55 protein-coding genes and 2 tRNA genes are annotated in these 51256 nt (G+C 62.4%); 31 read left to right on the forward strand and 26 right to left on the reverse strand.

The features are described from left to right. Positions 1-153 precede the first annotated feature (153 nt). From CFR79_RS12025 to CFR79_RS12045, 5 genes are all read right to left on the reverse strand, one after another. Positions 154-912, reverse strand: a complete 759-nt coding sequence (locus CFR79_RS12025; RefSeq protein ID WP_146220137.1) for an HNH endonuclease — start codon at positions 910-912, stop codon at positions 154-156. A gap of 506 nt (positions 913-1418) precedes the next feature. Next, positions 1419-1509 (reverse strand) — tRNA-Ser (locus CFR79_RS12030). Positions 1510-1641: 132 nt separating this feature from the next. Further along, on the reverse strand, positions 1642-3447 hold the full coding sequence (gene lepA, locus CFR79_RS12035; RefSeq protein ID WP_102325214.1) for a translation elongation factor 4: 1806 nt from the start codon (positions 3445-3447) through the stop codon (positions 1642-1644). 233 nt (positions 3448-3680) lie between these two features. Next, on the reverse strand, positions 3681-4352 hold the full coding sequence (locus CFR79_RS12040; RefSeq protein ID WP_110548055.1) for a helix-turn-helix transcriptional regulator: 672 nt from the start codon (positions 4350-4352) through the stop codon (positions 3681-3683). Then, positions 4349-4567, reverse strand: coding sequence for a hypothetical protein (locus tag CFR79_RS12045; protein WP_102325317.1), 219 nt, complete (start codon positions 4565-4567; stop codon positions 4349-4351). The genes CFR79_RS12040 and CFR79_RS12045 overlap by 4 nt, the downstream gene beginning before the upstream one ends. A gap of 316 nt (positions 4568-4883) precedes the next feature. On the opposite strand from CFR79_RS12045, the gene CFR79_RS12050 reads away from it, so the two are divergent. After that, positions 4884-5402 carry a hypothetical protein gene (locus CFR79_RS12050; RefSeq protein ID WP_110548056.1) on the forward strand — a complete coding sequence of 173 codons (519 nt, stop codon included), beginning with the start codon at positions 4884-4886 and terminating at the stop codon, positions 5400-5402. Positions 5403-5465: 63 nt separating this feature from the next. Here the strand turns inward: CFR79_RS12050 and CFR79_RS12055 are convergent, their stop codons facing one another. The 6 genes from CFR79_RS12055 to CFR79_RS12080 all read right to left on the reverse strand — a co-directional run bounded on the left by CFR79_RS12055 (position 5466) and on the right by CFR79_RS12080 (position 12666). Then, positions 5466-6224, reverse strand: a complete 759-nt coding sequence (locus tag CFR79_RS12055; RefSeq protein WP_110548078.1) for a hypothetical protein — start codon at positions 6222-6224, stop codon at positions 5466-5468. 97 nt (positions 6225-6321) lie between these two features. After that, the gene (locus tag CFR79_RS12060) at positions 6322-8073 is read right to left on the reverse strand and encodes a DEAD/DEAH box helicase (protein WP_102325217.1); all 1752 of its coding nucleotides are present in this window, start codon (positions 8071-8073) and stop codon (positions 6322-6324) included. A 164-nt stretch (positions 8074-8237) separates the two neighbouring features. After that, positions 8238-9224, reverse strand: coding sequence for a zinc-dependent alcohol dehydrogenase family protein (locus CFR79_RS12065; RefSeq protein WP_102325218.1), 987 nt, complete (start codon positions 9222-9224; stop codon positions 8238-8240). Between the two features lie 103 nt (positions 9225-9327). Further along, entirely contained in the window at positions 9328-10482 is a 1155-nt protein-coding gene (locus CFR79_RS12070; protein ID WP_162900396.1) for a GNAT family N-acetyltransferase, read from the reverse strand. Positions 10483-10563: 81 nt separating this feature from the next. Continuing rightward, complete coding sequence (locus CFR79_RS12075) at positions 10564-11031, reverse strand: RidA family protein (RefSeq protein ID WP_110548057.1); 468 nt, start codon at positions 11029-11031, stop codon at positions 10564-10566. Between the two features lie 39 nt (positions 11032-11070). Then, positions 11071-12666: a TSCPD domain-containing protein gene (locus tag CFR79_RS12080; RefSeq protein ID WP_110548058.1), complete on the reverse strand. Its 1596-nt coding sequence runs from the start codon at positions 12664-12666 to the stop codon at positions 11071-11073. Between the two features lie 320 nt (positions 12667-12986). Between CFR79_RS12080 and CFR79_RS12085 the strand changes: the two genes are divergently transcribed. From CFR79_RS12085 to CFR79_RS12115, 7 genes are all read left to right on the forward strand, one after another. Continuing rightward, the gene (locus tag CFR79_RS12085; protein ID WP_102325221.1) at positions 12987-13355 is read left to right on the forward strand and encodes an NADH-ubiquinone oxidoreductase subunit NDUFA12 family protein; all 369 of its coding nucleotides are present in this window, start codon (positions 12987-12989) and stop codon (positions 13353-13355) included. Positions 13356-13414: 59 nt separating this feature from the next. Continuing rightward, complete coding sequence (gene mlaD / locus CFR79_RS12090; RefSeq protein ID WP_102325222.1) at positions 13415-13951, forward strand: outer membrane lipid asymmetry maintenance protein MlaD; 537 nt, start codon at positions 13415-13417, stop codon at positions 13949-13951. Continuing rightward, positions 13948-14178, forward strand: coding sequence for a hypothetical protein (locus tag CFR79_RS12095; RefSeq protein WP_110548059.1), 231 nt, complete (start codon positions 13948-13950; stop codon positions 14176-14178). Before mlaD ends, CFR79_RS12095 begins: the two co-directional genes overlap by 4 nt. After that, positions 14175-14834, forward strand: coding sequence for a DUF2155 domain-containing protein (locus tag CFR79_RS12100; protein ID WP_110548060.1), 660 nt, complete (start codon positions 14175-14177; stop codon positions 14832-14834). Before CFR79_RS12095 ends, CFR79_RS12100 begins: the two co-directional genes overlap by 4 nt. A gap of 94 nt (positions 14835-14928) precedes the next feature. Next, positions 14929-15684, forward strand: coding sequence for a trehalose-phosphatase (otsB, locus tag CFR79_RS12105; protein WP_110548061.1), 756 nt, complete (start codon positions 14929-14931; stop codon positions 15682-15684). Beyond that, complete coding sequence (locus CFR79_RS12110; RefSeq protein ID WP_110548062.1) at positions 15672-17024, forward strand: alpha,alpha-trehalose-phosphate synthase (UDP-forming); 1353 nt, start codon at positions 15672-15674, stop codon at positions 17022-17024. Before otsB ends, CFR79_RS12110 begins: the two co-directional genes overlap by 13 nt. Before the next feature lie 6 nt (positions 17025-17030). After that, the gene (locus CFR79_RS12115; RefSeq protein ID WP_102325227.1) at positions 17031-17546 is read left to right on the forward strand and encodes a disulfide bond formation protein B; all 516 of its coding nucleotides are present in this window, start codon (positions 17031-17033) and stop codon (positions 17544-17546) included. Here the strand turns inward: CFR79_RS12115 and CFR79_RS12120 are convergent. After that, positions 17503-17679: a DUF1328 domain-containing protein gene (locus tag CFR79_RS12120; RefSeq protein WP_102325228.1), complete on the reverse strand. Its 177-nt coding sequence runs from the start codon at positions 17677-17679 to the stop codon at positions 17503-17505. The genes CFR79_RS12115 and CFR79_RS12120 overlap by 44 nt on opposite strands. A gap of 125 nt (positions 17680-17804) precedes the next feature. Between CFR79_RS12120 and CFR79_RS12125 the strand changes: the two genes are divergently transcribed. From CFR79_RS12125 to CFR79_RS12135, 3 genes are all read left to right on the forward strand, one after another. Further along, a complete protein-coding gene (locus tag CFR79_RS12125) occupies positions 17805-19865 on the forward strand; it encodes an NAD(+) synthase (protein ID WP_110548063.1) in 2061 nt (686 codons plus the stop codon). A gap of 160 nt (positions 19866-20025) precedes the next feature. Continuing rightward, entirely contained in the window at positions 20026-21465 is a 1440-nt protein-coding gene (locus tag CFR79_RS12130; RefSeq protein WP_110548064.1) for a calcium-binding protein, read from the forward strand. Positions 21466-21818: 353 nt separating this feature from the next. Then, positions 21819-22088: an HU family DNA-binding protein gene (locus CFR79_RS12135; RefSeq protein WP_102325230.1), complete on the forward strand. Its 270-nt coding sequence runs from the start codon at positions 21819-21821 to the stop codon at positions 22086-22088. A 57-nt stretch (positions 22089-22145) separates the two neighbouring features. On the opposite strand, the gene CFR79_RS12140 is transcribed toward CFR79_RS12135, so the two are convergent. The 3 genes from CFR79_RS12140 to CFR79_RS12150 are packed head-to-tail and all read right to left on the reverse strand — an operon-like array spanning position 22146 to position 24876. Further along, on the reverse strand, positions 22146-22730 hold the full coding sequence (locus tag CFR79_RS12140; RefSeq protein WP_110548065.1) for a LutC/YkgG family protein: 585 nt from the start codon (positions 22728-22730) through the stop codon (positions 22146-22148). Further along, positions 22727-24136, reverse strand: coding sequence for a lactate utilization protein B (locus CFR79_RS12145; RefSeq protein ID WP_110548066.1), 1410 nt, complete (start codon positions 24134-24136; stop codon positions 22727-22729). Before CFR79_RS12145 ends, CFR79_RS12140 begins: the two co-directional genes overlap by 4 nt. Beyond that, on the reverse strand, positions 24133-24876 hold the full coding sequence (locus CFR79_RS12150) for a (Fe-S)-binding protein (protein ID WP_102325233.1): 744 nt from the start codon (positions 24874-24876) through the stop codon (positions 24133-24135). The genes CFR79_RS12145 and CFR79_RS12150 overlap by 4 nt, the downstream gene beginning before the upstream one ends. Positions 24877-24982: 106 nt before the next feature. Between CFR79_RS12150 and CFR79_RS12155 the strand changes: the two genes are divergently transcribed. Further along, positions 24983-25927, forward strand: a complete 945-nt coding sequence (locus tag CFR79_RS12155; protein WP_102325234.1) for a LysR family transcriptional regulator — start codon at positions 24983-24985, stop codon at positions 25925-25927. A 9-nt stretch (positions 25928-25936) separates the two neighbouring features. On the opposite strand, the gene CFR79_RS12160 is transcribed toward CFR79_RS12155, so the two are convergent. Further along, positions 25937-26998, reverse strand: coding sequence for a zinc-binding metallopeptidase family protein (locus CFR79_RS12160; RefSeq protein WP_102325235.1), 1062 nt, complete (start codon positions 26996-26998; stop codon positions 25937-25939). Next, positions 26995-27912 carry a transglutaminase family protein gene (locus CFR79_RS12165; protein WP_102325236.1) on the reverse strand — a complete coding sequence of 306 codons (918 nt, stop codon included), beginning with the start codon at positions 27910-27912 and terminating at the stop codon, positions 26995-26997. The genes CFR79_RS12160 and CFR79_RS12165 overlap by 4 nt, the downstream gene beginning before the upstream one ends. Before the next feature lie 289 nt (positions 27913-28201). Here CFR79_RS12165 and CFR79_RS12170 point away from each other — a divergent pair, with 289 nt between their 5' ends. Together CFR79_RS12170 and CFR79_RS12175 are read left to right on the forward strand one after the other, a co-directional pair. After that, positions 28202-29668, forward strand: coding sequence for a circularly permuted type 2 ATP-grasp protein (locus tag CFR79_RS12170; protein WP_102325237.1), 1467 nt, complete (start codon positions 28202-28204; stop codon positions 29666-29668). Continuing rightward, positions 29665-30699, forward strand: coding sequence for an alpha-E domain-containing protein (locus CFR79_RS12175; RefSeq protein WP_243705211.1), 1035 nt, complete (start codon positions 29665-29667; stop codon positions 30697-30699). The genes CFR79_RS12170 and CFR79_RS12175 overlap by 4 nt, the downstream gene beginning before the upstream one ends. A 101-nt stretch (positions 30700-30800) precedes the next feature. Here the strand turns inward: CFR79_RS12175 and CFR79_RS12180 are convergent. The 5 genes from CFR79_RS12180 to CFR79_RS12200 form a co-directional block, all read right to left on the reverse strand. Beyond that, a tRNA-Gln gene (locus CFR79_RS12180) sits at positions 30801-30875 on the reverse strand. Positions 30876-30966: 91 nt separating this feature from the next. Beyond that, positions 30967-31608, reverse strand: a complete 642-nt coding sequence (locus tag CFR79_RS12185) for a TetR family transcriptional regulator (RefSeq protein ID WP_102325239.1) — start codon at positions 31606-31608, stop codon at positions 30967-30969. A gap of 57 nt (positions 31609-31665) precedes the next feature. After that, positions 31666-32502, reverse strand: a complete 837-nt coding sequence (gene proC, locus CFR79_RS12190; protein WP_102325240.1) for a pyrroline-5-carboxylate reductase — start codon at positions 32500-32502, stop codon at positions 31666-31668. Beyond that, positions 32502-33005 carry a type III secretion system chaperone family protein gene (locus CFR79_RS12195; protein WP_102325241.1) on the reverse strand — a complete coding sequence of 168 codons (504 nt, stop codon included), beginning with the start codon at positions 33003-33005 and terminating at the stop codon, positions 32502-32504. Before CFR79_RS12195 ends, proC begins: the two co-directional genes overlap by 1 nt. A 151-nt stretch (positions 33006-33156) precedes the next feature. Further along, on the reverse strand, positions 33157-33453 hold the full coding sequence (locus CFR79_RS12200) for an accessory factor UbiK family protein (protein ID WP_102325242.1): 297 nt from the start codon (positions 33451-33453) through the stop codon (positions 33157-33159). A gap of 163 nt (positions 33454-33616) precedes the next feature. Between CFR79_RS12200 and rfaD the strand changes: the two genes are divergently transcribed. The 14 genes from rfaD (at position 33617) to CFR79_RS12270 (ending at position 45963) form a co-directional block, all read left to right on the forward strand. Continuing rightward, entirely contained in the window at positions 33617-34597 is a 981-nt protein-coding gene (rfaD, locus tag CFR79_RS12205) for an ADP-glyceromanno-heptose 6-epimerase (RefSeq protein WP_110548067.1), read from the forward strand. Between the two features lie 53 nt (positions 34598-34650). After that, positions 34651-35511 carry a prolipoprotein diacylglyceryl transferase gene (lgt, locus tag CFR79_RS12210; RefSeq protein WP_102325244.1) on the forward strand — a complete coding sequence of 287 codons (861 nt, stop codon included), beginning with the start codon at positions 34651-34653 and terminating at the stop codon, positions 35509-35511. Then, entirely contained in the window at positions 35508-36551 is a 1044-nt protein-coding gene (locus CFR79_RS12215) for a class I SAM-dependent methyltransferase (RefSeq protein WP_110548068.1), read from the forward strand. The genes lgt and CFR79_RS12215 overlap by 4 nt, the downstream gene beginning before the upstream one ends. After that, a complete protein-coding gene (gene pgeF / locus CFR79_RS12220; RefSeq protein WP_408884574.1) occupies positions 36548-37345 on the forward strand; it encodes a peptidoglycan editing factor PgeF in 798 nt (265 codons plus the stop codon). Before CFR79_RS12215 ends, pgeF begins: the two co-directional genes overlap by 4 nt. A gap of 40 nt (positions 37346-37385) precedes the next feature. Then, positions 37386-38792: a hypothetical protein gene (locus CFR79_RS12225; protein ID WP_258373576.1), complete on the forward strand. Its 1407-nt coding sequence runs from the start codon at positions 37386-37388 to the stop codon at positions 38790-38792. Positions 38793-38891: 99 nt separating this feature from the next. Then, positions 38892-39881, forward strand: a complete 990-nt coding sequence (locus CFR79_RS12230) for a ribose-phosphate pyrophosphokinase (RefSeq protein ID WP_110548071.1) — start codon at positions 38892-38894, stop codon at positions 39879-39881. A gap of 67 nt (positions 39882-39948) precedes the next feature. Further along, positions 39949-40539, forward strand: coding sequence for a histidine phosphatase family protein (locus tag CFR79_RS12235; RefSeq protein ID WP_102325249.1), 591 nt, complete (start codon positions 39949-39951; stop codon positions 40537-40539). Positions 40540-40653: 114 nt separating this feature from the next. Next, positions 40654-41265, forward strand: a complete 612-nt coding sequence (locus tag CFR79_RS12240) for a 50S ribosomal protein L25/general stress protein Ctc (protein ID WP_102325250.1) — start codon at positions 40654-40656, stop codon at positions 41263-41265. Positions 41266-41298: 33 nt separating this feature from the next. Then, entirely contained in the window at positions 41299-41871 is a 573-nt protein-coding gene (pth, locus tag CFR79_RS12245; protein WP_102325251.1) for an aminoacyl-tRNA hydrolase, read from the forward strand. Between the two features lie 6 nt (positions 41872-41877). Continuing rightward, the gene (ychF, locus tag CFR79_RS12250) at positions 41878-42972 is read left to right on the forward strand and encodes a redox-regulated ATPase YchF (protein ID WP_110548072.1); all 1095 of its coding nucleotides are present in this window, start codon (positions 41878-41880) and stop codon (positions 42970-42972) included. A gap of 47 nt (positions 42973-43019) precedes the next feature. Next, the gene (locus tag CFR79_RS12255; protein ID WP_110548073.1) at positions 43020-44303 is read left to right on the forward strand and encodes a glutamate-5-semialdehyde dehydrogenase; all 1284 of its coding nucleotides are present in this window, start codon (positions 43020-43022) and stop codon (positions 44301-44303) included. Between the two features lie 56 nt (positions 44304-44359). Beyond that, complete coding sequence (locus CFR79_RS12260) at positions 44360-44953, forward strand: nicotinate-nucleotide adenylyltransferase (protein ID WP_110548079.1); 594 nt, start codon at positions 44360-44362, stop codon at positions 44951-44953. Between the two features lie 113 nt (positions 44954-45066). Further along, positions 45067-45498, forward strand: a complete 432-nt coding sequence (rsfS, locus tag CFR79_RS12265) for a ribosome silencing factor (RefSeq protein WP_102325254.1) — start codon at positions 45067-45069, stop codon at positions 45496-45498. A gap of 3 nt (positions 45499-45501) precedes the next feature. Next, positions 45502-45963: a 23S rRNA (pseudouridine(1915)-N(3))-methyltransferase RlmH gene (locus tag CFR79_RS12270; protein ID WP_102325255.1), complete on the forward strand. Its 462-nt coding sequence runs from the start codon at positions 45502-45504 to the stop codon at positions 45961-45963. A 25-nt stretch (positions 45964-45988) separates the two neighbouring features. Here the strand turns inward: CFR79_RS12270 and CFR79_RS12275 are convergent, their stop codons facing one another. From CFR79_RS12275 to CFR79_RS12290, 4 genes are all read right to left on the reverse strand, one after another. Beyond that, on the reverse strand, positions 45989-46726 hold the full coding sequence (locus tag CFR79_RS12275; RefSeq protein WP_181417428.1) for a CHAP domain-containing protein: 738 nt from the start codon (positions 46724-46726) through the stop codon (positions 45989-45991). A gap of 320 nt (positions 46727-47046) precedes the next feature. Next, positions 47047-47397, reverse strand: a complete 351-nt coding sequence (locus CFR79_RS12280) for a RidA family protein (RefSeq protein WP_102325256.1) — start codon at positions 47395-47397, stop codon at positions 47047-47049. Positions 47398-47476: 79 nt separating this feature from the next. Beyond that, positions 47477-48112 (reverse strand): nucleotidyltransferase family protein, encoded by a 636-nt coding sequence (locus tag CFR79_RS12285; RefSeq protein WP_110548074.1) that lies wholly within the window; start codon positions 48110-48112, stop codon positions 47477-47479. Beyond that, a complete protein-coding gene (locus tag CFR79_RS12290) occupies positions 48109-49194 on the reverse strand; it encodes an XdhC family protein (protein WP_110548075.1) in 1086 nt (361 codons plus the stop codon). The genes CFR79_RS12285 and CFR79_RS12290 overlap by 4 nt, the downstream gene beginning before the upstream one ends. A 132-nt stretch (positions 49195-49326) precedes the next feature. Here CFR79_RS12290 and CFR79_RS12295 point away from each other — a divergent pair, with 132 nt between their 5' ends. Genes CFR79_RS12295 through CFR79_RS12305 form a run of 3 tightly spaced genes read left to right on the forward strand, consistent with a single transcriptional unit; the run spans position 49327 to position 50970 of the window. Beyond that, positions 49327-49707 carry a host attachment protein gene (locus tag CFR79_RS12295; protein ID WP_102325259.1) on the forward strand — a complete coding sequence of 127 codons (381 nt, stop codon included), beginning with the start codon at positions 49327-49329 and terminating at the stop codon, positions 49705-49707. A 55-nt stretch (positions 49708-49762) separates the two neighbouring features. Beyond that, positions 49763-50422 (forward strand): MBL fold metallo-hydrolase, encoded by a 660-nt coding sequence (locus CFR79_RS12300; RefSeq protein WP_110548076.1) that lies wholly within the window; start codon positions 49763-49765, stop codon positions 50420-50422. A 35-nt stretch (positions 50423-50457) separates the two neighbouring features. Next, a complete protein-coding gene (locus tag CFR79_RS12305; RefSeq protein WP_110548077.1) occupies positions 50458-50970 on the forward strand; it encodes a DUF192 domain-containing protein in 513 nt (170 codons plus the stop codon). Positions 50971-51256 lie beyond the last annotated feature (286 nt).

Genomic DNA, 51256 nt, shown 5'->3' on the forward strand with positions numbered 1-51256 from the left:
CAGATGGCCAACAGCAACGCCGTCAGAAGGGCGGCATAACAACAACCAGGTATAGCTTATCAAGCCCGCAAAACTGTCCGAACGGACGGGTCCACCTCTCATCGTTGAAAATTGATTAATTTGGTCCTGTTGGAAGTTCTTTCCTGTTGGCCTTTAATACATGCAGCCACTCCCTATTAGATCGGATAGTTCCTCTATATTCAACCAAGGACGTTGCGCATGGATCATACGGTGACAATTTGCGCATACGAGAGCTAAGTCATCCAAACGTGTTCTTGTCTCTTTCGGAAGGTCACAAAGAGGTTTGATGTGGTGACATTCAATAAACCCTTGTCCTCTATCGCCATATTGCTGTGCAAAATCGAACCCGCACGCTTCGCAAGCGAGGCGTCCTGTTTTTGTTAGAACAGCCTTTTTCTTAGCCTGGATAATCTTTCTGGAACGCTCCCGGCTGTGGTGCATCACCGTAAGGATTCTTCCCTCAGGGGCATCCACTTCTTCAGAGCTCAACGCATCATTTTTTACATAGGCAGTGGACAATAGGGTGTTGTCCATAATCGCCAGCCGGATAGCTTCAGCCGTTTCTCTCAGATGTTGTGGCTGGCCTGCAAAATCGTTCCATACTTCTACTTCTAGACGGTTACCCGCTTTCAACCCGTCCACATCTTCGAATGCTGGGTCATGAGAACGAAGATTCATAAGCTTCATTTTGACGCCGTTGGGATTGCGTAGGGTCACCCCATCAACACCCCGTGCATGCCAGAGCCTATTCAAGGTGTGGCTTAAATCCTGAACTCTTGTATCTTCAGGGGCAGGCCATGTTCCCTCAAGTTTTTGATAAAGATCAAGGGCAAGGATAATCTCGTCACGTGTCCATGGTGGATTGCGCTTCGTTTTTTCCGTTTTTGCCACCACCAAATATCCTCCGATAAATCCTGAGGGAGAGATAAGCGAATATTGAAGGCAGTGTCAGAAGAAAAACTGCCTTAGCGGCACCTCTGGTGCGACCAGTCCAGATTCTATCGGTGAATTGTTTCTACCATATCCTCTGCCTTGCATTTCTTGATCCACGCAACGGCGGCAGACCGATGGTTGTTAGCAGGTGCATACCTATCTCAAAGTGGATGGTTGCCAATATCTCTAGGCGTAGGGCTATAGCTTTCTTGCAGTCGGTCATGTTCAGAGTCTTGGCTATCTCCCCCTTGTGCCTGCTCTTGGCACCGAGAGCCCTGTCTACCTCTTGAAGGCGCTCACGCGGCACATGAAGGCGACGCTCTGTGCTTGTTTACCGGGGCGCCGGAAGATGTGGTGCATGTGTTCATATCTTACGATATGTAATGCTGCACACGTAACTACACCATAGCGACCGTAACGCTGGAGGTAGTTAACTGACTGATTTTTTAGGAAACATAGAAACATGGCGGAGAGAGTGGGATTCGAACCCACGGTACGCTATTAACGTACACACGCTTTCCAAGCGTGCGCCTTAAGCCGCTCGGCCATCTCTCCAGCCGTTATCGGGATCGGACCATCCTGTCGGGTGGCCCTGTCCGATGCGTGCGGAACATATCACCAATTTTCCTGCGCGCAAGAGGAAAACAGCATGCTCATGCTCCGCCATGCACGTTACGGGGTGGCTGGTTACTGATCCATCTTCAGGGCAGCGAGGAAGGCGCTCTGCGGGATTTCGACCTTGCCGAACTGGCGCATGCGCTTCTTGCCTTCCTTCTGCTTTTCCAGCAGCTTGCGCTTACGTGAAATATCGCCGCCATAACATTTGGCGGTCACATCCTTCGACATGGCGCCAATCGTCTCACGCGCGATGATGCGGCTGCCGATCGCGGCCTGCACCGCAATCTTGAACAACTGGCGGGGGATCAGTTCCTTGAGCTTGGCGCAGATGGAACGCCCGCGTGTTTCCGCAGCCGAGCGGTGGGCGATGAATGACAGTGCATCCACCGGTTCCTGATTGACGAGGATGGAGATACGCACAAGGTCGCTCTCCTCATATCCGTCCATCTGGTAATCGAAGCTGGCGTAACCGCGCGTAACCGATTTCAGGCGGTCATAGAAGTCGAACACGACCTCGTTCAGCGGCAGGCGGTAGACCGCCATGGCGCGGTTGCCGACATAGGTCAGGTCTTCCTGCATGCCACGGCGTTCGCTGCACAGGGTCAGCACGGCGCCCAGATATTCATCCGGCACCATGATGGTGGCCCTGATCCAGGGTTCCTCTATCTTCTCGATCAGGGACTGATCGGGCATGTCGGCGGGGTTGTGCAGTTCTTCTGTCGTGCCGTTGGTCAGCAGCATGCGGTAGACAACCGACGGGGCCGTTGCGATCAGGTCGAGATCGAATTCCCGGCTCAGGCGCTCCTGAATGATTTCAAGATGCAGCAGGCCAAGGAAGCCGCAGCGGAAGCCGAAGCCAAGGGCAGCGGATGTCTCGGCCTCATAGTGGAACGAGGCGTCATTGAGCCGGAGCTTGGCCAGACTGTCGCGCAGCTTTTCAAAATCATCGGCCACCACGGGATACAGGCCGCACCAGACCACGGGGATGGAAGGCTTGAACCCCGCCAGCGGTTCACTGGCCGGACGACGGTCGTCGGTAAGGGTGTCGCCCACGTTGGTGTCGGCCACGGTCTTGATCGCGGCGTTGATGTAGCCGATTTCGCCGGGGCCGAGTTCGTCCACATTGGTCATGCGCGGGGCGAACACACCCACCTGATCAACCAGATGGACCACGCCGGTGGACATCATGCGGATGCGCATGCCGCGCTTGAGGCGTCCTTCCTTCACGCGTACCAGCGTGATGACGCCCAGATACGGGTCGTACCAGCTATCGACCAGCAGGGCCTGCAACGGCGCGCTGGCATCGCCCTTGGGCGGTGGCAGGCGCTTGACCAGCGCTTCCAGCACGGCTTCGATATTCAGGCCGGTCTTGGCCGAGACCTCGACAGCGTCATCGGCGGGAATGCCGATCACTTCCTCGATCTGCTCCTTGACCCGGTCGCAGTCGGCGGCAGGCAGGTCAACCTTGTTGAGGACCGGCACGATTTCATGATTGGCGTCGATGGCCTGATACACATTGGCCAGTGTCTGCGCCTCCACCCCCTGCGAGGCATCGACCACCAGCAGCGACCCCTCGCACGCGGCCAGCGAGCGGCTGACCTCATACGCGAAGTCAACATGGCCCGGCGTGTCCATAAGGTTCAGCACATAGGTCTTGCCGTCCTGCGCCGGATAGGACAGGCGTACGGTCTGCGCCTTGATGGTGATGCCACGTTCACGTTCCAGATCCATGTTGTCCAGAACCTGATTGGTCATTTCCCGCTGTGTCAGCGCACCGCATGCCTGGATCAGGCGGTCGGCCAGGGTGGATTTCCCATGGTCGATATGCGCGATGATCGAGAAATTGCGGATAAGGGAGAGGGGCGTGTCGGTCATGGGCGAGACATAGTGTAAAATTGCGGGAAAGTCAGCCGCTACCTGTTCCGGTAATGCGGAAAATATCACAGGCACCGGCAGACGCGCCGCCCCGGTTCCACGGGGTGGCCGGATCGGACGCCGCAGTGCTTCGGGCCTGCTGGCTGCGGGCTTTGTGCCATGAGTTCCCGCACTCCGATTCCCCGTTTCCCTGCGGCATTCGCAGTTGCCGGTCGCTCTTTTCTGAAAGCGCCCTACATGCACGCCATGGTGATGCGGTGGACACGGGTTGTCCCGTCCAGAACGATTTCCTCGCCCATCATTGCGGCCAGTCCCTGAATGCGCACCAGTTCGTGAAGGGGGGCCGTGGCAGGCATGTCATGCCACCGTTCGGTAACCATGCCGCAGCATGGTGCCCCCTGCGGCGTATGCAGAAGCACACGGTCGGAAACGCGGATCGCGGCGGTGGGGGAAATGATGAGTGTGCCGCCCTTGCGGAAGATGGGCTCCATGGAATCGCAGTCCAGATGCACGGCATAGGAATGATGGTCCGCCGTGCCATGAAAATCCCATTTTTCCCATATATCCCCTTCCGGCAGGCCGGTTTCGTCAAACAGTTCAGGATGGGCCAGTTGGGAAAACGAGACGATTTTCAGGTGTGAATGATGGGCCTTGCCCCCCGCTTCCAGATCATTCTGCCCCAGAAGCAGGCGACTGAATCCCTCAAACGAAATGCCCGTGGCCGACAGGATGCGCGCCAGGCTTTCCGTACCGGGCCAGCGCGGGCGACCCGCCGGCGTGATGCGTTTGGAAGGGTTGAACGTGGTGCTGTCCAGACCCGCCGCGCGGGCCAGGCCGGAGGGGGTCAGCCCGCGTTCGGCGGCCAGCCGGTCTATGGCGCGCCAGATATCGGCATGGCTGATCATGTCGGCAGTTTCAGTATTTCGGTCCGGTGCCGGGCCTGTCCCTGTTCCGTCAGGGTGAAGCGCTGCCCATCGTTCAACCGGGCCAGTCCCATACGTTCCAGCCGACGCAGGCAGGGTTCATCGCGCTGGTCCTGCGGACGGCCGTCAGGTCCGCTCAGTTTCAGCCGGTGCAGGGCGGAACGGCAGCAGGTCTCAAGATAGGGTTCATTCCACATGGGCAGGGACCGACAACGGGGCGGATGGTCACGCCGCCATGTCATGGGGCGGGTAACCTGGGATTTACACATGGTCAGGTAGGGTTCCGGGCGTGTCAATTACCGGGAAAGCTCAGGGCTGTCCATTATGGGACACGGTATATAGACCGGTATCGTCTGCGCCTGTGTGGAGGGTGGCATGTGCTGTGTGCTCTACGTTTTCAGGAATGGAGTATCATATTCTTTCAGAAAGAAAGTGCATTGTCATATTTCTGACCACGATATGGTGCATCTTTTGGCGATGTTCATGTAGTAATCAATTTTCAAGGCTGTGTTTATGAGAATTCGGGAATATATTCTTGCCCTGTCCATCGCGGGCGTCACATTTGGCGGCTCTGTCGGTGCGATGGCGGCGGATTGCGGCAGCGGACAGAACACCCCCAAATGGGATGTGCTGGGCCGCGCGGCGCAGGCTGAGAACTGCGCCAACAATCGCGTTCAGTCCTACAACAACTCCGTCAACCAGAGCGTGCAGGATCGTGAGCAGGCGCTGAAGAACGGCCAGCAGAACCTGCGTCAGGGCTATGACGACAAGGTCAACAGCCTGCGCGACAATACGGTGGGCAAGTGGCAGAAGGCCCGCGATAGCGAGGCACAGAACCTGACGGATGAACGCAGTCGCGTTGATCAGAAGATCCAGAACGGTCGCGACCGTCTGGATGCGATTCGCAATGCGCCGAAAAACCGGCTGGATTCCCTGCGCAATGCAGGCAGCGAGGAAAAACAGCGCTGGAATACGCTGAAGAACCAGACAGGTTCGGATGTGAACAACTTCCTGGGCGGTAACGGCCAGTAACCACGAAGGCCCATGCCATGGCGGCATGGGCCTTCTGTTTTCGGGGGGCTGAAATCCCTCGCGTTACCGGGCGGTGATGGTCAGCCGGTAGGGCTGAGCCTTCTGCACCGTAGCGCCGGGGCGCAGCGTCACCTGCACCAGATACAGATCGTCCTGCGGCACCGTCCATGACAGTTTGTTGGCCGCCGGTTCGATATGGGGGTCCATCACGCGCAGGCTCAGATCGTCATGACGCGATTTCAGCCGGGCCGTCACCTGTTCCCCCCGATGCAGCCCAAGACGGTATACGCAGGTTGCACCGTGTTCCAGCGTGGCACGCCATTCCAGCCTTGCACCCTGCGCCAGATCCTGTGGCTGGTTGCACAGCGGTGGGGCCATGTTCTGGTTTTCCAGCAATGTGCGCACATCAGCCGGTTTGGTAACGGGGGTCGTGCCCGTCGTGTAAAGCGAAAGCTGGCCGGGGTTGAGAATGCCCGCGGTCATGTCGCGGCCCGAGCGGTCCAGCACCAGCCATGCGATACTGCTGCCCCCTTCATGGGGCTTGTTTCCCGTCATGAACAGGACATCACCCGCGGCGGTCAGGGGGCCTGCGACCTGCATGTTCTGGATGAAGCTGCCATACTGCGCGCCCAGTTCCTGCTTCAGGATATCAGCCAGCGGACCCGTGCCCAGCAGGTTGCTGTCGGCGGCGTAATGTCCGGTCGCAGCAGCAAGTTCCTGCTCCAGCGCCGTATCGGGGGCCGCATGTGCCGGTCTGTTGGTGACGGCGCACAGGGCGAGGAGGGAAGTCAGGGAAAGAAGGGAACGACGGATATCCAGCACGGGCAAACCTGTTTCCTGAGTCTGTAAAAAACATGCCCGACATGAAATGCCGGGCATGAATGAAACGCTCAGTTGTGGATACGGTTGCCCGCAACCTTCAGGTGCGCGGACGCTTGCGTGAGGAAGCGCCACTGCGCGGCGGGCCACCAAAGCCACCGGGACGGCCGCCGCCACCGGGCTTGCGGGCGAACGGACGGCCACCACGCGGCGGACCGCTCCGGCGCGCCGGGCCACCTGCGGGGGCCGTGGCGTCGGTGATCTGCACTTCGTCATTTTCGATCGAGGCAATGCAGGAACGGAACTTGTCCGTCGATTCCGGCGTGATCTCGAACAGGGTCTGGGTATCGTTGATGCGGATGGCGCCAATATCCGCCTTGCGCACACCACCAAGGCGGCAGATCAGGGGGATCAGCCACTTCGGGTCGGCCTTGTCCTGACGGCCGACACTCATGGCAAACCATGCGCCGGGTTCACGGCTCTCATAATTTTCACGCGGCGGACGGGCGGCACCTTCACGGACGGGGCGCGGTGCTTCGGGCGTGATGTGGCGCACGTTTTCCGCTGCCGGAAGCCGGGCGCGATACATCTGCAGCAGGGCGGCGGCAAGCTGCTCCTTGCTGCGGCCTTCGACAAGCTGGCCCACCAGTTCCGCATCCGCTTCGCTCACATCCTGCTCCAGGGCGGGATCGGCCAGCAGGCGCCTGGCGTCATTGGCGCGGATTTCCGCAGCCGTGGGCACGCCGGACCATGTGGCGGTGATTTTCGCACCCTGCATCAGCCGCTCGGCACGGCGGCGCTGTGACATGGGAACCATCAGCACGCATACGCCCTTGCGGCCCGCACGGCCCGTACGGCCCGAACGGTGCAGCAGCGTGGCCGGATCGGTCGGCAGGGTCGCATGGACCACCAGCGCCAGCGCCGGGATGTCGATGCCACGGGCCGCGACGTCGGTTGCAACGCAGACATTGGCCTGACCCTTGCGCAGGCTGTCGATGGCGCGGGTACGCTCGTTCTGCCCCAGCTCACCCGACAGGGCGACGGAGGAGAAGCCGCGTTCCACCAGTGCTGCCTGCATATGGCGGACCATTTCACGCGTGGCGCAGAAGACCATGGTGGTCTGGCTGTCGGTATAACGCAGCACGTTGACCACGGCGGGGATCAGTTCCCGCGCGTCGGCCACGATGGCGCGATATTCGATATCGGCATGCTGCTTGGCGCCCGACAGGGTGTCGATACGCACCGCGTCGTTCTGGTAACGGCGCGCCAGCGATGCGATTTCCTTGGCGATGGTGGCCGAGAACAGCAGCGTGCGCCGCGTCTTGGGCATGGCGTCAAGCAGTTGCTCAAGCTCGTCGCGGAAGCCGAGGTCAAGCATCTCGTCCGCTTCGTCCAGCACGACCACGCGCAGGGCCGACATGTCCAGACGCCCACGCGACTGGTGATCGCACAGCCGTCCCGGCGTGCCGACAACGATATGCGCGCCAAGCTGCAGGGCGCGGGCTTCACGCCGTGCGTCCATGCCGCCGATGCACGATACGATGCGGCCGCCAGCGGGGGCGTAAAGCCACGTCAGTTCGCGTGTGACCTGCATGGCCAGTTCGCGCGTCGGCGCGATGATGACAGCCAGCGGCGGTCCCGCCTGGCCGAAATGATCCGCCCCGCCAAGCAGGGTATCGGCCATGGCGATACCGAAGGCGACGGTCTTGCCCGAACCCGTCTGGGCGGAAACAAGCAGGTCGCGCCCTTCGGCGGAAACATCGAGAACAGCTTTCTGGACGGGAGTCGGGGTATCGTACCCACGCTCGTCCAGCGCGCGTTGCAGGGCGGGGTGGGTTTCAGGAAACGGCATGTATCGGGCAATCCGGACAAAACATGAAGAACACGGGCGACGCAGGAAGGAAACTGGCCGCCGGCCGTTCATGCGTCAGGGAGAAGGCCGGTGCATAAAGAATGATTGTCCCAAAAGCCAGAAATAATAATGGCGGGACATTCCGCCCCGCCGGTATGGGACGCTCAGGGCACCAGTACGGCGGCCCCTTCGAAGCGGCCGTGACGCAGGTCATCCAGCGCCCTGTTGGCCTCACGCAGGGGGTAGGGCGTGGTTGTGGTACGGATGCCCACGCGCGGGACAATATCCAGAAAGTCGATGCCGTCCTGCCGCGTCAGGTTGGCGACCGACACGATCTGGCGTTCTTCCCACAGCAGGTCGTAGGAAAAGGCCGGGATCTCGCTCATATGGATACCGGCGCAGACCACGCGCCCGGCCTTGTGCACGGCCTTGAGCGCCGCAGGCACCAGCGCGCCCACGGGGGCGAAAATAATGGTGGCGTCCAACTGTTCAGGCGGGGCTTCGTCCGATCCACCTGCCCATACGCAGCCCAGCGAGCGGGCGAATTCCTGCGTTCTGGTATCGCCGGGGCGGGTGAAGGCGTAAACCGAACGCCCCTGCCATATCGCCACCTGCGCGATGATATGGGCGGCGGCCCCGAACCCGTACAGCCCGATGCTGCGCGCGTCTTTCCCCGCCATGACCAGTGACCGCCAGCCGATCAGCCCCGCGCACAGCAGGGGCGCTGTCGCCACGTCGTCATCGCCGTCTGGCAGGGGAAAGGTGAAATGCGCGTCCGCCACCGCCATCGTGGCATAGCCGCCATCGCGCGTGTACCCGGTAAACAGGGGATGGTCACACAGGTTTTCATGGTCGGTTTCGCAGTAATGGCAGCATCCGCAGGTATGGCCCAGCCACGGAATGCCGACCCGCTGGCCCATATGCAGCCCTTCCACATTCGGGCCGATGGCGTCGATCCGCCCTACGATCTCGTGCCCCGGTGTCAGCGCGTGGCCGGGGAAGGGCAGGTCCGCATCCACGACATGCAGGTCGGTGCGGCACACGCCACACGCTCCGACCCGGACACGGATCTGGCCCGGTCCCGGCTGTGGATCGGGTAGTTCGGTCCATTGCAGGGGAGTGTGCGGGGCAAGCAGTCGCATTGCGTACATGGTCCGGTCCTTGCGCTGTCGGTGCGGCCCCTGGGGGCGCTGGTAAGGAACGTGTTATATCATGCCCGTCGGTCCGTGCGGCATGACCTGCATCATCGGGCGATCACAGATCGGCGCGGTAGGGGGTCAGTGCATCAAGGGCGGGCAGTTCCGCTTCTATCGCCGCGCGTTCATGCCGCAGGTAATCGGCCACGGCTTCGCGCAGGCCGGGATGGTCGATCCAGTGCGCGGAATGGGTCAGGCAGGGGCGGTAGCCGCGTTGCAGCTTGTGTTCGCCCTGCGCGCCCGCTTCCACCCGTTTCAGTCCGGTGGCGATGGCGAAGTCGATGGCGCGGTAATAGCACAGTTCAAAATGCAGGAACGGCCAGTCCCCTTCCAGCCGCCCCCAGTTACGCCCGTACAGCGTATCGCGGCCCATGAGGTTGAGCGCACCGGCCACAGGCACCCCGTTCTGTCGTGCCACCATCAGCACCACCCGGTCGCCCAGACGTTGTGACAGCAGGGGAAAGAAACCGGGCTGGAGATAGGCGCGGCCCCATTTACGGTCCACGGTGGACAGGTAGAACTGATAGAAATCATGCCACAGGGATTCGGTAATTTCGTGGCCGCGATAGGTATGGAAAGTCAGCCCGCACGCATTGGCGTCACGCCGTTCGCGTCGGATGGCCTTGCGCTTGCGTGAGGCCAGCGTGTCCAGAAAATCGTCAAACGTGGTGTAGTCGCAGTTATCCCAGTGGTACTGCACCCCAAGGCGCTGCAACCAGCCCGTCTGGCCCATCAGGTCATATTCATGCTGCGTGCAGAACGTGACATGGACGGATGACAGGCCCAGTTCCCCGCATGCCTGTCGCAGCGCGCGGGCGGCAAGCTGGCGCAGCGCGTCGGCATCGGGCGCATCGGGATGCACCAGCAGGCGCGGGCCCGGCACGGGGGAGAAGGGAACCGCAGCCTGCAGTTTGGGATAGTACTGCCCGCCCGCCTGCGCAAAGGCCTGCGCCCATTGCTGGTCAAAGACGTATTCGCCAAAAGAATGGCTTTTGGCATAGAGCGGGGCCACTGCCAGCAGTCGCCCCGCACCGTTGCGCAAGACAAGATGCTGGGGCAGCCAGCCGGTCTGGGGGGAGGTGGAACCACTTTCTTCCAGCGCCGACAGGAAGGCATGGCTGACAAAGGGATTGTCATCGCCCGCGCAGTCGTCCCATTCCCGTGCCGGGATTTCGGCTATCCTGCGATGCAGGATCATTGTGGTGCCGGTCATGACAGACGCACCATCAGGTCGGGTGCGTGGGGCATCTGGGACATGACAGGCTCCCTAAGCTTATGTCTGATGCGTTTTACATCAGGCGATTTCGAACAGTCCTTCCACTTCCACTGCCGAATCAAGCGGCAGTGACGGCACCCCCACGGTGGAACGGGCATGACGGCCCGCATCACCAAATACCGCAACCGCAAGGTCGGATGCACCATTCATGACGGCGGCATGCTGCGTGAAGTCGGGCGTGCAGGCGATGAACCCGCCCAGACGGACAACCCTGCGCACGCGCGACAGGTCGCCAATGGCGGCCTTCACCTGCGCGATCACGTTGATCATGCTGTAGCGCGCGGCCTCGACCGCCAGTTCCACCGCAACACTGTCACCCAGCTTGCCCGTGGTCAGCAGCTTGCCATCCACCAGCGGAAGCTGCCCGGACACCACCAGCGATGAACCGCTGATTACGGCGGCGACGTAATTCGCCACCGGGGCGGCGGGTGTGGGCAGGACAATGCCAAGGTTCTTCAGGCGCTGTTCGGGAGTTGTGTCAGGCATCGGGGTATCCTTCTGTCAGGGTGGCGGGATGGACCGGCCTTATCCGACCAGTCGCAGCCCACGCCGCCGGGGTGGCGTGTCATCACCATCGTCATGCCCGGATTCGGGCAGGTCAAGCGGCAGCATGGGGGCAGGGCTGTCCGCCATCATATCCTCATGCGGGGCATCGGGCAGCCTGCGACCCAGATAGGCATCGGACAGGGCCCGGAATGCGTAGTCCAGCATGGATGTCGCATAGGATGCAACCGGATCGCCCTCCACCGTGCCGGCAGGGCCGAAATGGGTGTAGGCAAAGGCCTCCACATAGCTTTCCAGCGGCGCGCCATATTGCAGGCCAATGCTGACCGCCTGACCCAGCGTGTCCATAAGCCCGCGCACCATCGGGCTTTCGCGCGTGGGCGTCAGGCTGATTTCACCCAGCGACCCGTCGGCATATTCCCCCGTGCGCAGGAACAGGCGATGACCGCCCACGCTTGCTTTCTGGGTGAAGCCCCCATGACGCGGCGGCAGGTTGCGGCGCACGCCGCGTTCCAGACCGGACCGGGTGGCCAGCGTATCGCGCGTGGCGTCGGGGCGGGCAGGGACATGATCGACAAAACCGCTCAGTGCGCGGTGCATGGCCTGATGCGAAACGGCGCCGGGCAGCGGCAGCACGGTTTCACCCGCCAGCGTCGCCGCGAAGGCGGCTTCCAGCGTCAGTCCCCGGCAGGCCAGACGGGCCAGCGTGCTCATGGCCAGCCGCCCGTCGGCACGCAGCGGGGAAAACACCGGCGCAAGGCCACAGGCTTCCACACCCAGCAGCGCATCAATCGGGCCGGGGGTGGAAAAGCCGGTTTCCACCCGGGCCGCGGGCTGGTCGGCCTCGACTGCGGCTTCCTGCCACACGGCGCGGGCAATCTGGCTGACACCGGGCAGCACGCTGCGCACGGGCGGCAGGGGCATGGCGTCAGCACCCTCGCCCGCATGGGCGACAAGGGTTGCCAGCGCCACGATGCTGCAGGCCGCATCCCGTCCGGTCTCGCTGTCGTAATCCAGTCCCAGCCCGGCGAGGCAGGCATCGAGATTGGTCAACTGGATGGTGCCGGCGTTGGGCAGGCGCTCATGGCTTTCCACCGGCTGCGGCATCACCACGGGCCGCAGGTGCGGCGTGGCGCGGCCCGCAGGTTCGGGCAGGGGCAGTTCGCCGTTGCGCATATGGATTTTCTGTTGCGACACCGCGCGCAGGACGCGGGCCAGCAGCCGCAGGGCGGCGACGAAATCCTGCGCCATGAAGCCGTTATCGGCTTCCACGAACGCGGCAAGGTTGACCACGAAGGCGGGTCTGCGGTCGTGATGGCCATGCCACAGGCTTTCCGCCGGCGCCGCCTGCCGCATGAGCAGGAGGCACGACAGCGTGCGCGCGACGGGCCGGATGACCGGACCGGACACTTCGCCCAGACACAGGTCATCTATCCATCGCGCGGCCTCGACCGGCAGGCTGGCGGGACCGTGACCGGGGGCCAGCCGGGCAAGGGCCGCGGCTGCCGTGTCATCCCAGTCGGCGGGCAGGGTAACGGAACGTGGGGCGTCGTCGGGGTCGGCTGCGGCCTCGACGGTGCGCATGCGCACGCCGTTCCAGTGGCTTCGTGCTGTCATGCCTACTGTTTTACCGGCACGTACAGGGCGGGCGGAACCCGTTTGGAGCGGAGTCGCAACTATACATTCCACTGGATACCGTGGATATGGGGGATAACTGCAAACGGTGTGCCGCAGCGGTGAAAAATCGGGGCTGGCCGGGGTGCCGGGGTCCGGAATCCGGGCCATCCGCCGGGCCAGCAGACCGGGGGCAGCCCCTACGCGCGCGGGTTCATATGGTGTTTCGCGCAGGGTGGACGGATGACCGATCCCGCAGATGTGACGGGCGCGTGCGCATATCCGCGTGGACCATGCGGGCACGCGCGGATTAGGCTGCGTGCATGGCAAATCTAGGCACCCGTATCTATACCCGTTTCAGGGGGCGGCTGGTCGGCAGGGACGCCGATGGCCGGTGTTATTATGAGGCCCGGACCCTCAACCGCACTGGCGGCGGGGAAAAGCGGCATGAACGCTGGGTCATCTACCATAAGGGGGAGGACGCATCCGCCGTTCCGCCCGAATGGTGGGGCTGGCTGCACCATATGGAGGCAGCACCCCTGCCCGAAAGCGCGCGCCAGCCATGGCAGCAGCCGTGGCAGCCCAACCGCACCGGCACGCCGGAAGCCTATCATCCCCCCGGCAGCGATGTGCAGGGCGGCCAGCGGGCTTCAACCACCAGCGATTATGAGGCATGGTACCCCGAGGGATGAAGTCGGTGGCGTAACCTGCTAGGGTGCGTCCCATCGGATATTGGGGAAGCTTAGCCACCATGGTTGCTGCTGTTTCAGGGCGCGCAGGCCGTCAGCCAACGGAACTTCTTGCCGGTTTCGCCGTACTGGCGGCGCTGGCCGGGCTGCTGGTTTACGCCGTTGTTGACAAGGGACGCCCGCATGAAACGGGCTACCGGCTGAATGCGGGTTTTGCCCATATCGATGGCCTGTCCATCGGGTCGGATGTGCGGCTGGCCGGTATTACGGTGGGGCAGGTGGTTGACGAACATGTCGACCCGAAGACCTATGCGGCGCAGGTTACCTTTACGGTGCGGCCGGACATAAAGCTGCCCGATGATACGGCGGCGATCATCACCAGCGACAGCCTGCTGGGCGGCAAGTATATCGCGCTATCTCCGGGCGGGGATGAGAAGATGCTGGCCCCCGGCGGCATGATCGGCCAGACGCAGGGCGCGATCAGCCTTGAGCAGCTTTTAAGCAAGTTCATCTTTTCCGTCACCGATACACTGACGAAGAACCGGCAGGACAAGGCCGCGCAGCAACTGCCGCCGCCCGGTGGTGGAGACGCGCCATGAGCCACGACGCATCGGATAATGCGACGACGCCCCGCATCTGGCCACAATCTGATGGCACACCCGTCTCATGTCGGGACAAATTGCTGATATTGCAGGAAAATCATGAAGAGATTCAGGGAATCCTGCGTGATGCGTTCGAGGATGCCATCCTGATGGGCGTGGATGAGGCCGCAATGCGCCAGATCCTGCTTGATGTGGTCAATAACCTGCGGAGCCCCAAGGTATGAGGTCGGCTGCGCGCTGCCTGCCCGTTCTGCTGCTCGCCTGCCTGCCCGTCAGTGCCCATGCTGTTGAATGGCTGCCCGCACCTGCCATCTATCCGGCCGATACATGGCAGGGCCAGTCAGTCGCGGTTGTGCGTGTGCTCGACAAACTCGACGCCCATACCCAGACGCTGACCGTTCCGGTCGGGCAGGATGCGACCTATAAAAGCCTGACGGTGCATGTGACATCGTGCCTCCAGCGCCCGCCTACCCTGCCTGCCGACAGTGCGGCATGGCTGGAAGTGCGTGATGCGCATAAGGGCATGACCCCGTTCCAGGGCTGGATGGCGGTTGCGGAACCCGCGACGGGCGTATTCCAGAACCCGCTTTATGATGTGCAGCTTGTGGCCTGTAGCGGGGATGTCGTGGCCCCCATCCCGCCGCCGCTTGCCGTAGCGGCGGCCCAGAGTGCCGCGCAGCCGGCCGTGCCGCCCGCTGCGGATGGCGGTACCGCTGCACCTGTATCCCCCGCTCCATCCGCGGGGAGCGAGAGCACACCCGCGCAGGGCATGTCCCCCGTGCAGGCACCCGTGATGGCACCGCCCGTGCCGTCCCCATCCGTATCCCCCACACCATCCCAGCCGGAGGACGATGGGGGTGCGCCCCTGATGCTACATTAGAAAAAAGTTTAGTTTATATCGTATTAATGCACGCTTTGGTTCGGGCCGGTTCCGGGCTTGCGTATTCCCCAGCTATGCCGGAGGCTAGAAAACCATGAGCAAGATATCTTCCCTTCCTTCGCTCGAACGGCTACCTCCACCGGCCAAGGCGGCATTCCTGCTGGATTTTGACGGTACGCTGGTCGATATCGCTCCCACGCCTGAATCGGTCGTTGTCGCCCCGGGCCTGCTGGATACGCTCAGACGCCTGCGCGAGCGGTGCGGCAATGCGCTGGCCGTCATTTCCGGCCGCTCCATCGAACAGATCGACCATTTCCTTGGGGATGTGCCCTATGCCGTGGCGGGGGAGCATGGCATCGCCATCCGGCACGCGCCGGGCCAGCCGATCGAACGCTCGCCGCTGCCGCCTGTTCCCGCCGCATGGCTGGAACAGGCCGAAAGTCTGGCGCAGGCCCATCCCGGCGTGCGGATCGAACGCAAGAAGGCGGGTTTTGTCCTGCATTACCGCGGCGCGCCCGATGCGGGTCCGGAACTGGGCCGCATCGCGCATGAATGGATCGCAACCACCAATGGCGCGTTTCACGTGCAGGCAGCCAAGATGGCGTGGGAAATCCGGCCAGCGGGTATCGACAAGGGACATGCGGTGGCGGCCCTTATGCAAAGTGCGCCCTTTGCCGGGCGGTCCCCCATTTTCGTGGGCGACGATGTAACCGATGAGGACGGCGTGCGCATGGCCGAACAGCTGGGTGGTATCGGATTGCGTATTCCCGCCGATTTCCCTGATCCTGAAGCATTCCGCGCGTGGCTTGCGCGTCTGGCCGGGGGAGGCAGTGATACATGGGGCGACTGATTATTGTTTCAAACCGCGTTCCTTCCCCGCGTGAACGCAGCCAGCCTGCTGGTGGTCTGGCCGTCGGGCTGAAGGATGCCCTGCGCGAGGGGGAATCGCTCTGGTTCGGCTGGTCGGGCAAACAGGTCCAGCTTCACGGTGGCGATCCGGTGCCCCGGCTGGACCGGGTCGATAACGTGACCTACGCCACCATTGACCTGACACCCGCCCAGTATGAGGGATTTTACCAGAATTTCTCCAACGGCATCCTGTGGCCGCTGTTCCATTACCGCGTCGGGCTCATGAACTATTCCCGCACGGACTGGGAAACCTACCTTGCGGTCAACGCCATGTTCGCCCGCACGCTGCTGCCGCTGCTGCGTCCTGATGACGTGATCTGGGTGCATGATTACCACCTGTTCCCGCTGGGGCAGGCACTGCGCGATCTTGGCGTGACATGCCGTATCGGCTTTTTCCTGCATATCCCGTTCCCGCCATGGAGCCTTGTACGCTCGCTGCCTGGCGCGGACCTGCTGCTTGAGGATATGCAGAGCTACGATCTGGTGGGCGTGCAGACTGCCGAGGATGCGGAAAACCTCAATCACGCGCTGCGCGTCAACAATCTGCCCGAACGGGGGCAGGCCTTCCCCATCGGTATCGACCCGGTTGAATTCCGCACGCAGGCTGAAAAAAGCATGCAGGGGGCGGAGGTCGAACGGCTCGAATCCAGCCTGCGCGGCGCGAAACTGGTGCTGGGCGTTGACCGGCTGGATTACTCCAAGGGCCTGCCCGAACGCTTCCGGGGGTATGAGGCGTTTTTGGCGCGCTACCCCGAACATCGGGGCAAGGTCACTTTCCTTCAGGTCGCGCCCATCTCACGCGGGGGGGTGGAGGAATATCGTCAGCTTCGCCGTCAGCTTGATGAACTGACCGGCCGGATCAACGGTGCGTATTCGGAATTCGACTGGACCCCCATCCGCTACATCACCCGCCCGATTGCGCGCGAAGTGCTGGCGGGATTCTACCGCCGGTCGGAAGCAGCTCTTATCACCCCGCTGCGCGATGGCATGAACCTTGTGGCCAAGGAATATGTCGCAGCCCAGGACCCGGCCAATCCGGGGGTGCTGATCCTGTCGCATTTCGCGGGCGCCGCCCCGGAAATGGAAGAAGGGATACTGGTCAACCCGTATGATCCCGATGAGATCGCCGATGCCCTGCATGCCGCCCTGACCATGGGGGTGGATGAACGGCGCACGCGCTGGCAGGCGCTAGAACAGGAAGTCAGCCGGACCACGGCGATAAGCTGGGCGGCAGATTTCATGCGTGCGCTTGAGGCAGCACCCGTCGCGGGCCAGTCGTAGCCGGTCATGCGTTCCTATGCCTTACTGCTCGTGCTGGCAGGCTGCATGGCGCTGGGTATCGCGTGGTGGAGCGAGCATGTTCTGGGCACGGTGCCGTGTGAACTGTGCCTGATGGAACGCTGGCCCTATCGTATCGTGATCGGACTTGGCGTTCTGGCGGCCGTGCTGCCGCGTGGGGGGGCGCGTCTTGCCCTGTGGCTGTGCGTGCCGGTCCTGTTATCGGGCGGCGTTCTGTCGTTCGTGCATGTAGGGGTCGAGCAGGGATGGTGGATCAGTCCATTCCCGTCATGCCGCGCCCCGGTTTTTCACGGCGGCACCTTTGCCGAACGTCTGGCCTCCATGCCGCGCCACCCGGCCAAACCGTGCGACGCGGCGACTTATCTGGTGCCGGGCCTGCCCCTTTCAATGGCGGCCATGGACGGGATCTATGCCCTGCTTCTGATCCTGCCCGTGCGCCTTGCGCTCCGCCACGGCAAGGTCAGGGCAATGTTCCGCGACCGCGGCCAAAAAACAATCCAATGATGAACAGCACGATGAAGATGAAGAACAGCACCTTGCCGAAATAGGCAAAGGTGTCTGAAATGCCACCGAAGCCAAAAACCGCGGCGATCAGGGCCAGGACAAGGAATGTGATGGTCCAGCGTAGCAGGTCCATGATTCGGTTCCTTCCGTTCGTTGTTTGACAGACGCGGCAATGGAATCCGCCCTATAACAATGCGCCAGAGGGCGGGCGGTTCATCGGAACACATGATTTTGGCCAGGCCGGGTGGGAAGCAGGATATGACAGCAGGCAGTACGACAAGCGGATTTTACAATCTGTACCAGCATGGTTTCGCCCGCGTGGCGGCCTGTACGCTGCCTGTTGTGCTGGCCGATCCGATGGAAAATGCCCGCCGCACGTATGATGGTATCCGTGCCTGCCATGATGCGGGCGCTGTGGTGGCGGTGTTTCCCGAGCTGGGCCTGTCGGGCTACGCGATCGAGGATCTGCGGCAGCAGGACGTCCTGCTTGACCGGGTGAATGACGCCCTGGTCTGGCTTGCGCGGCAGACGGCGGGGTTACGGCCACTGGTGCTGGTGGGCGCGCCGGTGGTGTGGCGCGATGCGCTGTATAACTGCGCCGTCGCCCTGCATGATGGCCGTATTGTCGGCATCATCCCGAAATCCTACCTGCCCAATTACCGTGAGTTTTATGAAGCCCGGCAGTTCACCGCCGGGGCCGGGCTGCGCGACGGTCATATTCTTCTCGACGGTTCTGACGTGCCTTTTGGCACAGACCTGCTGTTCGATGTGCAGGGCGTGCCGGGACTGGTGGTCGCCGCTGAAATCTGTGAGGACATGTGGGTGCCGCAGCCGCCGGGCATCCATGCGGCCCTGGCCGGTGCGTCGGTCATTGCGAACCTGTCCGCCAGCAACATCACGGTTGGCAAGGCGCGTACGCGCACCCTGCTGTGCCAGTCCCATTCGGCGCGATGTGTCTGTGCCTATGTCTATGCTGCCGCGGGCGAGGGGGAATCGACCACCGATGTCGCATGGGACGGTCAGGCATCGATTTTTGAAAATGGCACGATACTGGCCGAAAGCGCGCGCTTTCCTTCCGGTCTGGTGACATTGCTGGCGGATATCGATCTGGACCTGCTGCGGCAGGAACGCCTGCGCATGGGCACGTTCGCCAATAACCGTGCCCAGACCATCACGCAGGAATGGCGTCGTATCGCCCTGTCCGTCACGCCACCTGCCGGGGATATCGGCCTGCGTCGCGCCATTCCCCGTTTTCCCTTCGTGCCAAGCGATCCGGCGCTGCTGGATCAGGACTGTTACGAAGCTTTCACCATACAGGTGACGGCGCTGAAGCGACGGTTGCAGGCTTCGGGTGCGAAAACGCTGGTGATCGGGGTATCGGGCGGACTGGATTCGACGCATGCCCTGCTGGTGGCCGTGCGGGCGGCGGATGAAAGCGGACTGGGGCGGCAGGCAGTGCGGGGCTACACCATGCCGGGTTTCGGTACTACCGACGGCACGCGCGGCAATGCCCATGAACTTATGGCGGCACTGGGTGTGCAGGCGCAGGAGATAGACATCCGCCCCGCCGCACGCCTCATGCTGGAACAGATGGGTCATCCGTTTGCACAGGACCTGCCGATCTATGATGTCACGTTTGAAAACGTGCAGGCCGGGCTGCGCACGGATTACCTGTTCCGTCTGGCCAACCAGACGGGTGGAATCGTGATTGGCACGGGGGACCTGTCCGAACTGGCGCTGGGATGGTGTACTTATGGCGTGGGCGACCAGATGGCGCATTACAACGTCAATTCCGGCCTGCCCAAAACCCTGATCCAGCACCTGATCCGTTGGGTCATGGCGAACGGGCAGGAAGATGCCCGCACCCGCACGGTGCTGGAGGCGATCCTGTCGACCGAAATTTCGCCCGAACTGGTGCCCGCATCGCCCGGACAGGCCGTGCAGAGCACCGAAGCGCTGATCGGCCCTTACGCATTGCAGGATTTCACCCTGTTCCATGTGCTGCGTTATGGTTTCCGTCCCTCCCGTATCGCATTCATGGCCCTGCATGCATGGGGAAATGCGCAGGCGGGCGAGTGGCCCCCCGGTTTTCCGCCGGACAGCAGGCAGGCGTATACACTGGCTGAAATCCGGCACTGGCTGGGTGTTTTCCTGCGCCGCTTCTTCGGGTTCAGCCAGTTCAAGCGTTCGGCCATGCCCAACGGGCCAAAGGTGGTGGCAGGGGGCGCGCTGTCGCCCCGTGGTGACTGGCGCGCGCCGTCGGACGGCAATGCCCGCATCTGGCTGGAGGAACTCGAACACCGCGTGCCATTAAACTGAACCAATCCGCTCCGGATTCTGAATTTCTTAACTGATCAAGACTATATCGGTCCTGAATGAAGCCTGTTCCGCTCCCGTCATGGCAGCGGAACAACGGATCATCTGCGGCAGGGGATGCAGGCACGCCCTTTCCCGCAGGGCGTGAAAAGGACCGGAATTCATGGGTGATGTGACCGTAACCGGCGCAACCGGACTGTTGCTGGGAATCAATCAGGACAGCGGTGCGCTCATACAGGGGCTGCAGCAGGTCGGCGAGCAGCAGGCACTGCGTGCGCTCAGCCAGCTTACGCTTGGCACCAATGCTTTTGGCGCGGATATCGCAACCGTGGCGGGGGGCGCCACGACAACCCAGCAGACCGGACGCGTTACAGGCGTGGAGGACATCGATCAGACCCTGCGCAGCAACGCCGGGACTGCGGGCGTGCAGGATGTCACCAGTGGCGGAACATATGCCATCGACAGCACTGCTTCCCTTGTCGATATCGGCAGCACCACCACGACCCCGCTGGATCAGGATATCGGTCTGCAGGGCAGCAGCACGTCATCGTCCGTCAATGTCATGGACGGCGATCTTGGCACCGTGGAGTACAATGCCGGACCGGGGCAGGTAAATTATGACGCCGCCGGGGGCAATAGCGCCGTGGTCAGTGGCGCGGGGCAGGATACCGTCCATACGATGGGCGGATCGGATACGGTCTATGGCTATGCGGGCACGCCTACGGTTACGGGAAACTGGTCCATGCCGGGGTCATCGACAACGCTGTTCAGCGGCGGGGTATCGACCGTTGAGGTCATTGATGGCGTGGTCGTGCAGAATACCGGTAACGACACCATCAATGCCTATGATGACGGCGGCTTTTTTGAAGACGAATATACGGACCAGACCATCAATACCGTGCAGGGCGGACAGGATGACGTCATCAACGGCCATGGCAGCCTTGTGCTTGATACGGTCAGTGGCAGTTCGATTGTGGCGGATGGCAGCCTGTCCATCACGGGGGGCAGCAGCGATACGATTTCCGCCAGTCAGACGACGCAGATTGATGGTCTCGACAACAGCACCATTCAGGTCAGCGTACCGGGAACCCTGACCTTCATTGATGGCAGCAGCGGCATTTCAGATACCGTGACCGGAAGCAACGCCACCATTTTTGGTGCGGCTGGCCTGGATCTTACCGCTGGCACCACCCGCAGCATGACCTACCACGCCGCCGGCGGGAACGAGACACTGGATGGCGGCCTGTCGGGGGGGACGCTGTACGCAATGGGTGGCACGGGTAATGACACGCTGATCGGCGGCAATGGCCAGAATATCCTTCAGGCCGGATCGGGCAATGATCTGCTCAAGGCAGGGAGCGGGACGACGGAATTCGATTTTATCCACGGTCAGGACGGGGGCCACGACATTATCCAGGATTTTGGAAAGTCGGCTGCCAATATCGTCAAACTGTCAGGTTTTGACGCGACTCCGGCGTCGATACAGTCGATGCTGGATAACGCCACCATTGCGGGCGGCAGCACGACTGTCAGCCTTGGCGACAAGACCCAGATTACCTTTGTCGGTGTAACCGATCTCAAGGTCCAGAATTTCAAAAGCTGACCGGCCGACATATCCCTGCGCCGCAAACGGTGCCGCCCCGTAATGACGGGGTGGTGCCTATTCTCTGGTGCAGGCCCGGTTTAACGCCGGTTAAATGATTCGGTTACGTTATAAAACTTTCGTTATCCGATAGATTCCCTTATATGACTGCGAAATATGGGACGGATGCGGTTCTTGCTGATCTGATCAAGATAAATTTTCATGTGATAACAAAAAATTGCTGGCCTAACCCCTGTCATCAGGTTACAAGCCGCGACCGTCCAGCCCCGGTGGGTGGTTATGTCCAATCAATTCCATGCGGGCGCAAATATTGACGCAATCAATTTTTAGCCAGGAAGGAGCGCGCTGTTCCGATGAGTAAGGCCTTTATTGCCGCTGTTATACAGGATTCAATCGATTGCACCGGCGTTGCGGCCAACCAGGCGGCCTCTGACCTGATTGCAGCGATTGTCAAGGAACTCAAGCGGGAAGGGGGCTTTACCCTACCGTCTTTCGGAACATTTACCGTCAAGAAGACCAAGGCGCGCAAGGCGCTCAACCCCCGCACGGGCGAAGCGGTCAAGGTCAAGGCGGGCAAGACCGTACGCTTCAAGGCCAGCCCGAACCTTAAAAAGGCGGTCTGATACCAGCCCGTCCCGGCCACATGCCATGATGGGGCCGGGACGGATTGCGGGTTGCTGTCAGGTAAACCAGACGGAAAGCGTGCGCACGCCCTGTGCGCCACGGATCAGCACGCCCTGAATATCCGCCGTGGCGGACGGGCCGCTCATCAGCACGCCATAATTGGCGGACCGGAATTCCGGCTGCTTCTGATACGCAGTATGCATGTTGGCCGTAATCGCATCGGCTGACAGCACCACCACGATATGCTGCCCCAGATGGGCAAAGGAATTGATCGGAAGCTGGGCTTCGCTCAGGAAGATCGATCCCATTTCCGCAATGCCGAAGGCTGCGCGCACCACGGTCACGTCTATCGTCGCGGCATCCTGCGGGGTCTTGATCCGCTCGACCGGCAGCGTCCCCCTGGCCTCCGGCACGTTGGAACAGATCACCTTCGCATCCGGGTGGCGGCGCAGGATGGCTTCGTCCAGCGTTTCACCCTCCACCGGTTCCAGTACGTCACCGCCCAGTATCTTCAGGCTGGTGATGAAACGCTCGCGGCTGGCATCTAGGTCGCCCAGTGTCGCAACGGGCGGCAGGGGATGGTTTTCCGGCGTGGGGCGATTGTTCCGCAGGGCCTGCAGGATTTCATCGCGTGCGCTCATTTTGCGGTCTCCGCTGCGTCAGTCTGGCCGGGTGCGCGGTTTTTCTTGTACCAGTCATGGAAGGTCTGCTTGACCGGATGGGGGTTTTCGCGGTGCTTGCCCCACGGGTTCAGCCAGTTATACAGCACGAAGCGCGGCATGCTGGCCAGCGAGACCTCGGTCATCTTGATGGCGGCGCGATACATCTTGGGCTGCCCCATGAGCTTGCCCGCCATGTGCATGATCTCGCGCTTGACGAAGGGCATTTCATGGTGCTGCACCAGCACGCGACGCCATTTGTAAAGCTGTTCGTGGATGTTGATCTTGACCGGGCAGACATTGGTGCAGCTTCCGTTCAGCGTCGAGGCATAGGGAAGCGTGCTGTATTTGCGCTCGTTGAAGGTGGGATCGATGATCGCGCCGATCGGGCCGGAATAGACCGCGCCATAGGACAGCCCGCCAGACCGGCGGTAAACCGGACAGGTATTCATGCACGCGCCACAGCGGATGCATTTGAGCGATGTCCAGAAATCTTCCATGCCAAGGCGGGCGGAACGGCCATTATCCACCAGCACCACATGCATCTCGCCGCCCTTCTGCGGGCCACGGAAATGGGTGGTGTACTGTGTGATGGGCGATCCCAGCGCACTGCGTGACAGCAGGCGGATGAAAATGCCCAGATCGGCCATGCGCGGCACAAGGCGTTCGATGCCGATGGTGGCGATATGCAGGTTGGGCACTGTCGCACTCAGGTCGGCATTGCCTTCATTGGTGCAGACAACGAACGTGCCGGTTTCCGCCACCACGAAATTGCCGCCCGTCATGCCTGCATCGGCGTGCAGGATCACCGGCCGCGCGGCCTGACGCTGCGCTTCGGCCAGCAGGTGCGGGTCACGGATATCGGGATCGGTGTGGTAGTCCTTGGCGAATATCTTCGCCACGTCCGATGTCAGCTTGTGAACGGCCGGGACCACGATATGGCTGGGCAACTGGTCATCAAGCTGCTGGATGCGTTCGCCCAGATCCGTTTCGGTCACGGTAACGCCCTGTTTTGCAAGATAGGGCCGCATGTCACACTCCTCGGTGACCATGGACTTGCTCTTGATCAGGTTGCGCGCGTTATGGGCCTTGAGGATTTCACCCACGATGCGGTTATGTTCCGCCCCGTCGCGCGCCCAGTGGACGTGGATGCCGTTCTTCTTCGCGTTTTCCTCGAACTGTTCAAGATATTCGGGCAGGCGCGAGAGCGTGTGTTCCTTGATGCGCGATGCCTCCTCGCGCAGTTCCTGCCATTCCGGCAGGATGTGCATCTGCGCGTCACGCTTCTGGCGCATGTCCCACAGGCGTTCGTCATGGAACTGGAGATGGGGCGCATCTTCCAGAAAATGCGCGGCGGCCTTTGCGTGATTGACCGGTCTGTTGCTCATTCTGCTGCTCCGTTAAGGATCTGCGCGATATGAATGAAGCGGATGGGAACGCCCGCGCGTTCGGCACAGCCCTGCTGGTGCATCGTGCACGACGAATCGGCGGAGACGATGTATTCCGCCCCGGCCTGATGATGGTCGCGTACCTTGTCCACGCCCATGCGGGCGGACACGGCTTCTTCCGTAACCGAGAAGGTGCCGCCGAAGCCGCAGCATTCATCAGGCCGTTTCGGGGTAACGAAGCGGATGCCCCGGACTTTTTTCAGCAGGTCCATCGGCTTTGAGAACGGCTTTTCCCCCAGTTCGGACATGCTGGCGGTGCGCAGGGCGCGCAGCGTGCCGCAACTGTTATGCAGTCCGACGGTGTGATTGAACTCCGCCCATGGGAAGGCGTCCACCTTCAGCACGTCATGCAGGAATTCCACCAGTTCGAAGGTGTTTTCACGCACATGGCGGACTTCGTCGGTCTGGGGAATCGCATCGAAATTGTCGCGCACATGATGTGTGCAGCTTCCCGAAGGCATGACGATCTTGTCGAAGCGCGCGAAGTTGCGCACGAACAGCGCTTCCGCCGCCGCAGCGTCCGAATTGCAGCCTGAATTGCCCATCGGCTGGCCACAGCAGGTCTGGTCCAGCGGATATTCAACATCCAGCCCCAGTTTCTCCAGCAGTTCCAGCGTGGCGATTCCCGCCTCGGGGTAGAACGCGTCGATATAACATGGAATGAACAGGCCAATCTTCATTACGGGATACTCATCCTCAGCACGATTGGCGCGAAACGTGGCGCATGGCATGTTATTTCGTCAAATATATATTGAAGGCCCTTTCCATATATAATTTATATGGAATATGGATTTAAGGCATTTACGATATTTCGTGGCAGTTGCCGAGAACGGCAGTTTCACCCGTGCGGCGGAACAGCTTGGCATAGAACAGCCGCCATTGAGCCAGCAGATCAAGCAGCTTGAAAATGAACTGGGCGTACTTCTGTTCCAGCGCCTGACGCGCGGGGTCCGGCTGACGGATATCGGGCTTGTCCTTCTGGATCAGGCCCGTGCGCTGCTGGGGATGCAGCGGCAGTTCCTGTCCACCGCGCGCGGACTGGCACGGGGCGAGAAGGGGCATATCCGCGTGGGGCTGGCGGGCGCGGTCTCCCTGCTGCCGCTGATCCCGCTGACCGTGCGCCGCTTTTGCGAAGTGTGGCCCGATGTCACCATCTACCTTGAGGAAAGCAATACCCCGGCCCTGCGCAAGGCGCTGCATGACCGGGCCATTGATATCGCAATCGTCCGCCCGCCAGTGCCTGATGGGGCGGGGCTGCTGGTTTCCCCCCTGCTGGAGGAGGAAACGGTGGTCGCCCTGCCCAAGGGCCATCCGCTTGCCATCCATCCGAATCTGGAACTGGAGATGCTGGCCGATGAACCCTTCATCATCTTCCCGCGTGAACTGGGGCCGGGCTTTCATGATGCGATCCTGTCAGCCTGTCACAATGCAGGTTTTACGCCGCGCATGGGCCAGCAGGCCCCGCAGATCGCATCGACCGTGCCGCTTGTGGCCGCAGGACTGGGGGTATCGGTCGTGCCGCGTTCGCTGCACCAGATCCATTCGGGCGGCGTGACCTATCATTCACTGGGGGCGAAAGCGCCGCGTGCGGAACTGGCCATAGCCATGCGCGCGGGCCAGCATGTGCCGCTTATGACGAACTTCATCGCCACCCTGCGCGCCTGCTGTCAGGACATGAACGACAGCGCCATTTCCATAGCCCCCGCCAGCCCGGACATGGAAGGGGCGTAGCGTCCTCGCTCAGCCCACGCGGCTGTGATGGATCAGGTCGTGGATGAAGGACAGCTTGCGCAGGATTTCGGGTGTCAGCACGAACGGATAGAAATCCGGCAGGCCCATGGAGCGGTTGAGGCTGTTGGCGGCATAGGTAAGGGGCAGCCAGCCTTCCGTAATCTCCGTAAACGACATTTCGGTATACGGGTCCTTGCGTACGGTGGCGCGCAGCGGCGGGGCAGTGGCCCCCGGCGCGTCAATGGACATGCCATAAGCCCAGGCGGTTTCCAGCGTCGAGATGATATGCAGGTAATGCGCCCATGTTTCCGCAAAATCCTCCCATGGGTGGGATGTTGCGTACTGGCTGACATACCGCCCCTGCCAGGTATTGCCGGAAGGGGTTTCGTAGTGTTTTTTCAGCGCCTGTGCGTAATCGGCGCGGTCGTCGCCAAATACGTCCCGGCAGGCGGCAAGGCGTTCGGGGCCGCCGTCGCGTACCAGCACATTCCAGTAATAATGTCCCACCTCGTGACGGAAATGGCCCAGAAGGGTGCGGTAATATTCCCCCATTTCCAGCCGCATCCGTTCACGCTGGGCATCGTCAGCCTCATTCAGCGCGATTGTGATAACGCCATTCATGTGCCCGGTCATGGCGGGCGAGCCATCGGGCAGGCTGTCCAGAAAATCGAAGGCAAGGCCGCCTTCGGGGTCCTCGCGCCGGTTGCGCAGCGGCAGGCCAAGGCGCAGCAGGGTATAGAACAGCCGGTGCTTGGCCACTTCCAGCTTCTGCCACCGGGCGGTATTGCCCACCACCGACAGGTTGGGAATGGTGCGGTTGAAACTGCACGCGACGCAGAATGGCTTTCCCGGTTCGGCCAGCCAGTTGCATACCCCGTAATCATTGTTGGCACACAGGGCGCGGGGCGTATCGGGGGCGACGATGGGGCGCCATAGCCCGTCGCCCGTGGCTTCCAGCGCACTGAGGGTGGTCCGTTCAGGCAGGTAGCCCAGTGTCAGGCCACAGCGTTCACATGCAGTATTTTCAAAAAACAGGACCTGCTGGCATGACTGACAGAAAAAAAGCTTCATGAGGGGCGCGTCAGTCTTCGCGGGCTGGCATGGATTTCGCTCATGGCGGGCAGGGGCATGGTTTCCATCACGGCTTCGAATGTGGCGACGCACTGGTCCAGCAGCCCGCTTACGGGGGCGGCGTCCTGCGGGGTGACGGCGACGGCCAGCGGGACATGCCCCTGTGCGGCCAGCAGGCCCGATGTCGTATCCAGACCGATCCATCCCGCACCCGGTATGTAAACCTGCGTCCATGCGTGAAGTTCGCAGCCCAGACGCTCCGGGGCGTCGCGTTCGGGCTGGAACAGGTAGCCTGATACGAAGCGCGCGGCAAAACCCAGGCGGCGCAGCACGGCAATCAGCAGCCAGGCGCTGTCGCGGCATGAACCGGCGGCGTTACGCAGGGTTTCCTCCGGCGACCAGACACCGGCTTCAAGCCGGATACAGTAGGTGATGCGCGCCGCGATCGCCCGTGTCAGGCCGGTCAGCAGGTCCAGCGTGGGACAGGGCAGGGTCGCGCGCCATTCCCGTGTCAGGGCATCCAGCAGGGGTGTGGGCGTGGCCTCCGTCGCTTTGTGCGGTGCCAGCAGGTACGCGCCCAGCGCGGGATCAGCATTCATGCCGTTGGCCGACCACAGCCGGGCATGCGGCGCGATGGTGAAGGTAAACGGGTCGGTGGGTGTCTGGTCCGTGGTCAGGCGGACGGTTACGTCAAAATGCGTGACCCGTTCGCCAAAAACGACGCGGGCGATGCGGTTGCCGCAGGCGTCATTGCTCCATGTGCGCGTGTGGGCCGCAGGGGCGATGTCCAGCGCGTGCGACAGCACGTTGCGGGTGCCGGGCAGCGGGTGCAGGCGGATCGTTTGCGGACCAAGGTGGACAGGCCGGTCGTATCGGTATCGCGTGTGGTGGACCAGCATGGCATGCGCGTTCATGTACTCACTCTCAGCCCCGGAAAACTCTCCCGCATGCCGGCCATCGTGATCCGGCGATGGTAACGGTCTGGACGCGGTTATGGATGCCCCGCCCACGCTATCAGGATTGGCGTTTGCAGCAATATCGTATTTTTCAGGCATTTGGGCGCGAATGGAAGAAGAATGCAGATTCGTTCTTGGCAAGAGACGATTTTCTTGCTCCGCTAGGTTGGGATCGAAACTGAAACGACAGGTGGGTGGACATGATTCCTTCGCGCCTGATCCACCTCCATCCCAGCGGAGGTAGGGCATGCATGATATGAAAATGGCGGCGCAGGCAGCGGGTCTGTTCGCGACATACGACATTCCGGATTTTTTTTGTGAACTGCTCAACCGTGGGGATACGCCCCCTCCCGGCCTGCAGATGGTGCGCGACAGGCTGGCCCGCTTTGACCTGACGGAACTCCGCCGTCGCGCGGCCGCGGTAGAGGCGCAGTTCTACCGTCTGGGCATCACCTTTACCGTCTATTCCGACCGCGAGGCCATCGACCGCGTCCTGCCGTTCGATGTCATTCCCCGCGTGCTGACGGCGGCGGAATGGGATCATGTCGAACGCGGCGTGCAGCAGCGCGTCCGGGCGATCAACCTGTTCCTGCATGACATCTATCACGACCGGCATATCCTGCGCGATGGCGTGGTTCCCGCCGATCTGGTGCTGGGCAATCCCAATTACTGTCAGGCCATGGTCGGGCTGGATGTGCCCGGCGGGGTTTACGTGCATATCAATGGCACCGATCTCGTGCGGGACCGTGATGGCCGTTTTCTGGTGCTTGAAGATAACGCCCGCACGCCATCGGGCGTATCGTACGTGCTGGAAGACCGGCAGATGATGCTGCGTCTCATGCCCGATCTGGCAACCGGGCTCAATATCCGCCCGGTCGATGAATATGGCCCCCGGCTGCATCGCGCACTGGTGGAAGTCGCCCCCGCCGGTGTCACGGAACCGCAGGTCGTCCTGCTTTCCCCCGGCATCTATAACGCCGCGTATTTCGAACACGTATTCCTTGCCCGCGAAATGGGTATTCCGCTGGTCGAAGGCCGCGACCTGATGGTGGAGGACGGATACGTATACATGCGCACCGTCGCCGGGCCGCGCCCGGTCCATTCCATCTATCGCAGGCTCAACGATGATTTTCTGGACCCGCTGGTCTTCAACCCCGACAGCCTTCTGGGCGTGCCCGGTCTGGTTGACGCCTACCGGCGCGGGAACGTGACGCTGGCCAACGCGATTGGCACCGGCGTTGCCGATGACAAGGCGGTATATGCCTACATGCCGCGCATCATCCGCTACTATCTGGATGAGGAACCGATCCTGACCAATGTGGAAACCCATATCTGCGCCGAACGCGCGGGGCTGGAATACACGCTGGCCAATCTGGAACAGCTTGTGGTCAAGCCGGTGGGGGAATCAGGCGGTTACGGCCTGCTGATCGGCCCGCATGCGTCACAGGCCGAACTGGCCGAGTTCCGTGACCGGCTGCGTGCCAATCCGGCCAATTACATAAGCCAGCCGGTTATCAGCCTGTCGGTATCCCCCACCCTGTGCCCCGCAGGCGTGGAAGCGCGGCATGTCGATCTGCGGCCATTCGCCGTGACGGGGGAAAGCACATGGGTCCTGCCCGGTGGCCTGTCCCGCGTGGCGCTGCGCAAGGGATCGCTGGTGGTCAATTCCTCGCAGGGTGGTGGATCAAAGGATACGTGGGTGCTGGCATCATGACACAGGTTTCTGCCTTTACCGCCCCGGCCCTGCCGGGGCTGCGCAACCTGCTTTCGCGTTACGGCGAAAACATGATGTGGCTGGCGCGCTATATGGAGCGCATCGAGAACATGGCCCGCCTGATCGATGTGACGGGTTCGTCCGTGCAGGGCAGCAACAGGGACGCGGGATGGGACAGTGTCATCCGCATCAACGCGGATGAGGCGTTTTTCTTCCATCACCACAAGGCCGCGACCGAGCAGGCCGTGGTCGCCTTTTATATTACCGAGAGCGAGAACCCCGATTCAATCAAGTCCATGGCCCGCTGCGCGCGTGAAAACGCCCGTGTGCTGCGGCCCCTGATCTCGACCGAGATGTGGATGCACCTGAATGTCTTTACCCGTTGGGTCGTCGATCTGGGGCCGGAGGATGTGGGAGCCAGTTACCTGTCCGCCCTGTGCACGCGGCTGAAACAGGACTGCCAGACGCATTTCGGCATTACGGAGGGGACGCTGTACCGCGATCAGGCGTGGCAGTTCTACAGTCTTGGCAAGAACCTTGAACGTGCGGACCAGATTACGCGGCTGATCGACATCAAATACCATACCCTGCTGCCCAGTGGGGCCGGGGTGGGGTCGGATATCGATATGAGCCAGTGGACATCCGTGCTGCGGTCGGCTGCCGCCTACCACGCATTCCGCCGCGTGCTGCCCGATGGCATGACACCGGCCAATATCGTGGGCTTTCTGCTCAAGAACGATGGCTTCCCGCGTTCTCTGTCCACCAGCCTGCGCAATGTATACAGCGCGCTGGGCATACTGGCGGGCGAATACCGGCTGCGCCAGTGTGGCCCGATCCTTGAACGGGTGGAAGAACTGCGGGTGACGCTGGTGGAGCAGACGGTGGAAGACATCATCCTGCGTGGGCTGCATGAATACATGGACTGGATACAGCGCGAGCTGCGGCAGTTGCAGAACGAGATCGCGCAGGCCTTCTGGCCCCCGGTCGTATCGGTGGCCCCCATGGGCGGCATGGAGCAGATGCAGGACTGAAAACGTGGCCCATCGTCATGCCGATGTATGGCGATGGGCATGCGGTTCCGCACCCGGATGGGCGGGTGCAGGGAACAGATAGCGATTTCAGGAAAAATGGCTGGCTGGGGCGGGAGGGTTCGAACCTCCGCATGGCGGAATCAAAATCCGCTGCCTTACCACTTGGCTACGCCCCAACATGCAGCAAACCGCGCGATTCGCGTGATTGGTGTTCTTCTAATGTCTAAAGGGCTGTCCCGTAAAGGGGGGACAGCCCGGTTCGCGCCTTCAGGCGGAAGGTTCAAGCGGCAGATCGACCATCGGGTCGGTTTCCATATCGTAATCAGCCGGTGAAGCGGGGCCCTGCGTCGCGGCGGGGGCAAGACCGGTAAAGCGGGCGGCGCGGTCAAGGGCCTGATCCAGCGCGGCCATGGTGATGCCCATGTCCTGACTGTCATCACGGTCCCATGTCCGCAGGGTCAGGGTCCACACCCCCACCAGCGCCTGCAGGCGGACAGCGCCAGCCAGCCCCCCGGTTTCCATCCCGGCGGCATCGGCCATCCATTTCATGCTTTCCAGCGTGGCGCCGCCCAGTACCACCGCCAGCAGCGGGTCGGTCGGCAGGGCGCGCAGGACGCTGCGCACGCCTTCACGATACTGCTGGAACACGTCCAGACGCCGCATGAGCATGTCAAACAGCTTTTCGCGCACGCTGCCTTCGGATTCGTCCTCGATCAGGGCCGCCTCATCGGCCTGCCGCCCCAGCGTGAGCAGGATCGTGGTCTTGCACGGAAAACGCTTGCGCGCGGTCTCAAGGCTGAGTCCGGCATCCCGTGCGGCATCAACGACCGTCGTGCGCCGCCATCCGTGCAGACCGGCACGTTCCAACGCGGAGCGGAGAAGGGTGGCGTCAAACTGGTCGTTATCCATAGAGGGCTTGATCTTCCGGGTTAGGGGTATCGGGGGGAGCCATGCGCTGCCACATGGTCATGCAACGGGCTGGGCGCCTGACAGTTCACGCGAACGTCGTGCCGCGGCCTGCAGGGCGCGTGACATGGTGGCGGGCCAGGCATCAGCGGCCATCAGGACTTCAAGCGCCTGCTGCGTGGTGCCGCCGGGGCTGGTCACGTTATGGCGCAGGATGGCGGAATCGGTTCCGCTCCGGATCATCAGCGCGCCCGCGCCCGCCACGGTCTGGCGCGCGATCTGGCGGGCCAGGGCGGGGGACAGCCCTTCCGCCACGCCAACCTGTTCCATGAGTTCGGCCAGAAGATAGACATAGGCCGGACCACTGCCCGATATCGCGGTCACGATGTCCATCTGGTCTTCACGGTCCGCCCACGCCACGTCGCCTATGGCGCGCAGCAGGCGCGTGCACAGGTCGCGCTGGGCCTGTGTCGCGGCGGGCGGGGCGTAACACACGGTCATGCCCTGTCCGATGCTGCTGGGCGTATTGGGCATGGCCCGGATTACCACGGGCATCGGGCTGCCTGCGGGCAGGTGATCCGTCAGCATGTCGGTCAGGCCGCCCACCGTACGGCCCGCAAGAACGGACAGGACCGGCGCACGCAGCGCGAAGGGGGCGATCGCCGCCATCACGGCATCGACCTTCTGCGGTTTGGTGGCCAGCACGATCATGCCGGGGTGGAAATCGTCGGGCACGTCATCGGCGCTGCGCACGAGGTGGTGCGGCGCGGGAACTGAGTCGCGATGCCGGTCGATGATGAAGGAAGGGGCAAGCCCTTCCTTCAGCCATCCATCAAACATGGCGCCACCCATCTGGCCGCAGCCGACAAGGAGGAGGGGGGGAAGCTGCTGCGTCATCATGCCATCCCGGCACAGTCGAGCATTGCAGCTTCGAGTGCCTCTGCTGGGTTTTTGCCGCCCCACAGCACGAACTGGAACGCAGGATAGAAACGTTCGCATTCGGTCAGGGCGATATCAATCATGTCCTCAAGGCTTTCCATGGATGCGCCACGCGATCCGCGCAGCAGCACCGCATGGCGGAATACCGGCGTGCCATGTTCCATATCCATGCCGAAATGGCCGATCCACAGCCGCTCGTTCGCCAGCGCCACCAGTTCGAACAGGTTGCGCCGCTGGCCCGCGGGCACCTTGAGGTCGAACGTGCAGGTGAAATGCATGGCGTTCACTTCTTCCGACCAGCAGAAGAACAGGCCGTAATCGCACCATTTGCCCGGTGCTTCGGCCGCCATTTCCGAATCGCTGCGGCGTTCGAAGTTCCAGTCGTATCCGCCAACGATCTGTTCCATCAGATCAAGGGGATTCGTATTGCGTGAGATTGCTGTCTGAGTCAGAGCAGGCATGTGGCACTCCCCGAAGCCGTCGTGGAGGAAATCCGGGCATGACGCCGGATTCCGTGTCTCTGCAACCCGATCCGCGTCCTGTTACGGGGAATCAGGGCGCGGGCCGTCCGGTTACACTATGGCCCGCGCGCACCGGCTGCAAGCGTTGTCCTCAAAGCCCGGAACGGGGCGGGGACGATGGCGCGGTCAGGCTGGCTTCAAGATCGGACACGCGCTCTTCCAGCCGGGCGATCTGGCTTTCCATCGTGGCCTGCGCCTGACGGGCGCGGCTGGCGACCTCGCGCACGACTTCGAATTCGTCGCGGCGGACAAGGTTCAGGCTGCCAAGTGTTTCATCCACGCGGGCACGGACGATGGCTCCGATTTCCTCACGCACACCGGCCAGCGCCGAGAACGCGCCACCGGCCACGCCTGCGAGGTCATCAAGAATGCGGGGCCTGTCGGACATAGGGGATACTCCATGACGTTCCGCGCCGTGTCTGTGCCAGACCGCGCGAAGGGGGAAAGGGCACTACTATAGACACATTGCCGCCTCAGGGCTATCCGCACGATTGTAGCGACCGTACATACGCTGCAACATCAACTTCCATGCGACAGGCGGGGTGCGGACAGTGATCGTGATTACGGGGGGAGCCGGGTTCATCGGGTCGTGCATGCAGCAGGCCCTGCATGCGCGCGGCATCGAAACGGTGGTGGTGGACTGGCTGGGCAATGCGGGCAAGTGGCGCAACCTGCGCCATCATGCCCCCGCGCGTATTGTCGCGCCTGAGGCGCTGGACGCATGGCTTGCGACCCGGCCGGACATTTCCGCCGTCATCCACATGGGCGCGATCAGCGAGACCATGGCCACCGATGGCGATCTGGTATGGCGCACCAATGTGGACCTGTCATGCCGCCTGCTGGAATGGTGCGCGCGCGAAGGGGTGCGCTTCATCTACGCCTCCTCCGCCGCGACCTATGGCGCGGCGGATACCGAAGACCGGTTCAGTGATGATCCGGCGCAGATGGATACGCTCCGGCCGCTGAACCTGTATGGCTGGTCCAAACATGCGTTTGACCAGATTGTACTGCGGCGTCTGGGGCAGGGGGATCTGTCGGGCCTGTCATGGGCGGGACTGAAGTTCTTCAACGTCTATGGTCCCAACGAGTACCACAAGGGGGCGATGATCTCCGTGGTGAAGGTCAAGTATGACGAAGCCCGTGCCGGTCAGCCGCTGCGGCTGTTCCGTTCCGACGTGCCGGGCCTTGCCGACGGGGCGCAGGCGCGTGACTTCATCTGGATTGGCGATGTGGTCGATGTCATGCTGTGGCTGCTGGACCATGCGGGCGTGTGTGGCCTGTTCAACTGTGGCACGGGGGTTGCGCGCACCTATACCGATCTGGCCCATGCGGTGTGTGATGCGGCAAACGTGCCGCGCCGCATCGAATTCATCGACATGCCCGCAGCCCTGCGCGGGCAGTACCAGTCCTTTACCTGCGCTGACATGCGCAGGCTGCGCGCGGCAGGCTACACCCGTCCCTTTACCGCGCTGGAAGACGGGGTGCGGCGTTACGTGCAGGACCATCTTGCCGCAGCCGACCCGTACATCTAGCCATTGCGTCCTGACCGTGACCCCGCGACAACCGTGATAATGAAAGTGGGCCGATGCTGCCTGTCCTGATCTTTCCGCAGTTCGATCCGGTGATGGTCCATTTCGGGCCGCTCGCCATCCGCTGGTACGCCATGGCCTATATCGTGGCGCTGATCGCGGGCTGGCGGATCGCCCGCAGGCTGGCAGCCCTGCCGCCGCGTGCCGCCACCGCGCTGCAGGTGGATGATTTCCTGACATGGGCGACCCTTGGCGTGGTGTTGGGCGGGCGGCTGGGCTATATCCTGTTTTACCAGCCCGGCTATTACCTTACGCATCCGCTGGCCGTGCTGCAGGTCTGGCACGGCGGCATGTCGTTCCATGGCGGCGCGGCCGGGGTGATTATCGCGCTGATCATGTTTACGCGGCTTAATGGACTGAGCTTCCTTGCCTTTTCTGACCGGATCACGACCGTCGTGCCCATTGGTCTGGGGCTGGGGCGTATCGCCAATTTCATCAACGGGGAATTGTGGGGGCGTCCGGCATCGCCATCGCTGCCATGGGCCATGATCTTTCCCGATGCGGGACCGGAACCGCGCCATCCGTCGGAACTGTACGAAGCCTTTGCGGAGGGGCTGCTGCTGTTTACCCTGCTGTGGTTTGTCTCCCGCAGCCTGCGGGTGCGCCAGCATCCGGGTTTCGTGGCGGGGCTGTTCCTGTTCGGTTATGCGGTAGCGCGCACGGTATGCGAATGTTTCCGTGAGCCGGATGCGTTCATCGGCTTTCTGCCCTTTGGCGTGACAATGGGGCAGGTGCTGTGCGTTCCCATGGCCATTGGCGGCGCAGGTCTCATGATCCATGCCTGCATGAGTCCGGCGCGTATATCGGTCATGGCGGAACCGGAAAACGCGGACGGGGATAGCGGAGCGGCCGGGTGAGCGGGCCGGGCGAACGTCTGGACCAGTTCATGGGCCGGGCGAATGCCGCCTATTACGCGGGGCGCGACCCGTTTGCAGATTTCATCACGGCCCCGGAAATATCGCAGATATTCGGGGAACTGCTGGGGGCATGGACGGCGGTGGTCTGGCAGCTTCTGGGCAGCCCCGATCCCTTTGTGCTGGTGGAGGCCGGTCCCGGTCGTGGTACGCTCATGGCGGACGCGCTGCGCCTGCTGCGCCGTGTCGCCCCCGCCTGCCACGCAGCCGCGCGCATACACCTGATCGAAACATCGCCCCGCCTGCGCGCCCGGCAGCAGCGTGCCCTGCATGGGGCGACGGCTGTTCCGCCATGCTGGCATGACACGATTGCCAGTCTGCCCGATGGCCCGATGATCCTGCTGGCCAACGAGTTCCTGGACGCCCTGCCCATTCGCCAGTTCGTAAAACGGGCGGAGGGCTGGAATGAACGTTTCGTGCATGATGGCCGGTTTCATGAATATCCGGCCTGTCTTCCGCCCGCGCATCCGGCAGTCAGCCGGGTGGCGGGCGCTGGCGACGTGCTGGAAATATGCCAGCCTGCAGTTGCGTTCATGCAGGCCGTGGTGGCGCGGTTGCAGCACCAGCGGGGTGCCGCGCTGCTGATCGATTACGGGTATGATGCCCCCCTGTGCGGTGACAGCCTTCAGGCCCTGCGCGATGGGCGACCGGCTGACCCGCTGCGCGATCCCGGCACGGCGGACCTGACGGCGCATGTTGATTTCCGCACCCTTGCACAGGTCGCCAGCGCCGTGGACGTGTGGGGCAGCGTGACGCAGGGGTATTTCCTGTCCGCGCTGGGGCTGGAGGCACGGGCCGAACAGCTTGCGCGTGCGGCCCCCGCACAGGCTGATGAGATCAGGACCGCCGCCGCCCGTCTGGCCGCACCGGGCCATATGGGACGGCTGTTCCGCGTGCTGGGCCTGTCGGTCGGTCTGGGGGGCGACATGCCGGGATTCGCGGGGCGGCGCGATGGCAACGCAACCGGGAATGAAAGGATATGACCATGATCCACCGCGCGATTACGGACGGGGAGGTGGTGCGTGCCCCCACTCTTGCGGGGGGCAGGCATGGGTTCTTTACCCGTCAGGGCGGCGTGTCCACGGGGCCGTATGCGACACTGAACTGTTCGACCCGTTCGGCTGATGACCCGGCGGCCCTGCGCGAAAACCGCTGTCGTGTGGCGGATTATGTGGGTGTGCGGCCTGACTGCCTGCTGGGGCTGACGCAGGTGCATGGCGACCGGACCATTACGGTGGAAACCCCGTGGCCCGTCGGGCAGGGACCGGAAGCCGACGCCATGGTTACGAACCGTCCCGGTCTGGCGCTGGGTGTGATTACGGCGGACTGCGCGCCGGTCCTGTTCAGCAATGCACGGGGCACGGTGGTCGGCGCGGCCCATGCGGGCTGGCGCGGCGCGTGTGGCGGGGTACTGGAATCGGTGGTGGCGGCGATGACGGCGCTGGGCTGCCCCGCATCGGATATCCGCGCCGTGGTCGGCCCGTGCATTGCGCCGGAAAGTTACGAGGTCGGGCCGGATATGCGTGATGCGGTCATGGCGCAGGACGGCACGGCAGCGCCCTTCTTTACGTCCGCCGCACGTGCCGGGCATTTCATGTTCGACCTGCCGGGCTACTGCGTCATGCGTCTTGAGCGGTGCGGCGTAGGACAGGCGGCTGCGCTGGGACTCGATACCCTGCGGGATGAGGCGCGCTTTTTCAGCCATCGCCGCCGCACGCTGGCTGGTGGTGGCCCGATCGGGCACCAGATTTCCGTTATCGCCTGTCAGGCGATATAGGGGGATCATGATATCAGTAGCTTCCGCCCGGCGCCTGGTCATGATGTCAGCCGTCGGCATGCTTTCCGTGCTGGGCGGTTGTGTCCAGATGCCGCATCCCTTCCGGCATGATGGTACGGGCGCCACGGCGCAGGCGCCCACGGCCCGGCTGGCCGTACCGTTATCCACCGCGTCGGGCACGGATATGGCAGGCGCGCAGCAGTGGCAGCATGCCATGGTCGACGCCATGCTGGCGCAGTCGGTGCCCGCCATGGGGCAGGCCGTTCATACAGGGGACTGGTGGCTGAAAATGACAGCCACGTTCCATGATAATGCGGTGACACCCGTTTATGCCGTCATCACCCCGAAGGGGGAGGAGCGTGGCCACCTGAACGGTGCCCCCGTTCCCGCAGTCAGGTGGCAGGCGAAGGACGGGCAGGCCGTAACCCATGCGGCGCAGGAAGCGGCCCCCGGCGTGGCCGATCTGCTGACCGGCATTCGTGCGGCCCAGATGCAGAAAGATCCCAACAGCCTGAAAAACCGTCCCGCGCATGTTTATTTCGCCGGGGTGCATGATGCGCCGGGTGATGGCGATCGTGCCCTGGCGCGTGCCTTCATCGCGGCCTTTCCCGACGCGCAGGAAGATATCCGGCATAGCGCCAGCGGGGCGGACTACACCGTGCGCTGCATGGTGGTGCTGAACAATGCGGTCATGAGTACATCCACCACGCCCCAGCAGCACATCACCCTGACATGGCAGGTGCTGGACGCGCAGGGCAAGGAAGCGGGGTCCGCCACCCAGATCCACGACATCGCGGCCCATTCACTGGACCGGCAGTGGGGCGATGTCGCCATCGCGGCGGCGGATGAGGCCGCAGGCGCGGTGCGGCAGATCATCACCCGCTATTCCGGCCGTGCCAATGCACCCCTGCCCGCCGATGGCGCGCTGTCCGCGCATGCTTCCACCACCACTTCCCAGCCTGTAGCCGGTCCGGCGGCAGGCACGACGAAGGTGCGTGGCGTAGCGGCAAAAGCAGTGCCCGCGGTTGCAGCGGGCGCAATGCCAGTGGTTTCTCCCACTCCGGTTGCCGCTCAGCCCGCCCCACCTGTCGCGCCGCCATCCAGCACGGCCATGACACCGGAAGCAGGGAAGAATGGGACACATCCGGTGGTCGAACGGCCCGTATCGCCCGTAGTCAGCAGCCCGGCTGCGCCATTACCGGTTGCAGCCCCGCCCGTTCCGGTTCAGCCCACGCCCACGCCCACGTCTGTCGCCAGTCAGCCAGCCCCCATGCCAGCCGCACCGCCTGTTGCAACATCGTCTGCCGTTCCCGCGTCGCCAGCGCCGGTTGCGCAACCCGCACGGCCTGCGCCCTTTCCCGGCGTTACGCTGCCACCGGCGCGCACGGGTGTGACGGATCGGCAACGAGGGGCAGGCGTGCAGGCTTCGCCCGTCTTAGGCAGGTGACAGGGTATGTGGCGGTTGTTAGAACGCCGCACATGAATAACAGGGACGGCGGATGACAGCCGTCCCGCCGCCAGTACCGCCGCCCGGGAGCGTCACACGATGAAGATTGTCGCCTGTAACAGCAACCTGCCTCTTGCAGAGAAAGTCGCGGCGGAACTGGGGATGCCGCTCTGTAACGCAACGGTCCGGCGTTTTGCCGATATGGAAATCTTCGTCGAAATCCATGAAAACGTGCGCGGCGAGGACGTTTTTGTCATCCAGAGCACCTGCTCCCCCACCAATGACAACCTGATGGAACTGCTGATCATGCTCGACGCGCTGCGTCGTGGCTCGGCACGCCGCATCACGGCGGTCATGCCATATTTCGGTTACGCGCGGCAGGATCGTAAATCCGGTCCCCGCACCCCCATCAGCGCCAAGCTGGTCGCCAACATCCTGGTCGAAGCCGGCGCCAACCGCGTGCTGACGATGGACCTGCATGCCATGCAGATTCAGGGCTTCTTCGATATCCCGGTCGACAATCTCTATGCCGCCCCCCTGTTCACGCGCGATATTCGCGGCCGCATGAAGATCGACGGTGAACCGCCGCTTCCCTATGACGCACCGCCGATGGATATTCCCGGTGGGCCGCATAACCTCATGATCGTCTCGCCCGATGTGGGTGGCGTGGTCCGTGCCCGGCAGCTTGCGCAGCGCCTGAACGTCGATCTGGCGATCATTGACAAGCGGCGCGAACGCGCTGGCGTGTCGGAAGTCATGAACGTGATCGGTGACGTGCGTGGCCGGTACTGCGTGCTGGTTGACGATATCGTGGATAGTGGCGGTTCGCTGTGCAATGCGGCGGAAGCACTGATGAAGCACGGCGCAGCGGCGGTGGAAGCCTATGTGACCCATGGCGTGCTGACCGGCAGCGCGGTCAGCCGCATCGGCCAGTCGCCGCTGGGCATGCTGACGCTGACGGACAGCATCGTGGCGACGGAAGCCGTGCGGGAATCGTCGAATATCCGCCAGATCAGCACGGCGGAACTGATTTCGCGCGCCATGCAGGCAATATCGGATGAAAGCTCGGTCTCCTCGCTGTTTGACTAGCTCCGGGGATTGACCCTGCCGCCAGCACGGCGCTACCCCGCAAGGGTGCAGCAAGAAGGAACGCCCCATGACTGACCTGATAACCCGGCCATACTGGTATCTGCGCCACGGGGAAACGGACTGGAACGCACAGGGCCGGTCACAGGGGCGTACGGATATTCCGCTCAATGCAACCGGTATCGCGCAGGCGGAGGCGGCGGGCCTGCTGCTGGCGCGTCACTGGAACGACCATGCGCCGATCGTGCGGATCGTGGCGTCGCCACTGGTGCGCGCCCGGCGCACGGCGGAAATCGTGGCTGATCAGCTTGCCGCCAACGGCGCGCCCCGCCTTGAGATCACCCTGGACGACGGACTGCAGGAAGTCTGCTTCGGGGATGAAGAAGGCAAGGCGATGGGGTCATGGTACGATAGCTGGATCGCCGGCGACTACACGCCCCCCAACGGGGAAAGCTTCAGCGCGCTGCGCACGCGCGCCATCGCCGCCATGAACCGCGCGCTTGAGCCCGATGGCGTGCCGCTGGTCGTATGTCATGGCGCGATGTTCCGCGCCCTGCGTTCGGCCATGCATCTCAAGCCCAATGTGCGCCTGCCCAACGCCACCCCCATATGGGCCGAACCGCATGCGGCGACGGGGTGGAGCCTGACGGCGCTGACCTGAAAACCATGGGCTGCGGGCCTGTGGTGATTGCATCGGGCGCGGTTTTCCGTTAAAGGCCGCGCACGCGCTGGCACCCCTGGAGGCCTGCGCGCTTGTGTTTCAGGAGCAGAACAAGTGACCAAATTCACGAAAATCGAAGTCTCTTCGCGCGCGAAGGCTGGTAAGGGGGCAGCGCGTGCGACGAGGCGTGCCGGCCATGTGCCCGGCGTTATCTATGGCGGCGGCCAGGAACCCACCCTGATCGCGCTTGACCCCCGTATCGTGCAGCGTGAACTGCACAAGTCCGGCTGGCGTTCGCGCATCTATGACATCTCCGTTGAAGGTGGCGCATCCGTGCACGCCCTGCTGCGCGAGATCCAGCTTCACCCCGTGTCCGACATGCCGATCCATGTTGACTACCAGCGCCTTGCCGCCGGTCACAAGGTGCATGTGGAAGTCGAAGTCCGCTTCACGGGTGAAGAAGTGGCCCCCGGCATCAAGCGCGGTGGCGTGCTGAACATCGTCCGTCATACCGTTGACGTGGTGGTTGATCCGGCCAACATCCCGGAATACTTCACCGCTGACCTGTCCCAGCTCGACTTCCACGACAACGTGCGCTGGGAAGACCTGAAGGGCACGGAAAACGTGGCCCCCGTGCTGCAGGACAACAACTTCGTCATCGCCAACGTTGCGCCGCCGAGCGTTGATGATGACGCGGCTGAAGAAACGGCAGAAGCCGAAGCCTGATCCCCGCGCCACGAACACGACAGGAGAAATACGATGCTGCTCTGGACCGGTCTTGGTAATCCCGAGACGGGGATGAGCCGGAATCGTCACAATGTCGGGTTCATGGCGGTGGACCGGATTGCCGACCGCCACGGGTTTTCCCCGTGGCGGAAGCGCTTCCGGGGCGAGGTGGCCGAAGGCATGGTGGGCCGGCACAAGGTGCTGCTGCTCAAGCCCATGACCTACATGAACCTCTCGGGGGAGAGCGTTCAGCAGGCTGCCGCCTTCTATAAACTACCCGCCGAATCCATCACGGCATTTCATGATGAACTTGACCTTGAACCCGGTCGCATCCGCGTAAAGCGTGGCGGCGGGGCGGCAGGGCATAACGGCCTGCGGTCGATGGACCGTATGCTGGGTACGAAAGAATACTGGCGCGTGCGGCTTGGCATCGGACATCCCGGCAGCCGTGAACGCGTGACGGGCCATGTGCTGGGTGATTTTTCCCGCACGGACCGCGAGTGGCTGGACCCGATGCTGGACACGCTGGCTGATGAAGCCGCGCTGCTGGCGGACGGGAAGCCGGAACTGTTCATGACAAGAATGGCCGCGCAGGCCGGGGAGTAAGGGCGTATGGGCTTTAACTGTGGCATCGTGGGCCTGCCGAATGTGGGTAAATCGACGCTGTTCAACGCCCTGACCGAGACCGCGTCGGCGCAGGCCGCGAACTACCCGTTCTGCACCATCGAACCCAATGTGGGGCGTGTGGCCGTGCCGGATGCGCGTCTGGCCAATCTGGCGCGCATTGGCAAATCACAGAAGATCCTGCCCACCAGCCTTGAATTCGTGGATATCGCAGGTCTTGTGCGCGGCGCTTCGCGTGGGGAAGGGCTGGGCAACCAGTTCCTTGCCAATATCCGTGAAGTGGATGCGATCATCCATGTCCTGCGCTGTTTCGAGGATGATGACATCACCCACGTGGAAGGGGGCGTCGATCCCATCCGCGATGCGGAAATCATCGAGACGGAACTTATGCTGGCCGATCTCGATTCGCTGGAAAAGCGGATTGTGGCGCTCCAGAAAAAGGCGCGCGGCAATGACCGCGAGGCCGCCGCACAGGTCGAACTGATGGAGCCGCTGATCGCCGCCCTGCGTGAAGGCGAGCCCGCGCGCAAGGCGATCCCGGCTGGGCAGGAGGAAGCGGTGCGCCGCCTCCAGCTCATGACATCCAAGCCCGTGCTGTATGTCTGCAACGTGGATGAAGGTTCGGCTGCGACAGGCAACGCGTTTTCCGAACGGGTGCGCGCCCGCGCCGAGGCCGAAGGGGCTGCCATGGTCGTGGTTTCCGCCGCGATCGAGGCGGAAGTCAGTCAGCTTGGTGCGGAAGACCGTGTCGAATTCCTCGACGGGCTGGGCCTGAAGGATAGCGGACTGGACCGTGTCATCGCTGCCGGCTACCGCCTGCTGGGCCTGAGCACCTACTTTACCGTAGGCCCCAAGGAAACGCGGGCATGGACCATTACCGCAGGCACGAAAGCCCCGCAGGCGGCTGCGGTCATTCACAATGATTTCGAGCGTGGCTTCATCGCCTGTGAAACCATTGCCTATGACGATTATATTGCCTGCAATGGTGAAGCCGGTGCCCGTGAAGCCGGGAAGCTGCGCATCGAAGGGCGGGATTACGTGGTGCAGGATGGTGATGTCCTGCTGTTCCGCTTTAACGTCTGACCGGGGCCATATTGCCCGGTTGGTGATGGATTAAGGAGTAACGGATTATGGATCAGGCTGTTGCAACCCCCGCGCGGGCAGATGCACCGCAGCCGGACGTGATCCATGCCATGGCCATCGCCGCCCGGCAGGCCGGTCGCGTGCTGGCGCGTAGCACGACGGAAACCCGCAACCGGGCGCTTGTGGCGGCGGCAGGTGCGTTGCGCGCCCGTCAGACTGACCTGCTGGCAGCCAATGCGCATGATCTTGCGGCCTTTACAGGAGCCCCCGCCTTTCGCGACCGTCTGACCCTGACGCCCGAGCGGATCGAAGCCATGGCGCAGGGACTGGAGCAGGTGGCAACCCTGCCGGACCCTGTCGGTCATGTCATGGCGGAATGGGATCGCCCCAACGGGCTGCGTATCCGTCGCGTGGCGACGCCGGTGGGCGTGATCGGCATGATTTATGAAAGCCGCCCCAATGTAGGGGCGGATGCGGCGGCCCTGTGCATCAAGTCGGGCAACGCGGTCATCCTGCGCGGTGGATCGGACAGCCTGAACAGCGCGCGTATCATCCATGCCGCCATGCAGGCCGGACTGAACGAAGCCGGGCTGCCGGTCGAATGCGTCCAGATCCCGCCCGATGCGGATCGCGCACATGTGGCGTCGATGCTGGGGGCGGCGGGTCTGATTGACCTCATCATCCCGCGTGGTGGCAAGTCTCTGGTCGAACGTGTCTGCGCCGAAGCCCGTGTGCCGGTTCTGGCCCATGCGGAAGGGCTTTGCCACACCTATGTCCATGCCGCCGCCGATCTTGAAATGGCGCGGCGCATTGTGCTGAACGCCAAGCTACGGCGTCCGGGCATCTGTGGTGCGACCGAGACGCTGCTGGTGGATCAGGCGATCGCGCCGAAGATACTGTCCGGCCTGATCGAGGATCTTGCCACCCGTGGCTGCACCTTCCGCGCGGATGAAGGCGCGCGCGCCATCGTGCCGGATCTGCCTGCCGCGACCGAGGATGATTTCGCCACCGAATGGCTTGATGCCGTCCTGTCCGTCGGTGTGGTGGATGGTGTGGAACAGGCGCTGGCGCATATCGCCCGTTATGGCAGCGCCCATACCGAAGCCATCGTGACGGAAGATGCGCAGGCTGCTGCAACCTTCCTGAATGGCACGGACAGTGCCGTTGTGATGTGGAATGCTTCCACCCAGTTCTGTGATGGCGGGGAATTCGGGTTCGGTGCGGAAATCGGGATTGCAACCGGGCGCTTCCATGCCCGTGGCCCCGTCGGGCTGGAACAGCTTACGACCTATCGCTACGAGGTGATCGGCACGGGACAGGTCCGGACCTGATCGGGGTGCGTGACGGCGGGGTGGATGCGCTTCCGGCCCATGGGGACGGGCGCAGGATGCGGGTGGGCCTGCTGGGCGGATCGTTCAATCCGGTGCATGAGGGCCATGTCCAGCTTGCCTGCCGCGCGCTGCGGGAACTGAATCTGGATCAGGTGTGGTTCCTTGTCTCGCCGGGCAATCCACTCAAGCCGGTGGCGGGCATGGCGCCCATGGCGGATCGTCTGGCCGGGGTGCGTCACCGCATTCGGGACATACAGGGCAGGAAACTGCTGGCTACCGATATCGAAAGCCGGATCGGAACCCGTTACACCGTCGATACGTTACGCCGACTGAAGCGGCTGTTTCCGCATGTGCGCTTTGTCTGGCTCATGGGGGCTGACGGGCTGGCGCAGATGGGGCGATGGCGGCGGTGGCGGGATATTGTCGGTATGGTTCCCCTCGCGGTTCTGCCGCGTCCGGGTTATAATCCGGGTGCATTGCATGGGCGGATCGCGCGCAGGCTGGCGCAATGGCGCCGCCCCGCGCGTGAAGCCGGAATACTGGCCACATGCAGGCCCCCGGCATGGGTCTTTCTTCCCGCGCCGCAGAACGCTATATCTGCTACACAAATACGGGCATCGCAGGCCGCGCATGGCCACGGACGGGAGTAACAGCCATAACCAGAAAGCCGACAGCCGAGAGTGGCGCCAAGCGTCGTACCGGCAGCACTTTTTCCGCAGGCCAGCCGCATGTTACGGCTGGTTCACTGGGCAGCGCCGTGCAGATGCCGGGCACGCCGCGCAAGAAAGCCGCAGTAGCCGGTCCGGTTTCCGCCGAAACGCGTGAACCGGACCCCCGCGTGGAAAAGTTTCTGGAAATCATCACCACCAGCCTGGAAGATGACAAGGCGGAAGATATCGTTGTCATTGACCTGACGGGGCGTGCTTCCTTTGCCGACCGGATGGTGATTGCAACCGGTCTGGCTGACAGGCAGATCGCCGCGATGGCCGCCCATATTGACCGCAAGCTGGGTGAAGTCGGGCTGAAGCGCGTCCTGACCGAAGGGGCCAATGGCTCCGACTGGGTGCTGCTGGATGCGGGCGATATCGTCGTTCACCTGTTCAAGGCGGAAGCGCGTGCGCTGTACGGGCTGGAACGGATGTGGGGCGCGGATCTGGATGTCCCGCCGGAGGCCGCTGCAACACCGGTGGAGTGAACGGTGTTTCACCTGATTGCCGTCGGGCGCATGAAGGACCGGGTGGAGCGCGACCTGTTCGAACGCTACGCCACCCGGCTTTCACCCCGGATAAAGCTGGTGGAACTGCCCGAAGGCCGGGGAGCGCCCAACGAAATCAAACGTAGGGAAGGGGCTGCCATTCTGGCGGCCCTGCCTGATCGTGCGATTGTCGTCGCCATGGACGAAGGCGGCCGGACTTACGACAGTGTATCGTTTTCACGCGCGGTGGAGCAGTGGATCGAAACGCCACGGCCGCTGTGTTTTGTCATAGGCGGGGCGGAAGGGCTGGATGGCCCGGTGGTGCAGCGCGCGGACCACACGCTTTCCCTTGGCAAGATGACATGGCCCCATATGCTGGTGCGTGGCATGCTGGCGGAACAGCTTTACCGTGCCCGCGCCATTTCAGCCGGTCATCCGTACCATCGGGCAGGTCGGCCCGAATAAAGGGCCGTCCAGCCAGAATAATCTGCTAGCGCAGGGAACGGTTGGGTGCATCGTCCGTATAGGCAAGAGAGGACGAAGTGCGACCCGTGATGCTATCGGGCGCTTCCGCAACTTCCGTGCCGGTATGGCGCGTCTGGTTCTGCGCCATGATGGTCGGGTTCTGCACGGCCTTGCGGTAAGTACTCAGCATCATGTTCGAATTCGTGTCCGGACGGGCGTAAATGAACCCGTAAGTCGGATAGATGCTGCCATATGCGCCGTTACGGCTGTTGAGCGCCACGCGCACGGCCGACCAGTCATTATTGGGGGAAACGTCAATGACCGGCACATCCCTGCTGATTCCGCGCTGTCCCCAATGGGACTGGTCAATGACGATGGTGCGGTTATTGACGACCTGACGCACGACAGCCACATGGCCAAGCGGCATGCGGCGTGTGCCACGGAAATTCAGGACGCTGCCTTCTTCCGGCGCATTGCCACGGGCATAACGGCCTGCCGCATTATACCACCAGTCAATCGCATTGCCCCGGATATCGACATCCGATGCCGATTTGGCGAAAGCGACGCACTGGATGACATGCCCGCGTTCATGCGTGACATGGTGATAAGCGGCATGGCGGATGGGTGCGTGATGGGCCGCCGTATGCGTTACCGGGGCGGTATGATGCACGGTGCGTGCATGGCCTGACGCGGAAAACATGAATCCGAACGAAGCACTGAGAACGGAAAGAAAAACGCCACGCTTCAGGTTTCTGATCCACATCTTACGCAATCTCTCCACCACTGCCGGGGTGATTCTGTAATGACCCGCTCACATCGTGTTCATCGAGTAGCAAGCAGATTGCAACTCTGACAAGCCTGTGGCGGGAGGGAAGAACAGTAACTTTGCAGATTTCGATCAAAAACGTTATTTCAGAAGAAAAATAGGAATATAGTCTCTGATAGGACCATCGTAGCCCTGTTTTTCTGGCTCTGGCAGGGGGCTTCCCTGCCAGGAGAACAGAAGTGGAATGATTCTCCGAAAGCGGGAAAGTTGCAAAAATGTGACATATCAAATGAGCGCTTTCCCGCCGCCGGATGGCCTTATTTGGTGCAGGTCAGCATGATCTCGACCAGCACGTCGGGGTGCGCCATCGTGGCCTGTACGCAGGCACGTGCCGGTGCGCCGTCCTTGGGCAGCCATGCGCTCCATACGGCGTTCATGGCATCACGGTCCTTGATGTCCTTCAGCCAGATCTGGGCCTGAAGCAGGCGGGTATTGTCCGTGCCGTGCAGTTCCAGCGCTTCGTCAATCTGGGCCAGCACGTCCTTGGTCTGGGCCGTGATGTCAGCGGACAGGTCGCGGGCCACGAAACCCTGCGTGAACAGGAAGCCATGATATTCCACAACCTTGGACAGGATGGGGTTGGGTTCGGTGCGGATGATTTTGCTCATGTCATTGGTCCTGACTGGTTGAAGGGCAGGCGATGACTGCCTGTCCCATCCTCTCTCTTTGCGCTGGTCAGGGCCGAGGTCAACCGCCTGCGAAAAGCCGCGCGAATTCCGCTAGTCGGGCAGGGGTGTCAAAGTCCTGCGCTATTTCCGGTCCAGCGGGAATGCGCAGCATTTCCGGTCCATGCAGGCGCAGCAGGTCGCGCGCGCCCCGGTCACCCGCAAGCTGCATGAGGGCAGGGAACAGGGCGCGCGCCCATAATACCGGATTGCCGCGCCTGCCGTCATGCACGGGCATTGCGCCCGGATATGTCGGGTGTGAAGCGAAGCCTGCGATCATGTCGTCGATCAGGCCCGTACCGATCAGGGGCATATCCCCCAGACAGATCAGGGCACCCGCCACATCATGCTGACTGGCTGCCTCTATGCCGACAGATAAAGTACGGGACAGACCTGCCGCATAATCTGGCGTGGTGACGAACTGTACAGGATGTCCGGTGGCAGTGCCCGCCAATGCCGCTTCCCGAATCTCGGCCGCCCTGTGCCCGAGAACGACAATGACCGGTGCCGCGTGGCTTGCCGTCACCGCGCGCAGGGTGCGTGCGATCATGGGCAGGCCCATGGCATCGGGGGCAAGCAGTTTATGGGCGGGGGCCGTGCGGCTGGAACTGCCCGCAGCCAGTACAATGGCGGCGACCGGTGCGCCCGTTCCGGTCATGTCCAGCCGGATAACCGGCCCAGTGGCCTGTTGTGCCGCACCGCCACGATTTCAGCCAGAATGGACAGGGCTATTTCCGCAGCCCCGACCGCGCCGATGGCAAGCCCCACGGGACCATGCAGCCGGGCAATCTGATGATCCACAAAACCCGTTTCGCGTAACCGTTCAACGCGCGATGCCTGCGTTTTGCGTGATCCCAGCGCACCTATATAAAAGGCGTCGCTGTTCAGGGCGTATTGCAGCGTCGGATCGTCCAGCTTGGCATCATGCGTCAGCGTCACGATGGCGGTCTGGTTATCCACGCCCAGTCGTTCAAGGGTTTCATCGGGCCAGTCGGTTTCCAGTGTGATGCCGGGAAAGCGTTCCGCCGTCGCCAGTTGGGAACGGGGATCGATCACCGTTACGCTGAAGCCCGTGGTCTGCGCCATGGGGGCAAGGACCTGCGCGATATGGACAGCTCCGACAATAAGCAGGCGGGGCGGCATGGGAATCAGGTGCAGGAACCATTGCGCCTGTCCATTCTCATCTTCCAGCCGCAGGCTACGCCCGGTTTCAAATACTTCCTGCGCGCGGGCATGCAGCCTGCCTGCCCGAGTATCATCGCCATCTGGTGCCGTGTCTGTTGTACGGTAGAGCAGTTCCGTCCGCCCGGTCGCAAGTTCCGTCGCCACGATAACCGGCACACGGGCACGACGTTTGCTTGCCACGGTTTCCAGCACGTCCAGCCCCAGTGTTCCCTGCGGGTGGCTGGGCGTACGTACGGCTGCCACATACACATCCAGCAGGCCGCCACAGGCCAGACCGACCGCCCAGGCATCGTCACTCGATACACCGTAGGACAGGGCGGCGGGATGGCCGGTTTCCATCACCGTGCGGGCTTCCTCGATTACCGCGCCTTCAACGCATCCCCCACTGACCGAACCTTCAATGCGGCCATTGGCGGATACCGCCATCATGCTGCCCGCCGGACGCGGGGAACTGCCCCATGTGGAGGTCACGGTCGCCAGTGCGCAGGGCAGATCCGCCCGCGCCCATTCGATCAGGAGATCCAGAGGATCCCGCGTGGAAGAAAGCTTTGTCATAGCAGGGCTACTCTATCAGCACACATACAGTCATGCCAGCCGGTAGACATGCGCCATCGGGCAGCCCATCTAATGTTGCAACGCCCGTGCCGCCTGTGGGTGGCCAGTGCATGAAACAGGGAGTTTATTTAAATGAGCTATGTCGATCCCGTCTGGTATGTTGTTGCCGATAGCATTCATGCCCGCATTCTCAAGCATGGCGAACATGGCCTTGCCACCTTCACGCATCTCAAGAGCGAGGATGCAAAAGGCATCGACGCGCCGCGTGATGGCGCTTACGGCAAGGTTATCGCGGAATTCCTGAATGATGCGGTGCGCCGCAAGGAAGCCCCCGGTATCGCTATTGCCGCGCCGGGCGAAGTGATGCACCAGATCCGCACCCATCTGGGCGTGCAGGCCCGTCCGCTGGTGGTCAAGGAAGTAGAACATGACCTGACCAACACGCCCGATCATGAACTGGCATCGCATTTTGATATTCCCGCCACCGGCTGGCCCGTGTCCAGCGCTGGCTGATCGCTGCGCCCCGCGTTAGCGTGGGGCGCAACATCTGAACATGGGGTCTTTATATATGTCGGCGTCCCTCTCCCTTGAAATCATCCCGGTTACGGCGTTCGGACAGAACTGTTCCATCTTGTGGAACCCCGCTACGCAGCATGCGGTTGTGGTCGATCCGGGTGGGGATGTGCCGCGTATCATGGCGTTTATCGAACGGAACAGCCTGTCTGTGGACGCCATCTGGCTGACCCATGGCCATCTGGATCATGCCGGGGGCGCCGACGCGCTGCGCCGGGAACTGTCCGTCCGGCAGGATGCGCCGGTCCCCGTGGTCGGACCGGACAGGGCGGATGAAGCGCTACTGTCTTCCATTACGGAACAGGCCGCGCTGTTTGGCCTGACGGGGCTGGAGAATGTTCAGCCCGACCGCTTTGTAAGGCATGGTGAGGTGCTGGACTGTCTCGGACAGCGTTTCGAGGTGCACCATGTGCCCGGCCATACGCCCGGTCATGTCATTTTCCATGATCCCGCATCCCGCTTCGCCTTTGTGGGCGATACGCTGTTTCGCGGCGGTGTCGGCCGGACCGATTTTCCCTATGGTAACCATGAGCAGCTTATCGGGGCCATCCGTCGGGAATTGCTTCCTCTGGGGGATGATGTCACGATCCTGCCCGGTCATGGCCCCGCGACAACAATCGGCGCCGAACGGAAGGGCAATCCCTTCCTGACCTGACGGATGAATAAAAGGGTGCAGGAGAGAATTTGCGTATGATGTCTTTCAAGGCAGGCCGATGGCTGGCTCTGGCCGCATGTATGGCTACGGTATCGCTTTCCGCCATGGCGGCGGAAGAAACCGGGGAACCGACCCACGCGCAGCCTGCCCTGCCAACCGCCCCGCTGACCATTACCGGGGCCAATGGCGTGAAGCATGTTTTCACTGTTGAAAAAGCCATGACCCCGCGCGAACAGCAGGTTGGCGAGATGTTCCGTCCCAGCATCCCCGATGATGGCGGTATGATCTTTGTATGGCCCTTCCCGCGGCAGAGCGACATGTGGATGGAAAATACGCAGGTACCGCTCGATATCGTTTTCATCGGTGCCGATAACCGTATTTCGTCGATTGTCGAAAATGCCGTGCCACTCAGTCTCGCCCGCATCAGCAGCCATGGTCCCGCGCGTGCAACGCTTGAACTGCGGGGCGGAATAACGGAACGCCTTGGCATTTCAGTAGGTGACCGCGTGGATTCTGTGGCGCTTTCTGGTGTTTCGTCGGGTAAGTGATTCTAGGGATTGTTAGTTTTCCGGGGTTTGAGTGTGACCCCGGGTCATATTTTTTGGTGTGTGTGCATTTTTCTGATTGACGGTATGACCGGTGGGTCCTATATCCCCCTTCACCGGCGGCGCTGAGGGAAACTTCTTGAGCTTCCTCGGCGGATTTGCTAGGTTATTCGGCCCTACGGGGTTTGGATCTTTGACAAGAGAATATGAGAGTATCTGGAAGGGATATGCTGGCGGCGCGGTTGTTGCTCTTAGGGGCGATGATTGGCGGTCTGGACTGGGTGAGACT

Origin of the sequence: Komagataeibacter saccharivorans (assembly GCF_003207825.1) — a bacterium.
GTDB lineage: Bacteria > Pseudomonadota > Alphaproteobacteria > Acetobacterales > Acetobacteraceae > Komagataeibacter > Komagataeibacter saccharivorans.

What these genes read in the sequence shown, in the direction of transcription:
- CFR79_RS12095 (WP_110548059.1), top strand. Translation starts at nt 13,948, where the DNA reads ATGAGCCACGACGCATCGGATAATGCGACGACGCCCCGCATCTGGCCA.
- CFR79_RS12060 (WP_102325217.1), bottom strand. Translation starts at nt 8,073, where the DNA reads ATGCCGTTTCCTGAAACCCACCCCGCCCTGCAACGCGCGCTGGACGAG.
- CFR79_RS12280 (WP_102325256.1), bottom strand. Translation starts at nt 47,397, where the DNA reads ATGAGCAAAATCATCCGCACCGAACCCAACCCCATCCTGTCCAAGGTT.
- CFR79_RS12145 (WP_110548066.1), bottom strand. Translation starts at nt 24,136, where the DNA reads ATGAGCAACAGACCGGTCAATCACGCAAAGGCCGCCGCGCATTTTCTG.
- pth (WP_102325251.1), top strand. Translation starts at nt 41,299, where the DNA reads ATGCTGCTCTGGACCGGTCTTGGTAATCCCGAGACGGGGATGAGCCGG.
- CFR79_RS12045 (WP_102325317.1), bottom strand. Translation starts at nt 4,567, where the DNA reads ATGTGGAATGAACCCTATCTTGAGACCTGCTGCCGTTCCGCCCTGCAC.
- CFR79_RS12225 (WP_258373576.1), top strand. Translation starts at nt 37,386, where the DNA reads ATGATGTCAGCCGTCGGCATGCTTTCCGTGCTGGGCGGTTGTGTCCAG.
- proC (WP_102325240.1), bottom strand. Translation starts at nt 32,502, where the DNA reads ATGACGCAGCAGCTTCCCCCCCTCCTCCTTGTCGGCTGCGGCCAGATG.
- CFR79_RS12260 (WP_110548079.1), top strand. Translation starts at nt 44,360, where the DNA reads ATGCGGGTGGGCCTGCTGGGCGGATCGTTCAATCCGGTGCATGAGGGC.
- CFR79_RS12160 (WP_102325235.1), bottom strand. Translation starts at nt 26,998, where the DNA reads ATGAAGCTTTTTTTCTGTCAGTCATGCCAGCAGGTCCTGTTTTTTGAA.
- CFR79_RS12155 (WP_102325234.1), top strand. Translation starts at nt 24,983, where the DNA reads ATGGATTTAAGGCATTTACGATATTTCGTGGCAGTTGCCGAGAACGGC.
- CFR79_RS12110 (WP_110548062.1), top strand. Translation starts at nt 15,672, where the DNA reads ATGGGGCGACTGATTATTGTTTCAAACCGCGTTCCTTCCCCGCGTGAA.
- CFR79_RS12115 (WP_102325227.1), top strand. Translation starts at nt 17,031, where the DNA reads ATGCGTTCCTATGCCTTACTGCTCGTGCTGGCAGGCTGCATGGCGCTG.
- CFR79_RS12275 (WP_181417428.1), bottom strand. Translation starts at nt 46,726, where the DNA reads ATGTGGATCAGAAACCTGAAGCGTGGCGTTTTTCTTTCCGTTCTCAGT.
- CFR79_RS12140 (WP_110548065.1), bottom strand. Translation starts at nt 22,730, where the DNA reads ATGAGCGCACGCGATGAAATCCTGCAGGCCCTGCGGAACAATCGCCCC.
- CFR79_RS12130 (WP_110548064.1), top strand. Translation starts at nt 20,026, where the DNA reads ATGGGTGATGTGACCGTAACCGGCGCAACCGGACTGTTGCTGGGAATC.
- CFR79_RS12305 (WP_110548077.1), top strand. Translation starts at nt 50,458, where the DNA reads ATGATGTCTTTCAAGGCAGGCCGATGGCTGGCTCTGGCCGCATGTATG.
- CFR79_RS12085 (WP_102325221.1), top strand. Translation starts at nt 12,987, where the DNA reads ATGGCAAATCTAGGCACCCGTATCTATACCCGTTTCAGGGGGCGGCTG.
- CFR79_RS12200 (WP_102325242.1), bottom strand. Translation starts at nt 33,453, where the DNA reads ATGTCCGACAGGCCCCGCATTCTTGATGACCTCGCAGGCGTGGCCGGT.
- mlaD (WP_102325222.1), top strand. Translation starts at nt 13,415, where the DNA reads ATGGTTGCTGCTGTTTCAGGGCGCGCAGGCCGTCAGCCAACGGAACTT.
- CFR79_RS12070 (WP_162900396.1), bottom strand. Translation starts at nt 10,482, where the DNA reads ATGACCGGCACCACAATGATCCTGCATCGCAGGATAGCCGAAATCCCG.
- lgt (WP_102325244.1), top strand. Translation starts at nt 34,651, where the DNA reads ATGCTGCCTGTCCTGATCTTTCCGCAGTTCGATCCGGTGATGGTCCAT.
- CFR79_RS12150 (WP_102325233.1), bottom strand. Translation starts at nt 24,876, where the DNA reads ATGAAGATTGGCCTGTTCATTCCATGTTATATCGACGCGTTCTACCCC.
- CFR79_RS12040 (WP_110548055.1), bottom strand. Translation starts at nt 4,352, where the DNA reads ATGATCAGCCATGCCGATATCTGGCGCGCCATAGACCGGCTGGCCGCC.
- CFR79_RS12075 (WP_110548057.1), bottom strand. Translation starts at nt 11,031, where the DNA reads ATGCCTGACACAACTCCCGAACAGCGCCTGAAGAACCTTGGCATTGTC.
- CFR79_RS12080 (WP_110548058.1), bottom strand. Translation starts at nt 12,666, where the DNA reads ATGACAGCACGAAGCCACTGGAACGGCGTGCGCATGCGCACCGTCGAG.
- ychF (WP_110548072.1), top strand. Translation starts at nt 41,878, where the DNA reads ATGGGCTTTAACTGTGGCATCGTGGGCCTGCCGAATGTGGGTAAATCG.
- CFR79_RS12175 (WP_243705211.1), top strand. Translation starts at nt 29,665, where the DNA reads ATGACACAGGTTTCTGCCTTTACCGCCCCGGCCCTGCCGGGGCTGCGC.
- CFR79_RS12290 (WP_110548075.1), bottom strand. Translation starts at nt 49,194, where the DNA reads ATGACAAAGCTTTCTTCCACGCGGGATCCTCTGGATCTCCTGATCGAA.
- pgeF (WP_408884574.1), top strand. Translation starts at nt 36,548, where the DNA reads ATGACCATGATCCACCGCGCGATTACGGACGGGGAGGTGGTGCGTGCC.
- CFR79_RS12165 (WP_102325236.1), bottom strand. Translation starts at nt 27,912, where the DNA reads ATGAACGCGCATGCCATGCTGGTCCACCACACGCGATACCGATACGAC.
- CFR79_RS12235 (WP_102325249.1), top strand. Translation starts at nt 39,949, where the DNA reads ATGACTGACCTGATAACCCGGCCATACTGGTATCTGCGCCACGGGGAA.
- CFR79_RS12120 (WP_102325228.1), bottom strand. Translation starts at nt 17,679, where the DNA reads ATGGACCTGCTACGCTGGACCATCACATTCCTTGTCCTGGCCCTGATC.
- CFR79_RS12185 (WP_102325239.1), bottom strand. Translation starts at nt 31,608, where the DNA reads ATGGATAACGACCAGTTTGACGCCACCCTTCTCCGCTCCGCGTTGGAA.
- CFR79_RS12300 (WP_110548076.1), top strand. Translation starts at nt 49,763, where the DNA reads ATGTCGGCGTCCCTCTCCCTTGAAATCATCCCGGTTACGGCGTTCGGA.
- lepA (WP_102325214.1), bottom strand. Translation starts at nt 3,447, where the DNA reads ATGACCGACACGCCCCTCTCCCTTATCCGCAATTTCTCGATCATCGCG.
- rsfS (WP_102325254.1), top strand. Translation starts at nt 45,067, where the DNA reads ATGCCGGGCACGCCGCGCAAGAAAGCCGCAGTAGCCGGTCCGGTTTCC.
- CFR79_RS12125 (WP_110548063.1), top strand. Translation starts at nt 17,805, where the DNA reads ATGACAGCAGGCAGTACGACAAGCGGATTTTACAATCTGTACCAGCAT.
- CFR79_RS12255 (WP_110548073.1), top strand. Translation starts at nt 43,020, where the DNA reads ATGGATCAGGCTGTTGCAACCCCCGCGCGGGCAGATGCACCGCAGCCG.
- CFR79_RS12050 (WP_110548056.1), top strand. Translation starts at nt 4,884, where the DNA reads ATGAGAATTCGGGAATATATTCTTGCCCTGTCCATCGCGGGCGTCACA.
- CFR79_RS12100 (WP_110548060.1), top strand. Translation starts at nt 14,175, where the DNA reads ATGAGGTCGGCTGCGCGCTGCCTGCCCGTTCTGCTGCTCGCCTGCCTG.
- CFR79_RS12195 (WP_102325241.1), bottom strand. Translation starts at nt 33,005, where the DNA reads ATGCCTGCTCTGACTCAGACAGCAATCTCACGCAATACGAATCCCCTT.
- CFR79_RS12285 (WP_110548074.1), bottom strand. Translation starts at nt 48,112, where the DNA reads ATGACCGGAACGGGCGCACCGGTCGCCGCCATTGTACTGGCTGCGGGC.
- CFR79_RS12065 (WP_102325218.1), bottom strand. Translation starts at nt 9,224, where the DNA reads ATGTACGCAATGCGACTGCTTGCCCCGCACACTCCCCTGCAATGGACC.
- otsB (WP_110548061.1), top strand. Translation starts at nt 14,929, where the DNA reads ATGAGCAAGATATCTTCCCTTCCTTCGCTCGAACGGCTACCTCCACCG.
- CFR79_RS12170 (WP_102325237.1), top strand. Translation starts at nt 28,202, where the DNA reads ATGCATGATATGAAAATGGCGGCGCAGGCAGCGGGTCTGTTCGCGACA.
- CFR79_RS12230 (WP_110548071.1), top strand. Translation starts at nt 38,892, where the DNA reads ATGAAGATTGTCGCCTGTAACAGCAACCTGCCTCTTGCAGAGAAAGTC.
- CFR79_RS12295 (WP_102325259.1), top strand. Translation starts at nt 49,327, where the DNA reads ATGAGCTATGTCGATCCCGTCTGGTATGTTGTTGCCGATAGCATTCAT.
- CFR79_RS12135 (WP_102325230.1), top strand. Translation starts at nt 21,819, where the DNA reads ATGAGTAAGGCCTTTATTGCCGCTGTTATACAGGATTCAATCGATTGC.